Genomic DNA, 56,592 nt, shown 5'->3' with positions numbered 1-56,592 from the left:
GGCGGCATCGCGCCCGGTGCCCAGACGGCCTGCGCGATCGAGCAGCCCCATAGCCAGCAAAAACTCGCCTTGCGTCATGGTGCCGGTCTTGCAGCCAGCGGCGCGTGCAGCCTGTCCAAGAATGTCGAAATCGACATGGCTGGTCAGATCGGCATTGCCTGGATGGGCAAAAACATCGTCATAGGCGTGTTTGAGCATGGCTTGCAGCGTATCGCCAAAGCCGGATTGCAGATGGCCATAATCGATGTTGAGTGCTGCGCCGCGCGTCGTTGCAATACGTTGCGCGATTTCCTGCAACAGGGCAGTTCGCGCCGGGGCCGCCTCGAAGATTGTGCCTTCAGGCACCTGTGCATGGTCTTCCGGTAAAAGCGCCGGGTCGATCCCGCCCGCGCCGCTGACAAAATGGAACTGATCCTGATCATCAAGCCCTATCAGCCGCTCCACGAAGCGCCCGTTGGACTTCACGAACTGCCGGAACGGAATGGCGTCGAACAGCTCATTCGATACGAGGATCAACGGTGCATCGGGCGTATCGGCGTCAACATCTGTAAAGCGTTCGAACCACGTGACGGATACGCCCAAATCCGCCAGCTTTTGTTTCTGCTTTTCGACAAGGCGTGCGCTGGTCTCGACCATGGCGACGCGCAGGCCCGGCAGCATTTGCGGCGCGAGCTTGCTGATCGTGCGCAGCATATCGCTCATCAGCGTGCCGCGTCCGGGGCCGATTTCGCACAGCAACGTGTTGGCAGGGCGACCAAGCGCGTCCCATTCCGCGACACACCAGATGCCGATCAACTCGCCGAACATCTGGCTGACTTCAGGCGCGGTGATGAAATCGCCCTCGCGGCCAAAGGGTTCGCGGGTCGTGTAATAGCCGGATTCGCGGTCGCCCAGACAGGCGGCCATGTAATCGGCGACGCTGATCGGTCCCGTTGTGCCGATCAGACGTTTCAGCCGGTCTTTCAGCGTCGTCTCAGGCATCTTTGGCAGCTGCGCGGTTGGCGCGCCACATGGCCCACAGGCCGATCAGCACCATTGGCACTGAAAGCACCATGCCCATGGTCAGCCAACCGCCGACCAGATAGCCAAGCTGCGCATCCGGCTCGCGGAAGAACTCGACCGCGATGCGGCTGAGGCCATAGCCGGTCACGAATGCGCCTGCGATGAATCCGGGCTTCTTCAGCTTGCGACCGACCCAGACCAACAGGAACAGCACGAAGAACAGGACGAAACCTTCGAGGAAGGCTTCGTAAAGCTGGCTTGGATGGCGCGGCAGCGGCCCGCCATTCGGGAAATAGACAGCCCATGGCGCATCGCTGACACGGCCCCAGAGTTCGGAATTGATGAAGTTTGCAACGCGCACCACGCCAAGACCGACCGGCACACCGGCAGCAACCACATCGAACATGCTCCAGACCCTGATGCCGCGCGAGCGCGCAAACAGGATCATGGCGATGGTGGTGCCGAGAATACCGCCATGGAACGACATGCCGCCGTCCCAGACCGCGGGAATGGCGATCGGATTGGAGATATAATAGGAGAAATTATAGAAGAGCACATAGCCGATGCGACCGCCCAGCACGACGCCGAGCGCTGCCCAGATGACGAAATCGTCGAGGGCTTCGGGCGCCATGGGCGGCTGGTTATGCGCCCAGAGGCGATGGCTGCGCAGAAGCTTCTTGCCATACCACCACGCGAACATGATGCCGACGACATAGCCGAGCCCGTACCAGTGCACGGCCAGCGGTCCGATGGAAAAGATCACCGGGTCAATATTCGGAAAGGCGAGGGCCGAGGCGGGCAGCAACGTCTCTATCATGAAATCACTCCATTTTGTGACGGAACATGCTGGACGAACCGGCAACGGTCAAGCTGTCCTGCTCCATGTCTGTCATCGCCTAGAGCACGTTCCGAAAAGTGCAAAGCGGTTTTCGGATAGGACGTGCGTTAAAACAAAAAGCCAGAGCGGTTACGACGATTCAATCTTCACGGAAACCACTCTGCCAACATGATCACTTTCTATAGCTGCGCTTGCATCGGAACTGAGACGGCCCTATTTCCATTTTATGTTTTCAACAGGTCTCTCCTGGAAATAAGGAACGATTGCCATGACCAGCGGACAAAACCGGGTTCTCGATGAACTCGCCAAGCTTGTGACGGATGCGGCAGGCGCGGCGCAAGGCGTGCGCCGTGAAGTGGAAACGGCTCTGCGTTCGCAAAGCGAGCGCGTGCTCAACACGCTCGACGTGGTGCAGCGCGAAGACTTCGAAGCGGTGCGTGAAATGGCCATCAAGGCGCGCGCCGAAAACAGTGCGTTGCTGGCAAGAATCGAAGCACTTGAAGCACGTCTTGCCAGATTCGAAGGCGATTCCGATGCCAAACCGGCAAAGTCGGCCTCCTCATCGGCAAAATCCAAAAATAATTCCTGATTATTTATTAACAGGCCGCGGGCGGTAAAAACCCTTGTCTTAGAGTCGCTTAAGGCAATGCTCGCGGCCAGCCCCTTTCATGTTTCCACATGCTTTCATGTCTCTTTTCTGAAAAGGGACTGGCGTTCAGATTCAGCATCAATAGACTGAAAACACTACATGATTCGAAGTGTGGTCATGTAGGCGGCGGCGAGGGGCTGTAGTTCTAGTTTTCGCGTCTTCAGGCTGCTTTCCAGTATCAGTTGCGTATGTGCGTGTGCCATTGAGGCGCTTGCATGCTGTTTGGCATGCCGGTTCCTCGACCGATCAATTCGTGCCTGTTTTTCTGCGCTTGGTTCTTGCGCGGTGGCGGGTGCGGGCGAGCAATTCTTGCACGCCGGGAATTTGAGACATCCGGCTTGAGGATGTCTCACAGAACAGGAAACGGACATGAGCCTTCTTGAGCTTGAATTCGCACGCGAGGCGCATCCGGTGGATGTGATCGAGCAGGTTGCGCATTCAAACGACTGGACATTCGAGCGGACTGGCGACGATGAAATCGCAATTTCGGTTGCGGGCAACTGGACTGATTATCACATCTCATTTTCCTGGATGGAAGATTTCGAGGCGCTGCATCTGGCTTGCGCATTCGACATCAAGGTGGTGGAGCCGCGTGTAAACGAGGTGATGCGCCTGCTTTCGCTGATCAACGAAAAGCTTCTCATGGGGCATTTCGATCTCTGGCAGCAGGAAGGCGCCATCATGTACCGCCAGTCGCTTTTGCTGGCAGGCGGTGCAGAACCGACGAGCCGTCAGGTTGAAGTGCTGCTGGCCGCAGCGCTCGAAGCTTGCGAAACCTATTTCCAGGCCTTCCAGTTCGTGGTCTGGTCGGGTGTCAGTGCGCGCGAGTCGCTGGAAAGCGTCGTGTTCGAAACAGTCGGACGCGCCTGATCAGGATCAACAGATAGCCCGGCGGGACAAGCGCCGGGTTATGCTTGGAACGACGAAAGCGGACGGATATGAGCGAAGACGCAACAATCACCTGGGCTGATTTCGAGAAGGTCGATATCCGTACGGGTACGATTGTGGAAGCGGTGCCCTTTCCGGAAGCGCGCAAGCCCGCCTACAAGCTGAAGATCGATTTCGGCGAGAAGATCGGCGTGAAAAAGTCTTCCGCACAGATCACCAAACATTATCAGGCGGAAGAGCTGATCGGCCGTCAGGTGTTGGCCGTGGTGAATTTCCCTCCGCGCCAGATCGGACCGTTCATGTCGGAAGTGCTGACGCTGGGCTTGCCGGACGAAGCCGGTGAAGTCGTCCTAGCGGCCATCGACAAGAAAGTGCCAAACGGCGGCAAGCTCTATTAGAGCGTAACAATTTCACGATTAAAAACACGCGCCGCCGCCCCCTCATCCTGAGGAGGTTCCTGAGCTTGCGAAGGAACCGTCTCGAAGGACGAGGGTGGTCTTTTTGCGTTTTCCTTCGCCCTTCGATCCTTCGACAAGCGCAGGATGAGGGGCCCTTCGACACGCTCAGGGTGAAGGAACGGCGTTAGTCTCCGTCACGCTGGAATGTGAATGATGGCGCGCAGGCCGCCGGTCGGGGCATCTGCCAGTGTAATGTCACCGCCATGGCTGCGGGCAATATCGAGCGCGATGGCAAGGCCAAGGCCACCTGTGCCGCCCGAATCCTGCGTTCTGGCTTCATCCAGCCGCACGAAGGGCTTGAACACATCTTCGCGGCGATCCTCGGGAATGCCCGGCCCGTCGTCATCCACCACGACTTTCAGCCAGCCGTCCTCATGCGAGATTGAAAGCTCGACATTCTGCGCATGGCGGAAAGCGTTGGACACCAGATTGCTGACGAGGCGCGAGAAGGCGTTGGGGCGAACATGGATTTCACTGTCGCCGTCGATGGAATATTTGAACCCGCGTTCGCGCAGACGCGCTTCGTTTTCAAGTTTCTCGCACAGGCGCTTCACATCGTAGCTAGCGGTTTCTTCCGCACCTTCGCCGCGCGCAAAGGCCAGATAACCCTCCAGCATGGTCTGCATATCGGCGATATCCTGATTGAGCGGTTCGACGTCAATCGAGTGGCCGGCCAGCGCCAATTGTAGCTTGAAGCGGGTGAGAATGGTCCGCAGATCGTGGCTGACACCCGACAACATCGCCGTGCGCTGCTCGATCTGGCGCTCGATGCGGGAGCGCATCTGGATGAAGGCGATACCAGCCTTGCGTACTTCTTCCGCGCCGTGCGGCTTGAAACCTTCCGGCATGGAACGGCCCTTGCCGAAACTCTCGGCGGCGTCTGCCAGTTGCTGGATCGGCTTGATCTGATTGCGCAGGAAGGCAATGGCGATGATGAGAAGCACAAGTGCGGTGCCCACCATCCAGGTCAGGAAGATGCCGGTATTGGACGCATAAGCCTGACTGCGGCGGGCGAAGACGCGCAGCACCTTGTCGTCGAGCTTGATGCGGATCTCGATCAGGTCGGAATCGCCCACCGTATCGACCCAGAAGGGCCGATTGATCTGGCGGGTGATCTCTTCGCTGAGGAAGTAATCCAGAATGGCGAAGAATGGCTTCGGTCCCGGCGCGGGCAGGGGATCGGGCGGCAGGATCGAGATATTGAGCGCCAGACGCTGCTGCGCGAGGCGGATCAGATTGTCGTAACCTGGCTCTTGCGGATAGGTTTCGAGAATGTCGATGATCGCCGAAATATCGCGTACGACAGCCGTCGAAAGCCGCTCGGTCACCATCTGCCAGTGCCGTTCCATGAACACATAGGCGATCACGGATTGCAGCAGGACCATCGGGGCGATGATGATGATGAGCGACCGCGCATAGAGGCCTTTCGGCATCCGGCGCGCCAGCCAGCGCGAGAGATTTTTCCAGAGCGTCATCGTCTCAGAACGTCCCAAACAGCGGCCGGTTGCGTCAAATCACAACTATTCGATGCTGAGCTTGTAGCCGATGCCACGCACAGTCTGGAGCCAGACCGGGTTGGCTGGGTCCTGCTCGATCTTGCGGCGGAGACGGTTGATCTGAACATCGATAGTGCGCTCGCCGACATCGCCGTCCTGTCCGGTCAATTCATGACGTGGAATGGTTTCTCCCGCGCGTTCCGCGAAGATTGCCATAATGTCCTGCTCGCGATCCGTGAGCTTGATGGTTTCGGTGCCCTTCTTCAATTCACGGCGTGGAATGAAGAATGTGTAAGGCCCGAACACGATCTGTTCGATCTTGGGCTGGGCAGGCGGTGCGCCGCGGCGCAGAATATTGTTGATGCGCAGCGTCAGCTCGCGCGGATCGAACGGCTTCGGCAGATAATCGTCTGCGCCTGCCGACAGACCATCGATGCGGTTGTCGGTTTCCGACAGCGCGGTCAGCATCAGGATCGGTACGTTCTTTTGTTCGCGCAGCGAGCGGGTCAGCGAAACGCCGGTTTCGCCGGGCATCATCACGTCGAGAATCAGAAGGTCGAAGTCGATGCCTTCCAGCTTGCGGCGCGCTTCGGCGGCGCTTCCGGCAATGGTGACGCGGAAGCCGCTATTGGTCAGATATTGCGAAAGCAGGCTGCGGATTCGCGTGTCGTCATCGACAACGAGCAGATGCGGGGCGTCATCCGAGAGTGTTTTTTGTTCTTCTGCGGTCATGGCGTCTTTCGATCCCATTCAGTTTCTGTTCGCTGACGACACAAGGCCGTCGGACGCGCATATTATCGACTGGAATGTGGCACGTCTATTCGCCGTGTTTGCTTATATGTTTTTACACAAGCACTTAGTGCTACCTACCGTAACACTTAATTCCGATCGGGGTTCAAGACGGCTCTGTGCTGGAAAAAGCGTCGATCTGGGCGCGGCGTTCCGGATTGACCATATTATACAGGAAGCGTTCGATGACAGCGCGGTCCTGCGGGGCGCATCCCTCAAGGGCGCGGGCAATGCGATGCGACTGCGGCAAGGCGAGTGCAAGCGTCAGCTGGCGTCCGCTTTTCGTGGGGTAAAGCTTGCGGTGGCGGCGGTCGTGCAGGCCGGTTGCCTGAACCACATGGCCGGTATCGATCAGCTGCTTGAGAACGCGCGACAGGCTTTGCTTGGTGATGCGCAGCACTTCCAGAAGTTCCGCAACCGTCATGCCGGGCTTGCGATTGATGAAGTAGAGCACGCGGTGATGTGCGCGGCCAAAGCTGATCTTTTCGAGAATGAGATCAGGGTCAGCGGTGAAGTCGCGATAAGAAAAGAACAAGAGTTCGATAACGTTGAGATCGGCCGCCTCCTCGGCTGTCAACGGATTGCTTATATAATTCATGTCGTTCGTCGAATTCACATCGATGCTCCGTACTGCTACGATAAATATGTCAGCATTATTGACATAATTCAACCGCCCAGATAATTTTCGATAAGCGTGAGCTGGCTTTTTGGAACAATGTTTACGCTGGCGCATGCTGGAGGAGAGATAATTACGCGACCGGGGTTTTCGATCACTGCTGTGGAGGCGGTGAAAGAAACGCTGCGACCGCGAAGTCCCGCGGATTGGGAGGATTATTTTTTGTCCATGCGTGCTCCATTAGAGTTTTGCGCAAAATCTTTGCCCAAGCTCTAAGCATTTCGCACCAAAAGGCCAGTATTCGTGCGGAAAAAGGCGCCTGTTTTGCCGGTAATATCGATTTAACCGGTGAAATGGGAATGCGGAGACGTTTGCCCGAGCAGAATCTGCCCTGAGACAGCGCCGCAAGGAAAACATTTAGGAGCAAGAAAATGGCTGCGATTCCATTCGATCAAAGGGACGGATATATCTGGTTGGACGGTGCATTCGTCGATTGGAAAGATGCAAAGATTCATGTCCTCACCCATGGCCTGCATTATGCAAGCACGGTTTTTGAGGGCGAGCGCGCCTATGGCGGCGAAATCTTCAAGCTGAACGAACATACCGAGCGTCTGCATGAATCGGCGCGGCTTCTCGGCTTTGCGCTGCCTTACAGCGTTGAAGAGATCAACGATGCCTGCCGGGCGCTGATCAAGAAGATGGGCTATGTTGATGCCTATGTGCGCCCGTTTGCCTGGCGCGGCTCGGACTCGCTCGGCGTTTCGGCGCAAAACAATCGCATTCACGTGGCAATCGCCTGCTGGGAATGGCCGAGCTATTTCTCGCCGGAAGAAAAGATGAAGGGCATTCGCCTCGACATCGCCGAATATTGCCGTCCGGACCCGCGCACGGCGCCGTCGAAGTCCAAGGCATCCGGCCTTTACATGATCTGCACGATCTCCAAGCATGCGGCGGAAGCCAAGGGCTATGCTGATGCGCTGATGCTCGACTGGCGTGGCCAGGTTGCGGAAGCAACCGGTGCAAATGTGTTCTTCGTCAAGGACGGTGCGCTGCATACGCCGAAGCCGGATTGCTTCCTCGACGGCATCACCCGCCGCACGATCATCGATCTGGCCAAGCGTCGTGGCATTGAAGTCATTGAGCGCGCAATCATGCCGGAAGAAATGGCAGATTTCTCCGAATGCTTCCTGTGTGGCACTGCCGCCGAAGTTACACCCGTTTCGGAGATAGGTCAGTACCGGTTCAAGCCGGCTGAGATCACCAGCATATTAATGGATGCTTATACAGCGGAAGTGCAGCCAAAGCGCGAAGCGGCTGAGTGACTGGGTTTTGAACAGAAAAAGAGCGGCTTTCGGGCCGCTTTTTAGTTACTTTACTGCTTATTGTTTGACATTGGGAAGTTTCGGCTCAAGATTTTCATGCCGGAATCGCGTTGTTCCGGTATTGGAGCGGCCTCTGATCTGATCCTGTCAAATCGACGCTCTAATAATTGATCAGGCGCGCAAATATTCCGAAACCGTTCATTCTTTTCGGAATGCGCTCTAACAGAAATGGGGTGACGATTATGGAATCTCTATTGCCTATCATTCTCCAGCTGGTTGCCGGTGCTGTCGGTGGCAATATCGCTGGTGCTGTCAAGAACATCAGCCTTGGGACAACGGGTAACACCGTGGCTGGCGGTATTGGCGGTGTCATCCTCGGCCAGCTTCTTCCGATGCTCTCCGGCGGTGGTGTGGATTCGATGTTGAACGGCGCAATTGGCCAGCTTGCTGGCGGTGGCGTGGGCGGTATCGTTCTGACTGCAATCGTGGGGCTGATCAAGAATTCAATGGCCAGCAAGGCCTGAGGAAAGCATTTCGCGACCGGATGGAAACATCGGGTCGAGCAAGGATGTCTATAAAATAGCAGCTTGGAGCGCGCTCCAGTTTTTGGAAGTGCTCCGGGTAGACGGCGCAGTTTTTAAAAGCCAACCGGCAAGACGAACTGTTTGAGAGGGATAAAACGGACGGCCATGTGCCGTCCGTTTTTTGTAGCATCATCCGATCAGCGTGAAACGAGACTTGAAGGGTCTTAAAGCCCTTTCCGTATCGGGTCGGGGCCATTATGTGTGGAACAACACAGGCGGCGGTTCGCGCGATCCTCGCCGATCCACATATGCGATGGAGTATCCAGCATGGGCCAGCTACAGGCGATTATCGTCCCCGTTACCCCGTTCCAGCAGAACTGCACCATTCTTTTCGACGGCGAGACCAAGAAGGGCGTTGTCATCGATCCGGGCGGTGATCTGTCGAAGATCGAGGAGGCGATCCAATCGCAGGGTATCGACGTTGAAGCCATCTGGATTACCCATGGCCATATCGACCATGCGGGCGCTGCGGCTGATCTGAAGGACAAGCTCGGCGTCGAGATTATCGGTCCGCATGTCGATGACCAGTTCCTGCTCGATAGTCTTGTGATGACTGGTCTCAAATATGGAATTGTCGACGGCGTGCGCAATGTGACGCCGGATCGCTGGCTGGAAGAAGGCGATAAGGTCGCGGTCGCCGGGCACTCGTTCGACGTGTTCCACTGCCCCGGCCATTCGCCCGGTCATGTTGTCTTCTATAGCCCGGAAGCACGGTTCGCGATTGTCGGCGATGTGCTGTTCAACGGTTCTGTCGGTCGCACCGATTTGCCGGGCGGCGACCATGATGCGCTGATCCGTTCGATCCGCGAGAAGCTTTTGCCGCTCGGTGACGATATCGGCTTTATCTGCGGCCACGGCCCGGGCGGACGGTTCGGCGAGGAGCGCCGCAACAATCCATTCCTCATCGGAATGGCATGAAAGATACAAAAAAGCCGCCCATTGGGCGGCTTTTTCATTTTCGATTGTGCACTGAGAGCGGTCCCGATTAAAGCGGAATCGTGGAACCGCTCCAACTATTTGTCTTACGCATTATCCTATGCATCGAAGCGGGATCAGAAATCAGTCCAGTGAACTGATTTCCCCGCGTAGGCGCTACGCACTTTTGCTGGAAATGCTCTAGTTAGCGGTGCAGAAATGGTCGCGGCCGTCATAGCCGCGATAGGTGCCGGTGTTCGGATTGAACGACCGGTAACGGTCCGAACAATAATTGTACCAGCTGCGGCTCCACGGCTCAAAGCCGGCCTGACGGTAATAGGTCACCTGACGTGGTGGCGGAGGCGCCGGGTAGTAGGCAGGCGGCGGCGGAGGTGCATCGTAAATCGGTGCTGGCTGCACATAGGTTGGCTGCGGCTGGCTCAGCGCGCTGCCGATCAGGGCGCCCGCTGCAAGGCCGATCACGCCGGCTGCGACGGCGTCGCCATTGCCACGATGATGATGACGGCCCCAGTCGCCGCCGCGATCCCAGCCGGGACGGCCCCATGAATCTGCCGAAGCTGAAGCAAGAGGAGCAGCAATCGCTGCCAAGGATGCAACGGCCAGAATGGTTGTCTTCGCAAATCGGTTCATTGTTCGCTCCTTCAGAAGCTCGACTGCAATTCCTCTGGTGCGAACCGCTCGAAAGACGGGGCACCAATCATGAATAATGGATTAACTCTCTCGACATGAATGGAGGCTGAACAATGGTGAAATAGGACGCCAAGTCGTCAATCCCCGGTAAAATACGCGCAGTGTCTGTAACAATTCGGGGGTGGCGTCAGAGGCGCGATTGCCGTTGCGTGTGTGCTGGATTGCCATTCCAGCCATGCTTTCAATCGCTTGCAGTTGCAGCGGCCGTTCTGATTTTTCCGCGGAGGGGATGAATACTGGCCGGACTGCCGATCCGGTGCGCTCTTTATGCTTGCGGAAATTCGGGCAATAAAAAACCCCGGTGTGAACCGGGGTCAAAATTGGTATTCAGAACAATCAGCCGGTAACGGTGATGTTCACGGCCTTAGGGCCCTTGCCGCGACGATCCGGTTCCGTCTCGTAGGAAACCTTCTGATTGTCTGCGAGGCCCGTCAGGCCCGAAGCCTGGACGGCAGAGATGTGCACGAAGATATCCGCGCCGCCATCATCAGGCTTGATGAAACCAAAGCCTTTTTCGGTATTGAAGAATTTGACCAGTCCGGTCTGTGCCATTGGATCCGTTCCTTTTCCTTGGCGCCACCGCTTCTTTCGAAACGATGGAATTATATCTTCTGCCGAGCGCACCACACACCCGACAGAGGGTCATGCAGGCAGTTCTCGACTTAGGGAAGGAACCGATCATTGCCTGGGTATCCCCAGACCCGGAACTTATAGCGGCCCCGGCACGCCGTTCTTCCAGTCTTCCATTTGTTCGCTAAATGCCCGAACGAGTGGAGACTGATCTATGACGCGAATTTTGGCAAGCAAATTCTTTGCGCCCATGATCTTTTGTTATCTTTGAACCGGATTGGTCGCCAATTTTTCCGATTATTTCTAGAATTTCTATAGCTGTATACCGAAATAGAACAGCCTATCCTTGATATATAAGAGATCTTTTAGAGATGCGGCCTGTTTAAATGCGCGGATTTAATTGAATAGATTAATAGAGCCCGTCGTCTTAGCGGGCACAAAGATGGTTGCCCCTCTGGGCGCGGCTAGCGATTGCGCGAGACAATGCATGCGCCACCGGCTGCACGCAACTTGCTACAAATACCATCGGCTTCCGCCCGACTATTGGCCCCGATCCGTACCGCATAGATGCCGCGCCGCCCCATCGGGGTGCGAATGCGGCTGATGACGGGGTCGTGCCCGCTCAGCACGGATGCGAATTGCTTGCGCAGGCGGCTCCATTGATTCACGGCCGCGCTGCGACGGAAGTTACCCGCCACCTGTATGCCCCATGGCTTCGGTTTGACCCGCGACATGGGAATCGTCGCCGAGCGAATGATCGGCAGGCGGCGGCAGGCCTCGGCAAAGGAACGCCCCGAATCAAGCGGTCGGGTCTGTACCTCCTTGCCGGACGCAAAGTCGTCCGCCGGAGCGCCGGTGATATCAAGCACATAATCCTCTGTTTCGAGCGGCAGGAAGCCGCCCGAGCGCATCCAGCTTGAGACGCGCCCCGCGCCCGCATTATAGGCAGCGGCGGCGAGACCCCAATTGCCGAAGGCCTGTTTGAGATCAAACAGGAAGCTGGCGGAGGCGGGGATGGCCTGCTCGATGTCGAATGGGTCGGCGAGGCCGCGCTCCTTCGCCGTATAGGGCATGAACTGGGCAATGCCCTGCGCGCCGACCGGGCTGACGGCCTGATGGTCGAACCGGCTTTCCTTCCAGATCAGGCGAGCGAAGAAATCCTTGGGTATGCCGTGCCGGGTGGCGCTGGTCTCGATCAGCTGACAGATACGGTTGACGCCCGGCACCTTCTTTTCCGGCGGCAGGGGCGGTGCGGATATGCGCGGATTGGGTTCGCTATAGCTTGTCGGTGCCGTTTCTGCATCGGCGGGCATGATTGAAAGCGGGACGATCAGGAACGATGCCGCCAGAAAAGTTCCGAAACGCCGCATGTCGTCTTTCTGTTCGCTTTTGCCCCATGGCCAGACCCGGATTGTTCGGGCTGCACACTTTATTGCAGAGTAACGCAACTTGGCGACTTGTCGAGAGACACGCCCGCTAATCTTCCCATTTAAATCTTGCCGTTCGGAGCAACTGCTCCATTCTAGATGAGGCAAAAGACGGATATCGGTTTCTGGAGAGGAGGAAACATGGTGAGGGGTTTGTCGTGGACCGGCTTGATTGCCGGTGTGATGTTGTTGACCGGTTGTGTGGCGGAAGGTGGACCCGATCACAGGCCACCGCCGATCCGGCCCGGCAATCCGGGCCATGTGCAGGCTTGCCCGATGATTTATTCGCCTGTCTGCGGTGAGCGTCGGGGTGTTCGCCAGACCTTCGGCAATGCATGTTCCGCACGGGCTGAGGGGTTCCGCGTGGTGTCGAACGGTCAGTGTAGCGGTCGCCCGGGCAATGGCTGGAATGGCCCTGGCGTCGGTCCGGCCCGTCCGCCACAGCATGGGACGCGGCCCGGTATGGGTGCATGTACACGGGAATATGCGCCTGTCTGCGCAAGGCGCGGCAGTGAACGGCGCACCTTCTCCAATCGCTGCGAGGCGGAACGCGCAGGTTTCCGCGTTTCGGGCAGCGGTCGTTGTTGAGTTAAACAGGGAGGCGGATCAGCGTTTCAGCGGCTCCGCCTCTCTGTAACGCAAGGCGTCAACGAGCAGCGCGAAGGCCGGGGAAGATTGTCTCCGGCTTGGATAATAGAGATGAAAGCCCGGAAAGGGCGGGCACCAGTCTTCCAGCACGCGCACCAGCGAGCCATCGGCAAGACCGTCCCGCATGTAGTCTTCCGGCAAGCTGGCAAGGCCGAACCCGGCCTTGGCGGCTTCGACAATCATATTCGGGGAATTGAGAATGAGCTGGCCTTCGACGCGCACCTTGAGTTCGCGCCCGTTCTTCTCGAATTCCCACGCGTAAAGCCCGCCATAGGTGAGCAGTCGCAGATTGATGCAACGATGCGCGGTCAGTTCCTGCGGGGTGCGGGGAACCGGGTGATTTTTGAAATAGGACGGCGCGCCGACCACGGCCATGCGCATGTCAGGGCCGATGGGAACGGCGATCATGTCCTGTGCGATCTGCTCGCCAAGGCGGATACCGGCGTCATAACGGTCGGCTACGATGTCGCGCAGCCCGGAATCAATGGCCACTTCGACGTGAATATCTGGATAGTCCGGCAGAAGACGCTCCAGTACCGGCCACAGAATAGACTGCGCCGCATGATCGGAGGTGGTGATGCGAATGGTTCCGGCAGGCTTGTCGCGCAACTCGCTCAAGGCGTCCAGTTCGGTTTCGATCTCCTCGAAGCGCGGGCCAATGGTGCGCAGCAGCCTTTCGCCAGCCTCTGTCGGGGAGACGCTGCGGGTGGTGCGGGTCAGGAGGCGCAGCCCAAGCCGCTCTTCCAGCCCGCGCATTGTGTGGCTCAGCGCCGATTGGGAAACGCCAAGCTTTGCCGCCGCACGGGTGAAACTGCCCTCGCGGGCAATGGCCAGAAAAGCCAGCAGATCGTGAATATTGTCGCGCCGCATTGATGAATCCATCTCATGAGTTCATGCCGATTATAACGGCTAATCATTGGGGACAGAAGTTTTTAAGTTTGCCGCGATTTCAGGCGGGTAAGAAAGGAAACATATCATGCAGATCAAGCGCATCGGGTCTCAACCTTCGACCAAGGGTTCCGCCGATTATTTCACCGGCACGGTTCGCCTCGACATGCCGTTCAGCACCACTGCACCGGCGCGCGTCGGCGGCGCTACCGTGTCGTTCGAGCCGGGCGCACGCACGGCCTGGCATACGCATCCACTGGGCCAGACGTTGATTGTTACCGCTGGCCTTGGCTGGGCGCAGCGCGAGGGCGGCCCGGTGGAGGAAATCCGTCCCGGCGATATCGTCTGGTTCGAACCGGGCGAACGGCATTGGCACGGCGCGACGGCCACCACGGCCATGACCCATATCGCCATCGCGGAAGCGCTCGATGGCAAGGTCGTGGATTGGCTGGACCATGTCAGCGACGAAGATTATCGCGCATAAGGATATTGACCATGAAAAAGAGAATATTGGGCCGCAGCGGACTTGAGGTTTCGGCCATTGGCCTTGGCTGCATGGGCCTTAGCTATGGCTATGGTCCCGCTGTGGACAGGCCGCAGGCTGTCGGGCTGATCAGAGCCGCCTTCGACAAGGGCGTGACGTTTTTCGATACGGCTGAAGCTTACGGACCCTATGTCAATGAGGACGTTCTGGGCGAGGCGCTGGCACCGATCCGCGACCGGGTGGTGATTGCCACCAAATTCGGCTTCGAATTCGATGGCAAAGGCGGCCAGAGCGGCATGAACAGCCGTCCTGATCATATTCGTGCTGTCGCGGAAGCATCATTGAAACGGCTCAAGACGGATGTGATCGACCTTTTCTACCAGCATCGCGTCGACCCGGCGACACCCATCGAGGATGTGGCCGGAACGGTTCGTGATCTGATCAAGGAAGGTAAGGTGAAGCACTTCGGCCTTTCCGAAGCCGGTCCGCAAACCATCCGGCGCGCCCATGCCGTGCAGCCAGTCACAGCGCTGCAAAGCGAATATTCGCTGTGGTGGCGTGAACCGGAACAGGAAATTCTGCCGCTTCTGGAAGAGTTGGGCATCGGCTTTGTTCCGTTCAGCCCGCTCGGCAAAGGCTTTCTGACCGGAGCCATCGACAGCAAAACGAGCTTTGCAGCCAATGATTTCCGCAATGTCGTGCCGCGGTTCTCGACTGAAGCCCGCGATGCCAATCAGACGCTGGTCGATCTGCTTGGCCAGATGGCGGAAGCCAAGGGCGTCACGCGCGCCCAGATCGCGATTGCGTGGTTGCTGGCGCAGAAGCCGTGGATCGTTCCCATTCCGGGCACGACGAAGCTGCATCGTCTGGAAGAGAATCTTGGCGCGGCCAATGTGGAGCTGAATGCCGACGATCTGAACCGTATCGAAGCAGCGCTTTCCGACATCACTGTGCAGGGCGACCGCTATCCGGCGCATTTGCAGCAGCGCGTTGATCGGTAATCCTGTTCAAGAGGAGCTAACACCATGCAGGGAATTCAGGACAAGGTCGTTGTCATTACCGGTGCAAGCAGCGGTCTGGGGGAAGCCTCGGCGCGGCGGCTGGCCGAAGGCGGAGCCAAGCTTGTGCTCGGTGCACGGCGTCTCGACCGGCTACAGGCACTGGCCAGCGAGCTGCGACTGGGCGAGGGTGCGGTTCTGCATACGGATGTGACCGACCGCATTCAGGTTCAGCGTCTGGTGGATCAGGCCGTGAAACTGCATGGCCGTGTCGATGTGCTCATCAACAATGCCGGGCTGATGCCGCATTCATTGCTCGAAATGGGCAAGGTGGATGACTGGGATCGCATGATCGACGTCAATATCAAGGGCGTGCTCTATGGTATCGCTGCCGCTCTGCCACATATGCGCGAGCAGAAGAGCGGCCACATCATCAATGTCTCATCAGTTGCGGGGCACAAGGTGGGGCCGGGCGGCGCTGTCTATTCGGCAACCAAACATGCGGTGCGGGTCATTTCCGAAGGACTGCGTCAGGAAGTAAAGCCGTACAACATCCGCACGACGATCATATCGCCGGGTGCAGTGGCGACGGAGCTTCCCAACAGCGTCACGGACCCACAGCAGGCTGAACGCGTGAAAGCACTTTACGAGAATGTGGCTATTCCTGCGGATTCTTTCGCGTCCACAGTGGTTTTCGCGATGAGCCAGCCGGACAATGTGGACATCAACGAAATCCTGTTCCGTCCAACTGCGCAGGAATATTGATCGGAAACGAAAACGGGTCCTGCATTTTTGGTGCAGGACCCGTTTTCTTATCTTCCCGGACGGCCGGTCTTGCCGGGCCTCCGCTTCTTGCGGGATACTTCCGCCGGGTCTTCGTAAGAACCGATACCGGCGCGCTCGCGGCGAACTGGGGCTTCTCCACCGGCTGGAATTTCCGTCCGCTTCACTGTCATTTCATCCAGCGTATTCTTGCGGAACTTCGTTTCCGGTGCTGCGGGCAGGGGACCTTCGTGGCGTGGCTTCGCCATGTCCGTGCCTGGTCCCATATTGTCGAGCGACGGCTTCTGGAACAACGATTTGCCGCCGGTGTCATCCACCGTGCGATGCGCCTTGCGCCCGGCATTATGGCGGCCCTTGGTGCGCCCGGTGACCGGGCTTTCCAGTTCCACTTCTCGCGCCAGCGGATCGTCGGCAATGGCCAGTTCGGTCTCGCGCAGGCGCTTGATCTCGTCGCGCAGCCGTGCTGCCTTTTCGAAGTCGAGATCGGCAGCGGCGTCGCGCATCTGCTTTTCCAGATATTCCAGATGGGCCTGTAGATTGTTGCCCATCATGCCGCCTTCTTCGGCAAAGCCCGAAATGTCGGCGCGGACATGATCGCGTTCGTAGACCGAGTTCAGAATGTCCGAAATATTCTTCTTCACCGAAGCCGGTGTGATGCCGTGTTCTTCGTTATAGGCGACCTGCTTTTCGCGGCGACGGCTGGTTTCATCCATGGCGCGCTGCATCGAGCCGGTGATATTGTCGGCGTAGAGGATAACCTTGCCGTCAACGTTACGCGCGGCACGGCCGATGGTCTGGACCAGTGAGGTTTCAGACCGCAGGAAGCCTTCCTTGTCGGCGTCGAGAATGGCGACAAAGCCGCATTCGGGAATGTCGAGACCTTCGCGCAGCAGGTTGATGCCAATGAGCACGTCGAACGCGCCAAGGCGCAGATCGCGGATAATCTCGATACGCTCCAGCGTGTCGATATCCGAGTGCATATAGCGCACGCGCACGCCCTGTTCGTGCAGATATTCGGTCAGGTCCTCCGCCATGCGCTTGGTCAAAACCGTGACCAGCGTGCGGTAACCTTTCTTCGCCGTGTCGCGGATTTCGCCAAGCACGTCATCGACCTGCGTCTTGGCGGGGCGAATTTCCACCGGCGGATCGATAAGGCCGGTCGGACGAATGACCTGTTCGGCAAAGACGCCGCCCGCTTCTTCCATTTCCCAGCCGCCCGGCGTTGCCGAAACGGCAATGGTCTGCGGACGCATGGCGTCCCATTCCTCGAATCGGAGCGGACGATTGTCCATGCAGGACGGCAGACGGAAGCCATATTCGGCCAGCGTCGCCTTGCGCCTGAAGTCGCCGCGATACATGCCGCCGATCTGCGGCACGGTGACATGGCTTTCGTCGATGAAAACCAGTGCGTTGTCCGGGATATATTCGAACAGGGTCGGCGGCGGCTCGCCGGGATTGCGGCCGGTCAGATAGCGCGAATAGTTTTCGATGCCCGCGCAGGAGCCGGTTGCTTCCAGCATTTCAAGATCGAAAGTCGTGCGCTGTTCCAGCCGCTGCGCTTCCAGCAGACGTCCGGCATTATTCAATTCGATGAGGCGGTGCTTCAGCTCTTCCTTGATCGACTTCATCGCCTGATTAAGCGTGGGTCGCGGCGTCACATAGTGCGAATTTGCGTAGATCTTGACCGACTTCAGATCGCCGGTCTTCTGGCCGGTGAGCGGGTCGAATTCGGTGATGGTCTCGATCTCGTCGCCAAACAGCGAAATGCGCCATGCCCGGTCTTCCAAGTGGGCCGGGAAAAGTTCAATCGTATCGCCCCGCACGCGGAACGAGCCACGCACGAAATTGATGTCCTGACGCTTATATTGCTGAGCCACGAGATCGGCGAGCAATTGCCGCTGGTCGAGCCGGTCGCCGATCTTCATTTCGAAGGTCATGGCCGTATAGGTTTCGACCGAACCGATACCGTAGATGCACGAGACCGAAGCGACGATGATTACGTCGTCGCGCTCGAGCAGCGAACGCGTCGCCGAGTGGCGCATACGGTCGATCTGTTCGTTGATCGAGGATTCCTTCTCGATATAGGTGTCCGAGCGCGGCACATAGGCTTCCGGCTGGTAGTAGTCGTAATAGGAGACGAAATACTCGACCGCATTGTTCGGGAAGAAGTTCTTGAACTCACCGTAAAGCTGCGCGGCCAATGTCTTGTTGGGCGCGAGGATCAGGGCCGGACGCTGGGTCTCCTGGATGACCTTGGCCATGGTGAAGGTCTTGCCGGAGCCGGTGACGCCGAGCAGCACCTGCGTGCGGTCGTCATTGGTCAGCCCTTCGACCAGATCACGGATGGCCGTCGGCTGGTCGCCGGACGGTTCGAAGGGCGTTTCCATCTCGATAGAAATGCCGCCTTCGGATTTGTCCGGGCGGGAAGGGCGGTGCGGCGTCCAGAGCTCTCCGTTCTTGAACAGCGGATTGCCGGATTCGATCAGGTCAGACAGCGCCTTGACGGTTGCTGTCGCACCCGACGCATTGAGCCCGGCGGCATCTTCCAGACTGATATCAAGACCTGCGACCGGATTGAGGCCTGCGGCTGCGCGCTCCTTCGCGGAAGCTGCGCCACCCATCGACGTGCCGCGACCGCTGCGCGTTGCTTCCTTGCTGCGTTCGGGAATCTTCTTCGGCGTCTTGGCAGACTTCGAGGCCTTGGCAGCAGGCTTTGCCGCCTCGTCGCCAATTTCCTTCGCCCAGTCGGCGATGGAGCCGCTGAGTGGCGTGCCTGAGTATTCGGCCTGAGGCATTTCGCCGAAACCGTCAGAATGTGGCATTTCGCCAAAGCCGTCCGCCGTGTCGTGCGAATCCTGAGTGTATTTGTTCTTGGAAGAAGCCATGTCGCTAATATGGAGTTTCGCCATGCAAATGAAAAGAGCATGGCAGTAGAATCCCACTTGTTGCCGGTTTCTGCCGGTCGGCTCCTGACAGAAGGTTGTCAGGAAGTCGGGCAATCGCGAACTGTTGATGGGAAGGGACGTGCCTCCTTATTGGAACCGCGATAAGAGCAGGGTGCGATGCCGCATGTTTTTCATGATGAGTTTGTCTCATAATCCGGCAGAATCATTTGTGTTTAAAGGATTGATTGATGAGCGTTGCAGATAAGCCCAAAGGCGAACTGACCTTGCGCGTTCCGGCTATGCCGAAGGACGCCAATTCGGCATTCGATATTTTTGGTGGCTGGGTCATGTCGCAGATGGACTCGGCTTCCGGTATTCGTGCGGAAGAACGCGCGCGTGGCCGCGTGGTCACCGCAGCCGTGCGCGAGATGTCCTTTGCCAAGCCGGTGAAGATCGGTGACGTCTTGTGCGTCTATACGGAGATCACCAAGGTCGGCCGCACCTCGATCACCTTGCGCGTCGAGGCATGGGCGCAGCGCGCATCCCAGCAGCGTATGGAACTGGTGACGCATGGCGAATTCGTCATGGTTGCGCTGGACAAGGAAGGCAAGCCGTCTCCGGTTCCGGCAGAATAGGCGATTGCTTCTTCCATCTTGGAAAAGCCCGGTTTTGACCGGGCTTTTTATTTGCAGGCGCGATAGCCGCTTCGACGTTGCATCAGGTCGAAGTGAAAATGGTTTGCATGTTCCGGGTTGTAGCCCGGTCCGAGCACCGTGGTGAAATAATCGCAGGCGTCTGAACGAACGCTGTTGAGCAGACCTTTCTCGCGGAAGGCGAAGAAGCCGGGTCTGCGTACCGAGATGTCCTTGCCGTTGTTCAGCTTGATCCGGGTCACGTCGATGGCGTTGCCGCGCGAATGTTCGGACATTTTCGCACCGCGGCGATGGTTCATCGTGCGGCAGGAATAGCCCCCTGCATTGTAGATCGTGTTGATGCCGGACAGATAACGCAGGCGCGCGGCGGGTTGCAGATCGCCCTTGATCCAGCGGGCAAAGGTTTCCGTCACCTGACAGTTCAGCGTTGCCGCCGGTTTGAAGGCGATGGAACCGCTGTTGAAGCCCGACACTTCAATCGGATTGTCGATATTGCAGGATGCGCTGCGGTGGATTGGCGGCTTTTCCTTGAAAACCACGCCCAATCGCTTCAGCCGCGTGCGGCAAGCCGCTTCCGAATTCGACATGGTGTAGATGTTTTCAGCTGCCGTGACCGGGTTTTGGACCGGTGCCGTGAAGCCGTAGTCGCCCGCATATTGCGGCTCGCTTCGCGGTGCGGGCTGGGCGGTGTGGTTTTCTTCTTCCTCTGCCAGTCCGACGACACGATCCTGCTGGGGCGCAGGTGTCATGGGAGCCTCGGGCATGGGCGAACTCGCCACCGGCGCGGGTTCCATCGGCATATCGGTCACCGGGGCAGCAGGCATCGGGGCGCTGGCCACATCGGTGCTCGGCACCATGATATCCGAATTTCCGACATCGGCTTGCGGACGCGGTGGGCGCTCGCCTGAACAGCCAGCGGCCAGTATCAACAGGAGCACGGAAGCCGCCGGACCAAGACGGCGCAGTCGCGAACGCGCATGATCGTGATCTATGATGGCGGACAACGCAAAACCCATGTCCTTGCCTTCTGCTCGTGGGGCCTTTCCGGTGAGAATCCGGCGTTTCCTGTATCCTATGAGAGAAGCGTAAAGGAAGAGTCAGTGCCCGCGTTAAGCGCTGTGGCGCAATCTGGGCAATGAGAGGGTGAGCCTGTGATACTCTCTATGTTTTGATCGCCGACTTAGTTTTTTCGCACCGCGTCACGCAAAACCATTTCGCACTTTTGCCGGAAATGCTCTATCGCTTACCCTGTGGTTCAGGGCCAAACCGCAAATAAGACCATCCTCCCGGTCCCAAAAGTTTCACCCATGTCAGCACTGATTTCGCCAAGCATCCTGCCGATCCTGCTTTTGGTCGGCTCGAATATTTTCATGACCTTTGCATGGTACGGCCATCTGAAATTCACCAATACGCCGCTGGTTATAGTGATTTTCATCAGCTGGGGTATCGCGCTGATCGAATATTGTCTCGCAGTTCCGGCCAACCGTATCGGGCACGAAGTCTATTCGGCGGCCCAGCTCAAGACGATACAGGAAGTGATCACGCTGGTGATCTTCAGCCTGTTCTCGGTCTTCTATCTGAAGGAAGCCTTCACCTGGCACCACCTGCTGGGCTTTGCCTTCATCGCGGGCGGCGCAGCGCTGATCTTCAAGGCGTAGAGCTTAATTAGCCGGTTCCGTCGCTGGAACCGGTTCATCCTTGCGGTTCCAGAACATCGGGACAAGCTCGACGGCCAGCATGGCCGCAAATAGCATGCCGCAGCCGATGAAACCGATGAAGCTCAGCCGTTCGCCAAGGAAGATCGCGCCGAACATGGCCGCGAACAGCGCTTCTGAAGACAGGAAGATCGCAGCCTGCGCCGAGGTCGTGTAACGCTGGCCGATGGCTTGCAGCGTGAAGGCGATGCCTGACGAGAACACGCCGGTGAACAGGATTTCCTTCCATGTCAGGGCGATGGCGTCCCAGTTGAAACCTTCGAGCAGCGATGCTCCGGCCAGTCCGATAGCGGCGGCGGTGGCAAACTGAACGCAGCTCAGCATGATCGGGCGTCCAGCGCGGTTGGCGCGGCCGATCAACAGCACCTGCAAGGCCCAGAAAGTTGCGCCGCAGATCACCAGCCAGTCGCCGGTCTTGAGCGCGGTCAGCTCCCCGCCCGACAGCAGGAAAATCCCGGCCAGACAGAAGGCGGCGCTTGGCCAGACGACCGGATGCGGCCATATGCGGAACAAAAGCACGCCCAGCACCGGTACCATCACGACATAAAGCCCGGTCAGAAAACCGGCATTGGTGACCGAGGTGGTGATGAGGCCGATTTGTTGCAGCAGCAAGCCGGTGAAGAGCACGGCGCCCACGACAACGAAATATCTATAGTCGGAAGACTTCAAACGGGCAGGCGCACGACGGCCTTCGGCAAGCGCCCATGGCAGCACGGTCAGCGCGGCAATGGCGGAACGAATGCCGATAAACAGGAATGGTCCGATGCTGGCCATGGCGGTCGACTGGGCGACAAAGCCCATGCCCCAGATCACGCCAGCCAGAAGCAGGACAAAATTGGCTTGCGTGCGCGTCATCATGGCCTCGGATTGCAAAGAAGAAGGTCCGGGCCCATTTGGTCGCCGGAAATTGCCTCACCTATAGGCAAAAGCCGGGTGGGGCGGCAAGGGGCGTCTGCTTTCTGCGACATCACTGCAGATGCGGCCCTGAAACAGGCTCTTTGTCCGGAGATTTGACAGGGGAGGTTTTTTCCGCGTGAAAAGATCGTCAAAACTGCTATAGTTCCGCGAATTAGTCGTTTGAACGGTTCCGAAACGGATGTTTCGGTGACCGTTTTCTTTTTGTGTATCGGGGGGTGTTGCAGCTCCCGGAGGGCACCTTGCAGCGAGGTTTCGCTGGCGGGGTGCGGCGGGCAACCAAACTACCGGCGCGTTGAGTTCTCGTGAAGAGGCGGGCGCCGGGCGAAGGAAAGGACTGGGTATGGAAAAGTTCCCTATGACCCCTCGCGGTTTCGAAAAGCTCAAGGAAGAGCTCCGCTGGCGTCAGCAAAACGAGCGTCCTCGGATCATCGAGGCTATCGCTGAAGCGCGTGCCCATGGCGATCTGTCGGAAAACGCCGAATATCACGCTGCCAAGGAAGCCCAGAGCCTCAATGAAGGCCGCATCAACGAGCTGGAAGATGTCGTTGCGCGCGCCGAAGTGATCGACGTTACCAAGCTGAGCGGCGACCGAATCAAATTCGGCGCGACGGTCACGCTGATCGACGAAGACACCGAAGAAGAGAAGGTCTATCAGATCGTCGGCGATCAGGAAGCCGATGTGAAGGAAGGCCGCATTTCGATTTCGTCGCCAATCGCGCGCGCCATGATCGGTAAGACGGAAGGTGATACGATTGAGGTCAATGCACCGGGCGGATCGCGTTCCTACGAGATCGTTACGCTGAAATTCGTCTGATCGCTGTGCTCCATTCAAACCAGGTTCCCGTTCAGAGTGTCGAGGTTGTCGCTCCCAACTTCAAGCAGCGCCTTTCCGGCGTAACCTCGACGATTGTGCAGCTCATTCCTTTGCAGCGTGCAAAGGGGCTGAACATTGCGACAATGGGACCGGGTTTGCCGGACAGCCTGCCGCATCTGGGATGGGCTGCGCTTTTGTCGTTCTGGTCAGCGCCCAAAAAGCGGCGCTTCAGGATCTGGCATGCGCGGCGCAATATCGAAATGCTCGCCGGTATTTTCATGCGTCATGTTCTGCGTATGAAACTCCGGCTGGTGTTTACCTCGGCGGCGCAGCGCAATCACAAGCCTTTCACCAAATGGCTTATCCGCCGCATGAAGGCGGTCATCGCCACCAGCGGGCGCTCGGGCAGTTTTCTGGAAGTGCCGCATGAGGTCATCATGCATGGCATCGATCTGGAACGCTTTCATCCGCCGGTTGGCGAGGAAGATACGTTTGCCGCGTCCGGCCTGCCGGGCAAGTATGCAATCGGTTGTTTCGGACGCGTGCGGCATTCCAAGGGCACCGATCTTTTCGTCGATGCGATGATTGCGCTTCTGCCGCACTATCCGGAGTGGACGGCGATCATCACCGGACGAACCACGGCGGAGCATCAATCCTTCGAGGATGGCCTTAAGGCAAAGATTACCGCTGCCGGTTTGCAGGACCGCATTCTCATTCTAGGCGAAGTTCCCGATATTCGGGTCTGGTATCGCCGCCTGACGCTTTATGTTGCGCCGTCGCGCAATGAGGGTTTTGGCCTCACGCCGCTCGAAGCCATGGCATCGAAGACTGCCGTGGTGGCAAGTGACGCTGGCGCTTATTCCGAAATGATCGTGGAAGGGACCGGCAGTTTCGTGCCTGCCGGAGATGGCGAAGCCTTGCGCAAGGCCATCGAGCCTTATCTCGCAGACCCGGCCATGGCCGAGCGCGACGGCGAAACAGCGCTCGCCCATGTGCGCGCCAATTTCCCGCTTGAAAAAGAAGCCGCTGCAATCAGTGGTGTTTATGAGCGAGTTTTTGCCGGGAGCTAATTGTTCCCGGCTTTAAGCACTTACGTCTTAGTATTCAGATTCAGAGAATCATCAAAGGTTCGTCCTTGACCGGACGAATGGTCAGCGCGGTGCGGACAGAGTCCACATTTGGCGCTGCGGTCAGCTCTTCGATGACGAAGGTCTGGAACGTGTTCAGATCGCGCGCAACGCAATGAAGCAGGAAGTCGGACTCGCCCGAAACCATCCACGCGCGGCGTACCAGCGGCCAGTGCTTGGATTTCTCTGCAAAAGCCTTCAGATCGGCATCGGCCTGACGATGCAGACCAACCGAGCAGAACGCGACCAGATCCTGTCCGAGCGAATTGCCGTTGAGAATGGCGCGATAGCCCCGAATGACGCCGCTTTCCTCGAGTTTACGGACCCGGCGAAGGCAGGGAGGGGCCGAAATGCCAACCCGTTCGGCCAGCTCGACATTGGTGATGCGCCCGTTGTTCTGGAGCTCCCGCAGGATTTTCCAATCGATTTCGTCCAGATCGGCCTTGATCGGCATGCATGACTCCGCGCGCAAGGAAATTTCATTCGAGCGTAATTATAGAATATCCAGCGCCGTCGTGGCGCAATCTAATCATGCTAATATCAAATGAGTCCGTGGCGTGTAAACCATCTAAAGCTCTGTCAACGCACCCAAAAAGCGCGTGTGAACAGGATATATACGGTCACAAGCTCCAGTCGTCCTGCCAGCATGAGGAAGGACAGGACCCAGAGAGCCGGGTCGTGGATGGTGGAAAAATTGCCAACCGGACCGATTGTTTCGCCAAGGCCGGGGCCGACATTGGAGAGCGCAGTCAGCGCGCCGGTGAAGGCCGACACGAAGTCGAGGCCGAGTGACGCCAGAAGCACCGCGCCAATCACCAGCGATGAACAATAGAGGAAGAGATACAGCAGCACGTTCTGGGCGATTTCGCCTGAAATCTCCGATGAGCCATAGCGCATCTTGGTGACGGCATGTGGCACGATAAGGCGGGAAAGGCTCGCTTGTGTCAGGCTCCACAGGATGATCAGGCGGTTCATCTTGATGCCGCCCGACGTGGAACCAGCACAGCTTCCGAGAAACGAGGCGAGGAAGAAAATGCCAAGGGCGGGCGGCCCCCAGAGCGAATAATCTTCCGTCGCATAGCCGGTGGTCGTGATGACGGACACGAAGTGGAACGAGGCCGAAATCAGCGCGTCGCCAAAGGGCACGTCCAAGCCAAGCCGCAAGACAACGGCAAGGATGAAGCTGAAGCCGATCACGATGGTGAAGAACAATTTGACCTGCGGATCAGCCAACGATTCCAGCCGTTTGGGCATGAAAGCCTTGATATACAGCACGAAGGGCAGGGCCGAGAGAATCATGAACACGGTCGCGACGACCAGCAGCAGGCGGTTGCCGTGGTAAAAGCCGAGCGAGTTGTCATGCGTGGAGAAGCCAGCCGTGGCCACGGTCGTCAGGCCGTGATTGATGGCGTCGAACACGCTCATTCCAACCATGAAATAGCTGATGATGCAGGCAGCTGTCAGGCTCAGATAGGCCAGAATGATACCCAGCGCGATCTGGTTCATGCGCGGCAGGATCTTTTCCGACTTGTCGGAATTTTCCATGTGAAAAAGCGCAAGACCGCCGGCACGTAGCGACGGCAGCATCAGAAGCGCCAAGCCGATGAAACCGATGCCCCCGATCCAGCAGAGAAGAGAGCGCCAGAGCAGAATGCCGCGCTGCATATTGTCGAGGCCGGTCAGCGCGGTCGCGCCGGTGGAGGTCACGCCGGACATGGCTTCGAAAAAGGCGGTGGCGTAGCTGATCGGAAGATGTGAGAAGTAAAGCGGTATCGAGCCGAGAAAACTCGCGGTCAGCCAGATGCAGACTGTCAGCAGAAAGCCGAGGCGCGGCGTGAAGCGGGTTGACTGGTTCTGCGTCGCAAACAGGATCAGTGCGGAAAGCGCGCCGGTGGCTGCGGCCGAGCGTACGAAGATCAGCCAGTCGTCACTGCCGTCGCGCAAGTCGATTGCGGCAGGCAGGAGCATGGCGGCCGCCATGATGAGGCCGAAGCGCGCGCAGATATTGGCGACTGTCTTGTAGATGGCGGTCGTCTCCGGCCGTTTGTGAAGCGATTTGCGGACAGTTGGGCGTTGTTTTTCCTGTCTGTTTAACGTGAGATCGACCTCGTCGCAATGCGGGGAGGCGCTTCCTATCACCTAAGTGTCACAAGCTGTGGCTAAAGCGCAGCAAATGCCCGTCAAACCTTGCAAACGGAAAAGGGCAGACCTACCTTGGCCATAATATCAGGGCACAGATATGCCGGGTGCGAAAGCGATTCCGGCCAGTCATGCGCCCCTCGCTTTAAATCGATTTTAGGACCGGAGAGGAACCTCATGTCTCAGCGTCATGCGCCCGTCATTGTCATTGGCTCAGGTCCTGCTGGTTATACTGCTGCGATTTACGCAGCTCGTGCCATGTTGAAACCCATCGTGATTGCTGGTCTCCAGCAGGGCGGTCAGTTGATGATCACCACCGATGTGGAGAACTATCCGGGCTATGCCGAACCGGTGCAGGGTCCATGGATGATGGAACAGATGGCCAAGCAGGCAGAACATGTCGGCGCGGAAATCGTTCATGACATCATCACCGAGGTTGAAACCGCGGTGCGTCCGTTCCGCCTGAAGGCCGATTCCGGCGCGGTCTATACCTGTGACGCGCTGATCATCGCGACCGGTGCACAGGCCAAGTGGCTTGGCCTCGACAGCGAACAGACCTTCATGGGCGGTGGCGTTTCGGCTTGCGCGACCTGTGACGGCTTCTTCTATCGCGGCAAGGATGTGGTTGTGGTCGGCGGCGGCAATACGGCTGTCGAAGAAGCGCTTTACCTGTCGCACATCGCCAAGAGCGTGACCGTGGTGCATCGCCGCGACGGTTTCCGTGCAGAAAAGATCATGCAGGATCGTCTCCTGTCGCGCGCCAATGTCAGCGTGGTCTGGAACAGTGTGATCGATGAAATTCTTGGCACTGAGGCCAAGCCGCCGATGGGCGCGACCGTTACTGGCGTGCGTTTGAAGAATGTCGTGACGGGTGAAACCACCGACGTCGACACGCATGGCGTCTTTGTCGCCATCGGTCATGCGCCTGCCGTGTCGCTGTTCGAAGGCAAGCTGAAGCAGAAGCCAAACGGCTATCTGTGGACTGCGCCCGATTCCACCGCCACCGATGTTCCGGGTATTTATGCCGCTGGCGACGTCACCGACGATATTTACCGGCAGGCCGTGACCGCCGCCGGTATGGGCTGCATGGCAGCGCTCGAAGCCGAGCGCTGGCTGGCCGCACAGGAACCGCTGCACGAAGCGGCGGAGTAACGAGGGGGAAATCGTGGTCGCACCGCTCGACTGGGATAAACTGCGCATTTTTCATGCCGCGGCAGAAGCTGGGTCGTTCACCCATGCCGCGCAGACATTGCATTTGTCGCAATCGGCTATTTCGCGTCAGGTCAGTGCGCTGGAACAGGATGTCGGCGTGCCGCTGTTCCACCGCCACGCGCGCGGGCTGATTCTGACCGAACAGGGCGAAACGCTTTATCGCACGGCGCATGACGTGTTGATGAAGCTGGAAAATGTTCGCTCCAAGCTGGCCGAGAGCAAGGAAAAGCCGACGGGACGCCTGCGCGTCACCACGACGGTGGGCCTTGGCTCTGGCTGGCTGATCGAGCGTATTCAGGAATTCGTCGAGCTCTATCCGGATATCCACCTTCAGCTGATCCTCGATAATGAGGAGCTGGATCTGACCATGCGTCACGCGGACTGCGCCTTGCGTCTGCGCCAGCCGCAGCAGCCGGACCTGATCCAGCGTCGCCTGTTCACGGTGCATATGCATCTTTACGCATCGGCGGGCTATGTCTCGAAATATGGCAAGCTGAACTCGATCGATGAACTCGACCAGCATCGTATCGTGACATTCGGCGAGCCGGCTCCAAGCTATCTGACCGGTTTGAACTGGCTGGAAGTTGCAGGCCGCACTGATGGCAGCACGCGCATCCCGGCCTTGCAGGTGAATAATCTTCTGTCGGTGCGCCGCGCCGTACAGCGTGGCGTCGGCATTGCCGTGCTGCCGGATTATATGGCCGACAAAGAATCCGGTCTGGTGCAGCTCGTGCCGGAGCTGGAGGAAATTCCGTCCTTCGACACATTCTTCTGCTATCCTGAAGCATTGAAGAATTCCGCCAAGCTGCATGCGTTCAGAGACTTCCTGTTCTCCAAGGCGCGCAACTGGACCTATTGATTCCATCCGTATGGAAATGCAAAGGCCGCGCTGGTTTGCCAGCGCGGCCTTTTGTTTTTGGTGTGTCTGGGCGAGGTGCTTGCTAGGCATTAAGGCAGGGCCGTCGCCTACACTCCCTCATCCTGAGGAGCCGCCGAAGGCGCGTCTCGAAGGACGAGGGCAGAAGGCGTTTGCGCTGTTACTTGCGCGGCAGGAGACGCTGCACGTCCTTGGCGGTGTCGGCGAGGACATCTTCCGGGGTGGCAGACTGTTCGACCAGACGGGAGAGACCGTCAACGATGGTCTGCGTCACCTTCACGCCGTTGGAGCCGGGGAAGGCATACCAAGGCACCATGATCGACATCTGGCTGAGACCGGCCTTGAAGAGCGGGTTTTCTTCATAGAACTTGCCGAGATATTCATCCGACTTGGCGGCCAGATCGTTGTTCGGCACGTAGCCGGTGCCCGGAACCACGACCGAAGCGCCGTAAGGACCGGCGGCGAACTTGGCGAATTTCCACGCGGCATCGACCTTCGACTGGTCTTCGGTGAGGATCACGACCGCATTGCCGCCGGTTGGCAGACGACCCTTTCCCGGGTTGATGAGTGGGATCTTTGCGGTGCGCATATCAAACTTGTCGCCGACATTCTTGATCGTGTTGCGCAATGCGCCGGTGGTCTGGAAGGCAAAGCCCACCTTGCCAGCAGCAAAAGCCTGTTCGCCAGCAGCCTTGGTCAGAACCGGCATACCGCCTTCCTTGACCATGCGGTCAACGAGCTTCAGCGCTGCAAGGCCTTCCGGTCCGTCAAAGGCGACCTTCTTTTCGTCTTCGGTCAGCATGGTGCCGCCCGCGCCGAACAGAAGTGCCGAGAACATCCAGTCGTCGCCCTGCCAGCGGAAGTCGATGCCTTCATTGCCGTTGCCGAGCGCCTTGATCTTGCCGCCGAGCGCGATCACTTCGTCCCAGGTGGTGGGCGGCGTGTCGGGGTTGCCACCAGCTGCACGCACGAGGTCGGCATTGTAGTACATGATTGGGTTGGAGGTTGCGAAAGCAAGGCCAACCTGACGGTCGCCGACGCGGGCAAGCTTGAGGATATGATCGGTGAAGCCCTGCGCTTCCATATCCTTTTCCTTGTCGACCAGCGGCTTCATGTCGACGCCGATATTGCGTTCGGCAAGAACGCGCAGGCGGTTGAGGCCGGTGAAGGTGATATCCGGCATTTCCGACGTGCCAGCCTGACGCATGATCGTCTGGATGCCTTCCTCATAGGTGGCGGAAGGGCTGACGAAGTTGATCTTGATGTCCGGATTTTCTTCCATGAACTTCTTGGAGATGTCGGCCATGACATCCTTGAAGAAGCCGGGCATCGGATAATGCACGTTGAGCGTGGTGTCGGCAAAGGCAGGCGAGCCGAGGCCGGTGGCGAGGGTCAGGGTAGCGAGGGCACCAAGTGCGCTTGCAAGGCGTTTCATGATCAACTCCTGTGAGTGGGATAGGCGAAAGAGGTCAGCCTTTGAGGCCGGTAAGGGTGATGCCCTCGATGAAGCGGCGCTGGGCGGCAAGGAATGCCAGCAGCAGGGGCAAGGTGATGATGAGCGTCGCGGCCATCAGTGCGCCGTAGTCGTCACCGGCTTCGGCAGCGCGGAAGTAGAGCAGGCCGAGCGGCGGCGTGGCGCGTTCCATCCCGTTGACGACGATCAGCGGCCAGAACAGGTCGTTCCAGTGCGCGACGACGGAAAAGATGGAAAAGGCAGTGATGGCGGGCCAGGCATTCGGCACGATCACACGCATGACGATGCCTGCTTCCGACATGCCGTCGAGGCGGGCGGCGCTGATGAGATCATCGGGCATGGCGCGGAAAAATTGCAGGAACAGGAATATGCCGAACACCGAGATGAAGAACGGTGCGCTCAGGGCAAAATAGCTGTTCAGCACGCCAAGCTGGTTGAAGCCGACATAGAAGGGCAGCGCGGTTGCGTGGATCGGAACCAGCAGCCCCAGCATGACGAGAACCATCATGGCGCGTTGGCCGCGAAAGTTGAGTTTCGCCATGGCATAGGCGCATGGAATGGCGATCACCACCTGCACCACCAGCACCAGTCCGCAGACGACGACGCCGTTGAACAGCAGCAGCCCCATAGGCACGCGGGTGAGGGCTTTGGTGACATTGTCCCAGAGCGCCCAGTTATGCGGGATCAGCGACAGCGACGACGAGAAAATGTCCTGCTGCGACTTGGCTGCGGTGGACAGCATGAAGATGTAGGGCGCGAGGAAAAGCAGCGCGCCAAAGGAGAGAAGACCGAGGCGAAACGAACGGGCGAGTGACATGGGAGGTCTCCTCAATAATGCGTGCGGCGGTCCAGCACACGGAACTGGAGCAGCATCAGGACAATCAGCACGGCGAGGAAAATCACGGTCATGGCCGAGGCGTAACCGACGCGGAGAAAGACAAAGCCTTCCTGATAGATGGTCCAGAGCAGGACTTCGGTGGCCTTGTTCGGACCGCCTTCGGTGAGCGTCTTCACGGTCTCGAAAACCTTGACGGCATTGATGATGCTGATCGTCGTGACGAACAGCGTCGTCGGTCCGAGCAAGGGCCAGGTGACAAGGCGAAAGCGCTCCCAGCTGCTTTTCACACCGTCCACTTCAGCAGCGGAGTAAAGCTCGCGCGGAATGGCGGTGAGGCCCGCCAGAAACAGCACCATGTTGAAGCCGACGCTTTGCCAGACGCCGATCAGCGCAAGGCTGATCAAAGCCGTGTCGCTGGAGCCAAGCCAGTTGGGGCCGGTAATGCCGATCATGCCGAGCAGCGCATTGACGGGGCCAAGCGTGGGATGGAGCAGATATTGCCAGACAGTCGCCATGGCAACGAGCAATGAGGCAACTGGCAGAAAATACACGGTGCGGAAGAATGACTTTCCGCGCACTTCGCCTTCAATGAGGATCGCGACGCCAAGGCCGAGAAACACTGAAGCCGGTGCGACAATGGCCGTATAGATCGCTGTGTTCTTCAAGGAAATGAGGAAGGTCCGGTCGCTGAACAGCTCGACATAATTGTCGAGGCCGATGAATTCGAAACCGGCATAGCCAAGCTCAAAATTGGTAAAGCTCCAGAAGACAACTGCTGCGGTCGGCAGAAGGATCAGAAGCACCGTCAGGAGAATGGCTGGGGAGGCGAGTTTCCAGGCCAGTCGCTCTTCGCGCCGCTGCGCGTTTTTGGCGGCAGTGCGGGCGCTGACTGTGCCGGGCCGGGCAAGGGCGATGTCAGACATGAGCCACTGCCTTTTCCACCGGAGCGATGGTCACCACATTCCCAGCGGGCTGACGCAGACGTGCGCCGTCATCGCCGAAGAGATAGGCGTTATCTGCATCGAAATGCAGGCCAACCGGCAATCCGGGTGCGATATGATCAGCCTTGACCGGATCGAGCTTGACGATCAGTTCCTGCACCGAGCCCGGCGCCTTCACATAGACGAGCACTTCGGAACCGAGAAACTCGATGCGTGACACTGTCCCGGTGATTCCGGTCTTGTCATGCGGCAGCAGCCGGAAATGTTCAGGGCGAATGCCGACGCGGATCGTTGTGCCCGCATAAGCAGCGACGTTCTGAAGAATGGGACGGCCAGCGAAATGAACGCTGCCCTGATCGCTGACGAGAGCGTCCAGAATGTTGATGCGCGGTGTGCCAATGAACTGGGCCACTTCGATATGGCGCGGGTCGTTATAGATCGCGGTCGGCGTATCGATTTGCAGCAGCTTGCCGCCCATCATGACGGCCACACGGTCGGCCATGCTGAGCGCTTCGGCCTGATCGTGCGTCACATAGATCGTCGGAACGCCGGCGCGGCGATGCAGATCGACAATCTCGGCGCGGGTGTGAACGCGCAGATTGGCATCGAGATTGGACAGCGGTTCATCCATGAGGAAAACGCCGGGCTGGCGCACGAGCGCACGGGCAAGCGCAACACGCTGGCGCTGTCCGCCCGACATCTGGCCGGGCTTGCGGTCGAGAAGATGATCGATTTTCAGGCTGGCAGCGGTGGTTTTCACCTGCTTCTGGATCGCGGCGCGCTTGGCGCGCTGGCCGGGAACCAACGGTCCAACGAAGGGCAGGCGTTCAGCCGTGGTCATGTCGCGCATGGCCAGCGGCACGGCGATGTTCTGCGCCGCGGTCAGATGCGGGTACAAGGCATAAGACTGGAAGACCATCGCGATATTGCGGTCGGCAGGATGCGCGCCAGTGATGTCGCGGCCTGCAAGAGAAACATCGCCTTCGTCGGCATGATCAAGACCGGCAAGAATGCGCAAAAGCGTGCTCTTTCCGCAGCCCGACGGGCCGACGAGGGCGATGAATTCGCCCTCCGCCACGTCAATGCTGATGCCGTCCAAAATGCGGTTGCCGCCATAGGACTTCCCGATATCGCGAATGGCCAGCGTGCTCATTGGCTTGCCTCTTCGCTGACCTTCTCGCCGTCGCCGCTATGATGCGGATAGACTTCATGCACCACGTCGTCGATCACGTAAGGCGTCAGTTCTTCGATGCGGACGATGGTGCTCGTCGCCGTTTCGCCAAGTTCGTGCACGACAGCGCCGAGAATGCGTTCGCCCGGCAGGTCGCGCTCCATGGCGCCAACGATGAAGGCCGCCGCCGGTCCCCAGATATAGCTGGTGCCGAAAGCTTCGCCCTTCCATGCGCGGTGCAGGTGGCCGCTGGCGTGAAGCTGCACGTTATATTGTGCGAAGAGATCGTAGAGACGCTGGCGCGCAACCGGGCGAATGCCCCAATAGCCGCTGTCGCCTTCTTCGGGATCATCAACAAAGAGCGGCTTATGCGCGAAGACGGCGACGGGCTTGCCGTCTGCGTTTTCCAGAACGTTTTCCAGCCACTGGAACTGTTCTTCCTCTTCCTCACTGCCGGTTCCGATGATCAGGCTGTTGAGGCCGACGATCAGCCATTCGCCGAGGTCCTTTGCCCAGCGGTCAGGACCAATATGGCGCTGCCAGCGCGCAAGGCGCTCGGCATTGACCGGCTGGTGGCTTTCCGGCAGATGGCCGATGTCGTGGTTGCCCGGCACGCTGAGAACAGGGGCGGAGAGCTGTTCGAAACAGCTGCGGCAGAATTCGAGATCGGCTTCGATATCGGCGCCGTCAACGGCAAGATCGCCGGTGTGAATGATGAGATCGGGCTTCTGCTGCTCGACCCAGGCCACGAGCGGTTCCCAGTTCGGGTTGAAATGCGTCTTGATCGGGCTGAGATGGGTGTCGGTGATTTGAACGATCCGCATGGGCGCGCTCCCTCGTGGCTTGTGGGATGATCGCAGCGGAGCCGTTCAGAGCACTCCTTAGTCAAATAAGAATATTTGGCGTCGAGATAATGTCTCTTAAACAACACCTTAGAGCACGGTTTGATGTCATCGATCCGAAACGCACTCTAAAGGCTGCGTTTGCCGCTGCTTATACTTATGCAGTGGCTTCTGCCGGCGCTTTTAGGCCTGTTGTGTGACAGTCCTGATGCGCTGCGATGACAGTTGGGTGACATCTTCTGTGGGGAATCAGCGGAAGGTGATTTGCTGATTTTGCAGGCAGTTCGGTTGTATCAATGCCTGTTCCGTAGGCGCTCGAATTTGAGCGCACGCCACTTCCCGGCGAGTATTTTTATGCTAACTGATTGATTTTAAAATAAATAATATCATGTTTGAGCTATGCAGTAAACGCATGGCAGCATTGCGCTAAAGTTGCATTGCAAAAATCATGAGCAGGGAGCATATAACAATCATCTCAGCGCCGCGTTTCCTCCTCCCATTTGCGCGGGCTGAGTGTTCCCCTCTGGAGGTTTGCCTCAAAGGCACCTTCAAAACTCAAAGCCAGACATTTGTCTGGCTTTTTTTTTGGCTTTTCGCCTGTTTCTTGGCCGTGATGGCTAGAGCGGTTCCGGTTAAAACGGAATCGTGGAACCGCTCTATCTATTTGTTTTGACGCATTATCCTACGCAAAACCGCTACGCACTTTTGCTGGAAATGCTCTAACCCGAACAAACTACAAATAGCGGTTACGTGCCAGCTGTCCGTTCTGACAGGTCGCAGACGGCTGCCGTTCTTGGTGGTACGCAATCGAAGCACAGATACGAAAAAGGGGCCCTGAGGCCCCTTTGTCATTCATCGTTTCGAAGTGATTAGCGCAAGCTAGCGCAGAAGCGCTGGATGCGGTTGCAGGCTTCTTCGAGCAGCTCGTCGGACGTTGCATAGGAAATGCGGAAGTTCGGTCCGAGGCCGAAGGCCGAACCGTGAACCACGGCAACGCCCTCTGCTTCGAGCAGCTCGGTGACGAAATCTTCGTCGGTTTCGATAACCTTGCCAGCTTCGGTCTTCTTGCCGATCAGGCCAGCGCAAGACGGATAGACGTAGAATGCGCCTTCCGGCGTCGGGCACTGGATGCCCTTGGCCTGATTGAGCATCGATACGACCAGATCGCGACGAGCCTGGAAGATTTCCTTGTTCTTCGGGATGAAGTCCTGCGTGCCGTTGAGTGCTTCAACCGCAGCCCACTGGGCAATCGAGCAGGCGCCGGAGGTCTGCTGACCCTGCACCATGTCCATGGCCTTGATAAGCTGCAGCGGGCCAGCGGCGTAACCGATGCGCCAGCCGGTCATGGCATAGGCCTTGGAAACGCCGTTCATGGTGAGCGTGCGCTCATAGAGCGACGGCTCGACCTGGGCAGGCGTCGTGAAGACGAAATCGCCATAGACCAGATGCTCATACATGTCGTCCGTCAGGATCCAGACCTGCGGGTGACGCACGAGAACGTCCGTCAGCGCCTTCAGCTCGGCTTCCGTATAGGCAGCGCCGGTCGGGTTGGACGGCGAGTTGAAGATCAGCCACTTGGTCTTCGGCGTGATGGCCTTTTCCAGATCGGCAGCGGTCAGTTTGAAATTGTCTTCGATCTTGGTGTTGATGAACACCGGCGTACCGCCGTTGATCGCGACCATTTCCGGATAGCTGACCCAGTAAGGCGCAGGCACGATGACTTCATCGCCTGGGTTCAGCGTGGCCATGAAGGCGTTGAACAGGATCTGCTTGCCGCCCGTGCCGACGATGACCTGCTCCGGCGTGTAGTCGAGACCGTTTTCACGCTTGAACTTGGCGACGATGGCCTTGCGCAGCTCAGGGATACCGGCAACAGGCGTGTACTTCGTTTCGCCGCGGTTGATCGCGTCGATGGCGGCCTGCTTGATATTGTCCGGCGTGTCGAAATCGGGTTCGCCCGCACCGAGACCGATCACGTCCTTGCCTTTGGCTTTCAGTTCGCGTGCTTTCTGGCTGACCGCGATGGTCGCAGATGGCTTTACACGGGAAAGGGCGTCGGCGAGAAATGCCATGATAGATCTCCATAGATGGCAGGCTCTGTTAACCGCACTGGGAACGGTGCGGTTTTGCGAATTTTCTATGTCGCATCGGCAGAGGAATCGCAACAGATGGATTGGCATTTGGCCGGTATTTCGGGGTTTTCTCGAAAATGTGTTGCGAAAAGTGCCGGATAGATCAGTCTTGCTGACATAATATCTCAATGAAACTGATTGGACAGGCCGTGACGCAGGCAGAGATAGTGCTGCGAAACAGGAGCCATCGATGCTGACCATTTACGGACAACCCGATTCAGGAAATTGTTACAAGCCCCGCCTGCTGCTTGCCCTGCTTGGCAAGCCTTTTCGCCACGTGACAGTTTCGTCGCGGGACGGTTCCACACGCCAGCCGGACTATCTGGCCAGGAACCCCAATGGCAAGGTGCCTTTGCTTGAACTGGATGATGGACGCCTGCTGGCGGAATCGAATGCGATGCTTCTCTATCTGGCTGAGGGCACGGCGTTTCTGCCCGCTGACGCCTATGAGCGTGGGCTGGTCTATCAGTGGTTGTTTTTCGAACAATATAGCCACGAGCCCTTCGTGGCGGTGAGCCGTGCATTGCGGCTTTATCCGGAACGGGCGCAACTGGCGACGCCGGAACGTCTCGCCGCGTTGCAGGACGGCGGAAACACGGCGCTTGGCGTCATGGAAACGCAGCTTGAGAAGACGCCCTATCTGGTCGGTGATGCCTATACGGTCGCCGATGTCGCGCTCTATGCCTATACGCATGAGGCGCATCTGGGCGGCTTTGATATGCAGCAATATCCGGCGATCCAGGCCTGGCTCAAGCGCGTTGCTGCGCATCCGGGCCATGTGGCGCTTGACTGGCTGCCTTGAGAATTTTCAAACAGTACAAATGATTAGAGCGCCGATCAGATCGGCGCTCCAATATTTTGAGCCACATTCAGGCAAAGCCGGATGGAACATCCAGCCGCTAAATGTATTAGGCTGCGACGAGGTTGTCTGCAGACGAACGGCCCGAACGGCGATCCTGCACGATCTCGTAAGAGACCTTCTGACCTTCGTTGAGCGTGGCAAGGCCAGCGCGCTGAACGGCAGAGATGTGAACGAAAATGTCCGTGCCGCCCTGGTCAGGCTGAATGAAGCCGAAACCCTTGGTCGTGTTGAACCACTTAACTGTTCCCGTAGCCATGGGAATGTCCTTTGTAACGATAGTAATTTTTAGTCCGCATGCTCCGCACACGTCCCTGTGGATCGAATTTATGGACAGGAGATCGTCAGGAAGCACGGCAGGCCGCACGGGTCTCAAAGTCACTCGACCGAAAAATCGATTGCCGGACTATATGCGACAAATTTGACCAGCACAAGAGAGCTAGAATGCGTGTCTGGCTGTGATTTTGCTAAAAAAATCGCAGCGTTAACGTCAACGGAAGGTAATTTTTATCTAAAACGCCGCCTTTTCCGCGATTGCGTGCAGTAACAGTGCTTTGCAGAAAATGTCATGAACCTCGCATTTAGGGTGTAACCGTTCGACCCTGTCAGAAAGGCTGGCTCGGAAAAGTAGGCTTCTGGACGGCAGGGTATCGCGTTTCTTTGACTTTTGCGTGATATGCATAACGCGCATGTTGTGAATTGCCCGCGATTTCGTCACAGGGATTCGCGAACGGGCATGTGGTGAGGCAAGATATGACGTCTGAACCGGAACAGAAGCAGCCGAAGCGCAGTGCGCCGAAAAAGAGCCGCAAGCGCGGGAAGTCCCAGCGCACGGGCATCAAAGGCTTGCTCACCCGTCAGCCGGTCCGCGACGGCAACGATCTGTTCTCGCAGCTTTCCATGATGACCGGCGCTTTCTGGAGTTCGCCGGTGCGCACCGCGCTGATTGCGCTTGGAACCGGCATTTTTGTGCTGATCGTGCTGATTGCCATCGGGCAGGTTGCGATCAACCGCTGGAACGAGCCGTTTTACGACGCACTGGCGCGCAAGGATTTGCAGGCCTTCTTCCATCAGTTGATGGTCTTCTTCGGCATTGCTGGCAGCCTGCTGGTGCTCAATGTCGCGCAAACTTGGCTGAACCAGATGTTCAAGCTGAAGATGCGCGAGGGGCTGGCCCGCGATCTGGTCGGTCAATGGCTGGCGCCGGGGCGGGCGTTCCGGCTGGCCAATGCAGGCGAAATCGGCATCAATCCAGACCAGCGACTACATGAAGATGCCCGGCATCTGGCGGAAACCTCCTGCGATCTCGGCATTAATCTGTTGCAATCGACAGTCATTCTGGTGAGTTTTGTCGGCGTGCTCTGGTCGCTTTCGAGCGGCTTCATTTTCCATGTCGGCGGCTATAGCTTCCCGATCCCGGGCTACATGGTCTGGGCGGTAATCATCTATGCCGCTTCCGCATCGTGGCTGACATGGATCGTCGGGCGCAACCTCGTCAATATCAATGCCAACCGTTATGCACGCGAGGCGGATTTCCGTGCCTCGCTGATGCGGGTCAACGAGCATCTGGATGCCGTTACGCTGTCACGCGGCGAAGCGGACGAGCGTCGCCGCCTCGATCTGGATATCGATGCCGTGCTGGCTGCGATCCGCAAGATCGTCTACGCGACCACGCGATTGACCTGGGTGACCGCCGGTTATGGCTGGCTCACCATCGTCGCACCAATTCTCGTTGCTGCGCCGGTTTATTTCTCCGGAGGCCTGACCTTCGGCGGTCTGATGATGGCGGTCGGCGCCTTTACGCAGGTGCATAATTCGTTGCGCTGGTTCGTGGATAATTTCGGCGCCATTGCCGACTGGCGCGCGACGCTGCTTCGCGTCGCCACGTTTCGGCAGGCGATTCTGCGCATGGATGAGCTGGGTCGTCTCGACCGTCAAGTCGATCTGGCCGTCAACGAGGACGACAGAATCAGTCTCGACAACGTGTCGATTGCAGCACCTGATATCTGTTTGCGATTGTCGAAAGGTACCTTTGCGGTCAAGCCGGGTGAACGGGTGCTGGTGACCGGCGGCACCGAAACCCAACGCACTTTACTGTTCCGGGCGCTGGGGGGCCTGTGGCCATGGGGCGATGGGCGTATCGGTATGCCAGCCAATGACGGCGTCGCCTTCATGCCGCGCGCGCCCTATTTGCCACCGGGCACGCTGAAGAGCGTGATCGTCTATCCATTCGATCTGAAGAAGTTCGCGCCTGAAGCACTGGAAGGGGTGTTGCAGCGCGCCGGGCTTGCGCGGCTTATCGGCAGTCTCGATCACGTCACGCGCTGGGAGCGGGTGCTGGCCGATGACGAGCGGCAATGTCTCGCCTTCGCCCGACTCATTTTGCAGGAGCCGCAATGGATCATCATTGATGGCGCGCTGGATGGGCTCGACGCCGAGGCCTATGATCGCATTCGAGACATTTTGAACAATGAGCTGAAGCAAGCTGCAGTGATCCACCTCGGCAAGCCACACCTGCATAACGGGCTTTTCTCCCGGCAGGTCAATCTGGAAGAGGACCCCGATGGCAAGCCGCTGGAAATTCCCGCTTTAAAGAGCGCATAGAAAAAGCCGCCGGATCGCCCCGGCGGCTTTTTTCGTTGCCTGTAAAGCCGCTTATGCGCGGAAATAGTCCTGCAGCGGACGCACTTCCAGCGAACCGGCCTTCAGCGCCGCGATGGCTTCGGCTGCAGCTTCGGCGCCTGACATGGTGGTGTAGTAAGGCAGCTTTTGCATCAGCGTTGCGCGACGGATCGACTTGGAGTCAGACACGGCGCTGGCGCTGTCGGTCGTGTTGAAGACCAGATGGATCTGACGATTGCGGATCGCATCTTCCACATGCGGACGGCCTTCGATGACCTTGTTGATCTTGATCGCTTCGACGCCATTGTCAGCAAGGAAACGCTGCGTGCCGCCGGTTGCCATGACGCGGAAGCCGAGGCTTGCGAGCTTGCGCACAGGCGTCAGAACGCGTTCCTTGTCTTCGTCGCGCACGGACACGAACACCGTGCCTTCACGCGGCAGTTCCACGCCAGCGCCGAGCTGCGCCTTGGCGAAAGCCAGTGCGTAGTCGTAGTCGAGGCCCATGACTTCGCCGGTCGAGCGCATTTCCGGTCCGAGCAGCGTATCGACGCCCGGGAAGCGGGCGAACGGGAACACGGCTTCCTTGACTGCAATGTGCGGACGCGATGGTGCCTGCGGCTTGCCGCCGTAAGCGCCGAGCGCGTCTTCAAGGCTTTCGCCAGCCATGATGCGGGCAGCAACCTTGGCAATCGGGGTGCCGATGGTCTTGGCAACGAACGGAACCGTACGCGAAGCGCGCGGGTTGACTTCGAGGATGAAGATTTCGCCGTCCTTGATCGCGAACTGGACGTTCATCAGGCCGCCGACATTGAGCGCCTTGGCCAGTGCTTCCGTCTGACGTTCGAGTTCGGCAACGGTTTCAGCCGAGAGCGAGTGAACCGGCAGCGAGCAGGCGCTGTCGCCCGAGTGAATACCGGCTTCTTCGATATGCTCCATGATGCCCGAGACAAAGCTGTCCTTGCCATCGCAAAGGCAGTCGACGTCCACTTCGATAGCCTGGGTCAGGTAGGTATCGAACAGAAGTGGGTTCTTGCCGAGCAGCGTGTTGATCTGGCCGGTCTTGTCGTTCGGATATTTGGCCTTGATGTCTTCCGGCACCAGTTCCGGCACGGTGTCGAGCAGATAGGCCTGCAGCGTGCGCTCGTCGTGGATGATCTGCATGGCACGGCCACCCAGAACATAAGACGGGCGGACGACCAGCGGGAAGCCAAGGTCGGCAGCGACGAGGCGGGCCTGTTCGACCGAATAGGCAATGCCGTTCTTCGGCTGGTTCAGGTCGAGCTTGACCAGAAGCTTCTGGAAGCGGTCACGATCTTCCGCAAGGTCGATGGCGTCTGGCGAGGTGCCGAGGATCGGGATGCCAGCCTTTTCAAGCGCATTGGCGAGCTTGAGCGGGGTCTGGCCGCCGAACTGGACGATAACGCCGTGCAGTGTGCCCTTTTCCTTTTCGACGCGCAGGATTTCCAGCACGTCTTCCGCCGTCAGCGGCTCGAAATAAAGACGATCCGAGGTGTCATAATCGGTCGAAACCGTTTCCGGGTTGCAGTTGATCATGATGGCTTCGTAATCGGCATCGCCGAGCGCGAAGGCCGCATGGCAGCAGCAATAATCGAACTCGATGCCCTGACCGATACGGTTCGGGCCGCCGCCGAGAATGACGACCTTCTTGCGATCCGAAACTTCGGCTTCTGAACGCGGCTGGCCGACGAAAGGCGTTTCATAGGTCGAGTACATGTAAGCGGTCGGCGAAGCGAATTCGGCAGCGCAGGTGTCGATGCGCTTGTAGACCGGATGCACGTCGAGATCGGCGCGCAGCTTGGCCACGTCCGTCGCTTCCTTGTTCGTCAGGCTTGCAAGGCGGGCGTCGGAGAAGCCCATTGCCTTCAGCATGCGCAGGTTTTCTGCGTCCTGCGGTAGGCCATGTTCGCGGATGCGCGCTTCGGTCGAAATGATGGCTTCGATCTGTTCAAGGAACCATGGGTCGATCTTGGAGGCGTCATGCACCTGCTCGACGGTCAGGCCGAGGCGCATGGCCTGCGCAACCATGCGCAGACGATCCGGCGTCGGCGTGCCGATGGCGGCGCGGATAGCGTTCTTCTCGTCGCCTTCTTCAATGTTTGGAATGGCGATTTCGTCGAGGCCGGTCAGGCCGGTTTCAAGACCGCGCAGCGCCTTCTGCAAGCTTTCCTGGAAGGTACGGCCAATGGCCATCACTTCACCAACCGACTTCATGGCGGTGGTCAGGATCGGCGAGGAGCCGGGGAACTTTTCGAATGCAAAGCGCGGGATCTTGGTGACGACATAGTCGATCGACGGTTCGAACGAGGCTGGCGTTGCGCCGCCGGTGATGTCGTTGTCGAGTTCGTCCAGCGTGTAGCCGACGGCGAGCTTGGCCGCGACCTTGGCAATCGGGAAGCCGGTTGCCTTGGAAGCCAGAGCCGAGGAACGCGAGACGCGCGGGTTCATTTCGATGACGATCATGCGGCCATTGGCCGGGTTGATCGCGAACTGCACGTTGGAGCCGCCGGTTTCGACGCCGATCTCGCGTAGCACCGCAATCGAGGCGTTACGCATGATCTGGTATTCTTTGTCGGTCAGCGTCAGTGCTGGCGCCACGGTGATCGAGTCGCCGGTGTGCACGCCCATCGGATCGAGGTTTTCGATCGAGCAGATGATGATGCAGTTGTCCGCCTTGTCGCGGACGACTTCCATTTCATATTCTTTCCAGCCCAGAACCGACTCTTCGATCAGAACTTCGGTCGTCGGCGATGCGTCCAGACCGCGCTCGATGATTTCGAAGAATTCCTGACGGTTATAGGCAATGCCGCCGCCGGTGCCGCCGAGCGTGAAGCTCGGGCGGATGATGGCCGGAAGGCCGACAAAGTCGAGCGCCTGCGCTGCCTTGGCAAGGGCATGCGTCATGTAGCGCTGCTTGCGGTCAACTTCGCCGAGCTGCCATTCGGTTTCGAGCTTGTCGAGCGCCTTGTCGAGGTCGCTGCCGGTGTACTGGGTCTTGACTTCCGCACGCTTGGCTTCGTGACGCTTGCGATCCTCGTCCTTGATTTCAGTCGCATTGGCGAGCATGGAATCGGGTGTATCGAGGCCGATCTTTTCCATGGCTTCACGGAACAGCGCGCGATCTTCCGCCTTGTCGATGGCTTCGGCATTGGCGCCGATCATCTCGACATTGTAGCGCTCCAGCACGCCCATGCGGCGCAGCGACAATGCGGTGTTCAGCGCGGTCTGGCCGCCCATGGTCGGCAAAAGCGCGTCCGGGCGCTCCTTGGCGATGATCTTGGCGACGACTTCCGGCGTGATCGGCTCGATATAGGTCGCGTCCGCCAGATCGGGATCGGTCATGATCGTGGCCGGGTTGGAGTTGACGAGGATGATGCGGTAGCCTTCCTCTTTCAACGCCTTACAGGCCTGAGTGCCCGAATAGTCGAACTCGCAAGCCTGGCCGATGACAATGGGGCCCGCGCCGATAATCAGGATCGATTTGATATCTGTACGTTTCGGCATGGGCGCTCATCCTATCTTCTTCGGGCGCATGATCTTGTCCGAAAACCGGTTCCCATTTTCGGGATCATGCTCTTGTTTTACGCATGCCTTTGTCTCGAAACCGGTTCCCACTTTCGAGTGACATGCTGCTTAGCCTGCCAGAAAAGCCCGCACGGTTTTCCGGCGGGTTGGCAGCGTATGAATTCTGTGGGCTAAGCGGGCCTTATAGGCAATGATGACCCAAAGCGGAACCCCACAAATACGCTTATTTCAAAGAAAATGCGGGCATTCACGAAAAATCTTGGCCGAGCGCAGTTTTCTTGTGCGGTGACGCGCCGGTGCGGTAACGCTCCAGCGCTGCTTTCTGGCTCGACCGGCTGACCGGGAGCAGTGTTCCGTCGCGTGCTTTGACGCTGAGCGCGCCATTCACGCGCTGCAATTCCTCGACATGAGTGTCTGCCACCCAATGCGAGCGGTGGATCTGTAAACCCGGCGTTTCGCCGATTTCTTTTACTGCATCGGAGAAGCGGATCAGGATGAGTTCCTTGCCCCGGCTGGTGACGACCTGTGTGTAATGGTCGTCTGCCGACAAACGCAGCAGCGGGCCGCGATTGCCCGGTTGCAGGCGATTGAGCAGAGCGGGGGCTTCGGGGCTTTTGTTCGAAACGGTTTCGATGTCTTTGCGAACTGTCAGATAGGCAAGGACACAGAAGAGCGCGCTGAGCGGTAGCGAAACCGCCATGTTGCCGAGGAGCGTTTTGAAGGACGGGGTTCTGACTAGAAAACCGTAGTCGACGAGGCCGACCCAAAGGCCAATGGGAATCGCCGCCAGAAGCGCGCCTGTCATCATGCGCGCAAAGGTGCTGGCAACCCATGGTTTCAGCAGGGAATCCGCCAGAACAGCGAACAAGATGGCGATGGACCAGCCGCCAAACTGGATCAGCAGCCAATAGAAGAAGCGGATGACGACGGGCATCGAACCTGTGCCCAGTGCAGCCGTTATCGTGAAGATCAGCACCACCACAAGAAACGTCATCCAGAGGCGAAGCGCACGCAAAATGACCGTCATTTCACGAAGCGCGAATTGCACAATGCCGCCAGCCACGAAGTTTTCCTGCATCCCACGTCATTCCAATTGAGCCGAGCGCAGTGTTGTCGAAGGAAGGTCGAAATTCAACCGGAGCATTGCCATGAATTTCGAGCCGCTTCTCCACGCACCGCTTGCTGTCCAGCTACACGTCGCCACTGTTATACCCGCAGCCTTGCTGGGTGCCTTCATTCTCCTGCGCCGCAAGGGCACACGCCTGCACAAATATCTTGGGCGCATCTGGATGGCGTTGATGGTTGTCACCGCGATGACGAGCTTTTTCATACACCAGATCAACCTGTTCTGGGGTTTCAGCCCGATACATATCCTGTCGGTGCTGGTCATCGCCGGATGCATCCGGTCAGTGATCGCTGCGCGTCAGGGCGAGATTGGCCTGCATCGCAAAATCGTGCGACAGGTTTATTTTCTGGGCATTGTCGGGGCTGGGCTCTTTGCCTTCCTGCCGGGGCGCATCATGCATGCGGTTGCATTTCCGGATGCGGGCACTTTCCACCTCGCCACAGGCGCGGCGGTGATTGTCTTGGTCCTGTTCGGCAGCTCATTTCTAAGGCACAAGTTTCGCGCCATCCGATAGGAAAACTCCCGAAAGCAAATATTGCGGGCGAGTCTCCGTTTGTGATGAGGCTTGCCATTTACTTTTTATATTGCGGTGGCAACTCTTTATGCGACAATTATACGAGATTGATTGATGCGCCGCGCAGGGTTGCTGCGGCCGGTGTTGAGGGAGTGGGCGTATGCGCTGGCAAGGTCGTAGGCAGAGTGACAATGTGGAAGACCAGCGTGGCGGCGGTGGCGATTCAGGCGGACAAGGCGGCGGTTTTGGCGGCGGCGGGCCGGGCTTCAAGGTCGTGCGTGGCGGCGGGCTTTCCGGCATTCTCATTCTTGTCGTGATGTTCTTCGTGCTGCGCGCCTTTGGTATCGATCCTATACCGATTCTGTTTGGCGATGGCGGCATGGGCTCGTCCGTGCAGACGCAACAGCAGCAGTCCAGCGGTCGCACGGCTGCCGAGGGCGGGGCAGTCGCCAATGACGAGATGACCCAGTTTGCCCGCACAGTGCTGGCCGAGACGGAAGACGTCTGGAGCGGTATTTTCCAGTCGCGCGGCCAGACCTATACGAAGCCGACCATGGTTCTTTTTACCGGGCAGGTGCGTTCGGCCTGCGGTTTTGCCTCTGCTGCGTCGGGGCCGTTCTACTGCCCCGGCGACCGCAAGCTCTACATCGATCTGAGCTTCTATGACGAACTGGCGAATCGTTTCGGCGCGTCGGGTAACTTTGCGCAGGCCTATGTGCTGGCGCATGAAGTCGGGCATCATGTCCAGAACCTGCTCGGCATTCTCCCGAAGTTCAATCAGATGCGCCAGCAGATGAACGAAGTGCAGGCCAACCAGATGTCGGTTCGCGTCGAGCTTCAGGCCGATTGCTTTGCCGGTATCTGGGGTTATTACACCCAGCAGAAGGGTATTCTGGAAGCGGGCGATCTTGAAGATGCGCTCAATGCCGCCCACCAGATCGGCGACGACACGTTGCAGCGTCGCAGCCAGGGTTACGTCGTGCCGGAAAGCTTCAACCATGGCACATCGGCGCAGCGCGCCAAGTGGTTCAAGCGCGGCTTCGATACGGGCAAGCTCGAATCCTGCGATACATTTAGCGGCGACATCTAAGCCGCTCTGATCACTTCATAAAAGGCGGCTTCGGCCGCCTTTTTCTATGCAAGCCATGCGATGGTTCGAATCATTTTCGTTGACCCGTATCAAGCAGGCTTGTCGTAGAATAATTTTCCCTATAAAGGTTTCGCGTCGGCGCGGCCCTTATCCAAATCATGCGTGACGCTCAATTTTGAGCGGCGATGACGCGCGATCCTTTCCAACAATCAAAACATGATGCTTCCTGCGGCAAATCCGCTTGAGCATATTCAGGTGTTCCAATGCTTGACCCCAAATTCGTAAGGCGGGGCCTTTGGCTGGTCTTCATGACGCTGTTTCTCGATATTATCGGGATCGCGATCATCATGCCGGTTCTGCCGGCCTATCTGGAAGAGCTGACCGGCGCGGATGTCAGCACGGCGGCTGTCGACGGCGGCTGGCTGCTGCTGGTTTATGCGGCGATGCAGTTTCTGTTCGCGCCGTTGATCGGTAATCTCAGCGACCGTTTCGGCCGGCGGCCGGTTCTGCTGGCCTCCATTCTGACATTTGCGATCGACAATCTCATCTGCGCGCTCGCAACCTCATTCTGGATGCTGTTCGTTGGCCGTGTGCTGGCGGGCATCAGCGGTGCAAGTTTTGCGACGGCATCCGCCTATATTGCGGATGTCAGCGATGACAGCAATCGCGCACGCAATTTCGGCCTGATTGGCATTGCCTTCGGCGTTGGCTTTGCGCTCGGCCCGGTGCTGGGCGGTCTTCTGGGTGAATTCGGCCCGCGTGTTCCGTTCTACGGCGCGGCGTTGCTGTCTTTCATCAATTTCGTGCTGGCATACTTCCTGCTGCCGGAAACGCTGTCCCTGCAAAACAGACGCAGTTTCCAGATCGGACGTGCCAACCCGCTCGGCGCGCTCAAGCAGCTGCGCAGCTATCCCGGTATCGGCTGGGTGATGGCGGTCTTCTTCCTGTACTGGCTGGCCCATGCGGTCTATCCGTCGGTCTGGGCCTTTGTCGGCGCCTACCGCTATAACTGGAACGAGGCCCAGATCGGCCTGTCGCTTGGCATGTTCGGTATCGGTACCGCATTTGTCATGGCGGTGGTGCTGCCGCGTGCTCTGCCTATTTTGGGTGAGCGGCGCACGGCCATCACCGGCGTGTTCTTTTCTTGTCTTGGTATGATCGGTTATGCCATCGCCTGGGAAGGCTGGATGGTCTATGCGGTCATCCTGATGACGGCGCTGGAAGGCTTTGCTGATCCGCCGCTGCGCAGTATCGCTGCGAGCAAAGTGCCGCCTTCCGCACAAGGCGAGTTGCAAGGCGCGCTGACCAGCGTTTCGAGCATCACGACGATTATCGGCCCGCTTCTTTTCACGCAGCTCTTCAGCCATTTTACCGGAACAAACGCGCCGTTTGATTTTGCCGGTATGCCCTATGCGGTTGGGGCAGGGCTAATCTTCATCGCGCTGGTCGTGGTGGTGGCGCGAGTTCATCCCAAGCCAAAGCCAAAGATAGCGGATGTCTAAAGGCTATACATGCACATCAAAAAAGCCGGGGTGTTCGCCCCGGCTTTTTATTTGCTAACAATGTGTTAACCGCAAAATCTCAGATTTAGATTCACGCAGCCTGTTCGCGTTCCGGCAAAAGGGCTTCGCCCTTCTTCTCACGGATGAGATTGATGAACCGGCGGAAGAGGTAGTGCGAATCCTGCGGGCCGGGCGAAGCTTCCGGATGGTGCTGGACGGAGAAGACCGGCTTGCCGATGACGCGCAAGCCGCAATTGGTGCCGTCGAAAAGCGAGACGTGAGTTTCTTCAACATTGTCCGGCAGCGATTCAGAATCGACCGCAAAGCCGTGGTTCATGGAAACGATTTCCACCTTGCCGGTCGTGTAATCCTTGACCGGATGGTTTGCGCCGTGATGGCCCTGATGCATCTTCTCGGTGCGGCCACCGAGTGCCAGCGCCAGCATCTGGTGTCCAAGGCAGATGCCGAAAACCGGCAAGCCGCTGTCAACCAGCTTGGCAATGGTCGGTACGGCATATGCGCCGGTGGCTGCCGGATCGCCGGGGCCGTTCGACAGGAATACGCCGTCGGGATTGTAGGCCAGCACGTCATCGGCGGTTGCCGTTGCGGGCAGAACCGTAACCTTTGCGCCAAGGCCTGCAAGCAGGCGCAGAATGTTGCGCTTCACGCCGAAATCGAGCGCGACCACGTGATATTGCGGGTTGTCCAGTTCGCCGAAGCTTTCGCCCTTGATCCAGGGCGTTTCGTTCCAGACCTGGCTCTGGCCGATGGTAACATCCTTGGCGAGGTCGAGATTTTCCAGACCGCTCCAGCCAGCAGCGCGGGCCTTCAAGGCGTCGATGTCGAACTTGCCGTTCGGGTCATGCGTGATGACAGCATTCTGCGCGCCGCGTTCGCGGATCAGTGCGGTGAGGGCGCGGGTGTCGATGCCTGCAAGCGCGATAACGCCGCGTGCCTTCAGCCATGCGTCAAGGTCTTCGCTGGAGCGATAATTTGACGGTGCGGTGATATCGGCCTTGAAGATCGCGCCGACTGCGCCGTGGCGGTTGGCTGGCGTCAGGTCTTCGATATCTTCGACATTGGTGCCGACATTGCCGATATGCGGGAAGGTGAAGGTGACGATCTGTCCGGCATAGGACGGATCGGTCAGGATTTCTTCGTAACCGGTGAGCGCCGTGTTGAAGACAACTTCTGCTTCGATTGCGCCGGTCGCGCCGAGGCCCTTGCCTTCGATCACGGTGCCGTCAGCAAGAACCAGAACGGCGGTTCGCTTTTCGGTTGTCCAGGGTGCGGTTTTCGGGGTCGTTTCGGTCATATGTGCACTCCTGTTTAACTTGCAGCATTTAAATCCGTGCCACGTTTAATGTTTTAGCTTTTCCGTACAGGCTCATGTTCCATCCCTCCAGCTTCACCCTGTTACCGGGCGAATGGCTTGAAAGACGGAGCGTCAATGGTCATATACGCGCCAACAGGCGACGGGGTCATATATGCGCCAAAAGGCAGCGGGGATTTCAAATCTCCCACTGCGAGCATGTACCGATGTCCTGCTAAGCCTTGATCAATAGAGAAACTTGATCGCCGGGTCAATCGTCCGAGCGTGCTCATTCGGGAAATAATCGCGATAATTATCGCATTATTGTTCTTCGGGCGGGTAGTTCGGACAGCTCGTGACAGCGCGCGATTGCTTTATGGGTCACGTTGCGAGTAAGAAGAAACAAACACCGTCAGGAGACATTCGATGCTTCGCCAGGAGATTTCCCAGGCCCTCACAACCGCGCTTAAGGCGCAGGAAAAGCGCCGCACGTCGACGCTGCGCCTTATTCTGGCTGCCGTGAAGGACCGCGATATCGCCAACCGTTCCGCAGGCAAGGACCCGGTCGGAGACGAGGAATTGCTGGGTATTCTCGGCAAGATGGTCAAGCAGCGCGAAGAATCGGCACGCATCTATGAAGAAGGCAGCCGCATCGAGCTGGCCGACGCCGAGCGCGAGGAAATTGTCATTATCTCCGAGTTTCTGCCGCAGCAGATGACTGAGGAAGAAGTGAAGAAGGCTTGCGAGGACGTTATCGCCGAAATCGGTGCGCAAGGTCTGCGCGATATGGGCAAGTGCATGGCCATCCTGAAGGAGCGCTATGCAGGCAAGATGGATTTCACCAAGGCAAGCGCGCTGGTGAAATCGCTTCTGCAGTAATCCCTGCTCTGACACGAAATGAAGAAGGCCCCGTCAAAAGCGGGGCCTTCTTGTTTCATCAGCCATGCAGATGTTATGCCGGGCAATCGAAATCAGTCAGTGAGATCGTTTGTCATGACTACTGCTCTGCTCATCATTGATGTTCAAAACGATATTGTGGCCGGGATGGGCACGCCTGAGCGTCAGCCTGTGATTGACCGCGCTCTGGATGATGTCGTTGCTCGATTGAGCGCCATGAAGGTCAGGGCACATGCTGCCGGGATTCCGGTTATCCTCGTGCAGCACGACGGCGGACCGGGGGATGTGCTCGAAAAGGGCACGCAGGGTTGGGCGATCCGGGACGAGCTTTCACCTCAGGCAAATGACATCGTGGTTGAAAAGACCAGTTGCGATTCATTTCACGAAACTGAGCTTCAGGACCGGCTGCATGAGCTGGCGATCACCCATCTGGTTATCGGTGGTTGCCAGACGGAATACTGCGTCGACACGGCGGTGCGCCACGCAATATCGCTCGGCTATGATGTGACATTAATTGCCGATGGGCACACGACTGGCGATACGGCGAGCTTGCAGTTCGCCGATATCGTCGCCCATCACAATGAGACGCTTAACGGGTTCCGGGCAGGAAGCACCCGTGGCCGAACCACAAACGCCGCCGATATAACGTTTTAACCGCGTCAGCTCTGCTTGACGGTCTTGAGGCGCGTTTCGCTCAGGAGGCCCTGTTCTTCCAAAACCGGATAGGCCATGGAAGCCAGAAGCGAATTGATCTGCTTCAGATCGCGGATCGTATCGAGATGGATGGTGCTGGTCTCGATACTGCGGGTTGATCCTTCGCGCAGACGCGAGAAGTGGCGCAGACTTGTCTGTTTCTCCAATTCGCGCAGGCGGTCTTTTTCCTGAACGAGCTGGCGTGCCGTGCGTCCATCACGCGAGACAACCACGTTGAAGGCCAGATGCGCATTGGCCAGAACCATCGCGTGGAAGTGGCTGAGTTCCTCCCAGCCTTCTTCTGTGAATTCCAGCTTGTGATCCATTTTCTTCTGCACCTGCGCCAGCATGTTGCGCACGATGATGTCGCCCACCTGTTCGAGCTTTACGCAAGCGCCGAGCAGTTCCTGCATCCGCAGGGCTTCGAATTCGCTCAGATCCTGCGAGGCAAGCCGGGTGAGGTAAAGCTTGATCGCCGCATGTTTCTTGTCCACGCGGTCATCGAGAGCGGCCAGTTCGTTGATACGGGCCTGATCCGGCTTTTCATAGAGATCGATGATGCGGCGCAGCATGACCTCGACCGTATCGCAAACGCCCACCACTTCGCGGGTGGCATTGGCCAGCGCTTGCGACGGGCGGTTAAGCACGCCCGTATCGAGGGCGCTGTATTCTTCCATTTCCAGCGGCTGTGCCGGTGCCGGGGTCTTGTCGGCATTGATCTTGACGAGCGCCTCGGTGGTGCGCAGCACCAACCCGGAAAGCGGGATGCCCGCCAGCATGACGATCACGTTGAACAGAATATGCGCGTTGACCACCTGCGATACGGGATCGGCGCCAAGGAACGCAATCGACGGCTTGAAGGTCTCGTAGAGCACCAGCATGACCAGCGAGCCTGCGCCGCGCATCAGGAGATTGCCGAGCGGCACAACGCGGGTTTCAGGCGGGGCATTGCGGGTGAGGATCGGCGCGATGATCGAGGAGCCGAGATTGACGCCGAGCACCATGACCACGGCCAGTTCCGGATGGATAAGACCGCGCGATGCGAATGTGGTCAGCAAAATGACGGCTGCAACGCTGGAATGGAACAGCCATGTCATCAGTGCGGCCAGCAGATAGGTGGTGATTGGATCGCTCGACAGATAGTCGACGATTACCGGCAGAAGTTCGCTCTGGCGCAATGGTTCAGTGGCCTGACCGGTCATTTCCAGCGACATGATCAAGAGGCCGATGCCCACGAGAATGCGCCCGATCTGCCGCCAGTCGCGGCGCTCGGTGGTCATGAAAATGCCGGTGCCGATCACAAGGCAGAGCGGAACGAGAATGGTCAGGTCATAGCTCAGGATTTTGACGACCAGAGCCGAGCCGAGTTCGCCGCCGCGCACAGCCATCAGGCCTGCAACACCGCTGACGAAACCCGATCCCACGAAGGAGCCGACCAGCAGCGTCACAGCGGTAGAGCTTTGCAGGGCAACAGCAAGCACCAGACCGAAGGCGACCGATAAAAGCGGGTTCTGCATCTGGTTGCGCAGGCGTCTGCGCAGGCGGTCGCCATAGGCGCGCTCTACCCCAGTTCGCACCATGCGGGTGGCCCATAGGAGGAGGGCGACTGCGCCAGCAAGGTGCAAAAGGACCAATGAACCATTCACGGCGAAATCCCTTCGGGTTGGAGGTTGGTGTTGAAAGCTAGAATTATCTTCATAAAACGAAGAAAATATGTTCCGGCTAACGAAATATCCAAGAGATATGGGCTTATTCGCGCCTAAAATCAACAGCTCTTAATCGAATGTGAAAGTTATATGACAGTTTTGTGACAGAGGCATGGTTGTGAAACACCCGTCAAACAGTCGGGGCAGAAGGCTGTGATTAGCGGGGAGGGTGAAGCAAGTGCGATGGACGCCGGGGTTGGTGGTGCTTATATGTAGAACCTGTTTGCAAACACCGAAGACATCGCCGTGCCTGGAACCCTCTGGTTCACGGGCCTATCGATGTTCAGGATCGATCTGGAAGTGACACCCGCAATGCGTTTCCCACCCTCCTTTCTTGATGAGATCAGAGATCGCGTGCCGATCTCGACGCTGATCGGAGCGCGGGTTTCGTTCGACCGGAAAAAGAGCAATCCGCCGAAGGGTGATTTCTGGGCCTGTTGTCCCTTCCACGGCGAAAATACGCCGAGCTTCCACTGCGAGGATCGCAAGGGGCGTTATCACTGTTTCGGCTGTGGCGTGACAGGCGATCACTTCAAGTTTCTGACCGAACTCGAAGGCCTGAGCTTTCCCGAAGCTGTGGAGCGCGTGGCCGATATGGCGGGCGTGCCGATGCCAGCGCGCGATCCTGAAATGGAAAAGCGCGAGGCGCAGCGCGCAACCCTTTACGACGTCATGGAATTGGCGACGCAGTTCTTTGAGGCGCAGTTGCAGAGTGCAACTGGCGCCAAGGCGCGTGCCTATCTGCGCGACCGTGGGCTTTCAAGCGCGACGCAGCAGGCGTTCCGCATGGGTTATGCGCCGGAATCGCGCAATGCCCTGAAAGAGTTTCTGGCAGGCAAGGGCGTATCGCGCGAGCAGATCGAGGCTTGCGGCCTCGTGGTGCATGGCGAGGGTATTGCCGTTTCTTATGACCGCTTCCGCGACCGCGTCATGTTCCCGATTGAAGATCTGCGCGGACGCATCATCGCTTTTGGTGGTCGCGCGCTTTCTGCGGATGCACCAGCCAAATATCTGAACTCGCCGGAAACCGAGCTCTTCCACAAGGGGCGAGTGCTTTATAACGGCCTGCGTGCCCGCAAAGCCTGTCAGCCGCAAAATGGCGAACCGGCCAAGCCGATCATCGCTGTCGAAGGCTATATGGATGTGATCGCACTGGCGCAGGCGGGTATTCATCATGTCGTAGCGCCGCTTGGTACGGCGCTGACCGAAGAGCAGCTCGAACTTCTCTGGCGTATCAGTCCGGAGCCCGTCCTGTGCTTCGATGGTGACGGCGCTGGACTTCGCGCCGCCTATCGTGCCGCTGATCTCGGTCTGCCAACCTTGCAACCCGGCAAGTCGCTGCGCTTTGCGCTTTTGCCGGAAGGGCAGGACCCGGACGATCTGGTCAAGGCGGAAGGTCCGGCGGCGTTTCATGCCGTGCTGCGTGACGCCAGGCCGCTTGTCGACATGATCTGGACGCGCGAAACTATTGGCGGTGTGTTCGACACGCCGGAACGGCGCGCCGAACTGGAAGCGCGTCTGCGCGAAATCACCAGCCGCATCGCCAATGAAGATATTCGCCGCCATTACGGTCAGGATATGCGCGAACGCGCTCAGGCGTTTTTCGGGCAGGGGCGGCAGCAGGGCGGCCAGCGCAACTCGTCCTTCAACCGGCGCAACGACAACGGGCGTGGACGCGGTGGCCCCGGCATGGGCGGCGGTGGACGTCTTGCGATCTCCGACAGCCTCGTTCGCTCCACGCTGGTCAAGGGCGGGCGTCCGGGCGCGGGCACCCATGCACCCTTGCGGGAAACGGCAATCGTGCTGACGCTTCTCAATCACCCGCGTCTGATCGAGGAAGATTTTGAAAAGATTGCCGGGCTTGATCTGGCACATGATGCGTTGAAGACGCTTCATCTCGCCATGCTGGATGTTCTGGCTTCCGACCACGTGGATAATGGCGACGCTATGCGTCATGCGCTGGTCAATGCCGGGCATCGCGATCTGATCGAAACGCTGGAACAGGTGGTAAAGGGTGCAAGGCTCTGGACCGCAACCGCACTGGCGGCGGAAGATGACGCACGCGAAGCATTGCGGCAGGCGCTTCACTTGCATCAGCGCGCCCGCACACTACATAAGGAGCTGCGAGCCGTTGAGGCCGCACTGGAAACCGATGAGACGGGCGAACTTTATGCGCGCCTCATCGATATACAAAATCAGATTTTAAAGGCAGATGCGACCGAAGCCCTGATCGACGGGTTCGGTCTGTCGTCCGGCCGCTCACCCGGCGGCTTCTGATTCGGCAGGCCGAATCACTTTATTGAAAAGTGCCGGGAATACGGGGTTGCAGGCGGCCAATGGCGCTCTAATTAGCCCGCGGATAGGCCGCGACAACAAATGATTCGCTTTTTGAGGGCGAATCAGGTGAGTCGCTCTTGACGTATGGCGTAAATGACGGAATCACGACAGTTCGAACAAGGATAGAACGGATACCGATGATGTTCCGACACCTCTGCTCCGGGTGAAGCGAGATGCGGAACAAGGGCAAAAAACCGTTGCGATGACGTGATGTCACCGGATCTGCCCACAGAAAATCGATCACGATGGAGCCTGATACCGAGGGCAGGGTTAATCCGCCATTAACGGCAAATCAGCTACTCGCAGAATCAACCGGCGGCTTGCAGTCTCGCAAAACCGTTCGGACACTCTATATATCTTAAAAGCGACCGGGGTCGCCTGGAGAAGAACATATGGCAACGAAGGTTAAGGAAAACGAAGAAGCCGAAGTCGAGCGCGAAGGTGCTGCCGACGGTCCGCTTCTCGACCTTTCTGACGATGCTGTCAAGAAGATGATCAAGGTCGCGAAGAAGCGTGGCTATGTGACCATGGACGAGCTGAACGCCGTTCTTCCTTCTGAGGAAGTGACGTCGGAACAGATCGAAGACACCATGGCCATGCTTTCCGACATGGGCATCAACGTCGTTGAAGACGACGAGCAAGACAACGATCGCGAAGAAAACAACAACGACGACGACGCGGAAGAAGGCGGCGATCTGGTCGAGACCGGCGGCACTGCCGTTGCCACCACGACGACCAAGAAAGAGCCGACCGACCGTACCGACGATCCCGTGCGCATGTATCTGCGCGAAATGGGTTCGGTGGAGCTTCTGTCGCGCGAAGGCGAAATCGCCATCGCAAAGCGCATTGAAGCCGGTCGCGAAACGATGATTGCAGGGCTGTGCGAAAGCCCGTTGACCTTCCAGGCCATCATCATCTGGCGCGATCAGCTGAACGAATCCAACATTCTCCTGCGCGAAATCATTGACCTCGAAACCACCTATGCTGGTCCGGAAGCCAAGCAGGCGCCGGTAATCGAGCGCGTGGAAGAAGAACGTCCGCGCGATGACAAGCCTGCGCGCCGTTCGCGTGACGACGACGACATCACCAATGTCGGCGGCGACATGCCGGTCGAAGAGGAAGAAGAGGACGAAGACGAAGCCAACCTGTCGCTGGCGGCTATGGAAGCCGAACTGCGCCCGCAGGTCATGGAAACGCTCGACCTCATCGCCGATACCTACAAGAAGCTGCGCAAGCTGCAGGACCAGCAGGTCGAGGGCCGTCTGGCCGCGACCGGCGAACTCTCCTCCAGCCAGGAGCGCCGCTACAAGGAACTGAAAGACGAGCTGATCACTGCCGTGAAGTCGCTCTCTCTCAATCAGAACCGTATCGAACAGCTGGTCGAACAGCTTTACGATATCAACAAGCGTCTGGTTCAGAACGAAGGCAAGCTTCTGCGTCTGGCTGAATCCTTCGGCGTGCGTCGCGATGAGTTCCTCAAGGAATATCAGGGCCACGAACTCGATCCGAACTGGGTTGAGCGCGTTGGTCTGCTGTCGGCCCGCGGCTGGAAGGATTTTGCCACCAAGGAAGTGGGCACGATTGCCCGCCTGCGCAGCGAAATTCAGAACCTCGCCACTGAAACCGCGATTTCGATCGGCGAATTCCGTCGCATCGTCAATCAGGTGCAGAAGGGTGAACGCGAAGCCAGCATCGCCAAGAAGGAAATGGTCGAGGCCAATCTGCGTCTCGTGATTTCCATTGCCAAGAAGTACACGAACCGTGGTCTTCAGTTCCTCGATCTCATTCAGGAAGGCAATATCGGCCTGATGAAGGCGGTCGACAAGTTCGAATACCGTCGCGGTTACAAGTTCTCGACCTACGCGACTTGGTGGATTCGTCAGGCGATCACCCGTTCGATTGCCGATCAGGCGCGCACCATCCGTATTCCGGTGCACATGATCGAAACGATCAACAAGATCGTTCGCACGTCGCGCCAGATGCTGCACGAAATCGGTCGCGAGCCGACGCCGGAAGAACTGGCGGAAAAGCTTGCCATGCCGCTCGAAAAAGTGCGCAAGGTGCTGAAGATCGCCAAGGAGCCGATCTCTCTCGAAACGCCGGTTGGCGATGAGGAAGATTCACATCTGGGCGATTTCATCGAGGACAAGAACGCGCTTCTGCCGATCGACGCCGCCATTCAGGCGAACCTGCGCGATACGACGACCCGTGTTCTGGCTTCGCTGACGCCACGTGAAGAACGCGTTCTGCGTATGCGCTTCGGTATCGGTATGAACACCGACCACACGCTCGAAGAAGTCGGTCAGCAGTTCTCGGTTACCCGCGAACGTATCCGTCAGATCGAAGCGAAGGCACTGCGCAAGCTCAAGCATCCGAGCCGTTCGCGCAAGCTGCGTTCGTTCCTCGATTCTTAAAAAAAGGGGAGCACCATGTCGTTTTTGAAGCGTCTGTTCGGCGGCGGTGGCGAAGCCGCTGAGAAATCAGCGGAGCCGAAAGAGGCCGGTCGCACAGAGCACAAGGATTTTCTGATCGTCGCCACGCCTTACAGCGAGGGCGGTCAGTATCAGGTGTGCGGTGTGATCTCCAA

General features: G+C 58.2%; 51 protein-coding genes (2 of these 51 cut by a window edge). 26 read left to right on the top strand and 25 right to left on the bottom strand.

What is annotated here, in order from left to right; genetic code table 11:
• A protein-coding gene (locus ACTJKP_RS04260; RefSeq protein ID WP_440629790.1) for a class I SAM-dependent methyltransferase crosses the window boundary here: on the bottom strand, positions 1-981 show its 5' portion. 123 nt of this gene lie to the left of the window's left edge; 981 of the gene's 1,104 nt are visible here — the first part of the coding sequence; the start codon lies at positions 979-981; its stop codon lies beyond the left edge, outside the window.
• On the bottom strand, positions 974-1,819 hold the full coding sequence (gene lgt / locus ACTJKP_RS04255) for a prolipoprotein diacylglyceryl transferase (RefSeq protein WP_078338738.1): 846 nt from the start codon (positions 1,817-1,819) through the stop codon (positions 974-976). Before lgt ends, ACTJKP_RS04260 begins: the two co-directional genes overlap by 8 nt.
• 289 nt (positions 1,820-2,108) lie before the next feature.
• Between lgt and ACTJKP_RS04250 the strand changes: the two genes are divergently transcribed.
• The 3 genes from ACTJKP_RS04250 to ACTJKP_RS04240 all read left to right on the top strand — a co-directional run bounded on the left by ACTJKP_RS04250 (position 2,109) and on the right by ACTJKP_RS04240 (position 3,775).
• Positions 2,109-2,429, top strand: a complete 321-nt coding sequence (locus tag ACTJKP_RS04250; RefSeq protein ID WP_078338737.1) for an accessory factor UbiK family protein — start codon at positions 2,109-2,111, stop codon at positions 2,427-2,429.
• Between the two features lie 429 nt (positions 2,430-2,858).
• Positions 2,859-3,359, top strand: coding sequence for a YbjN domain-containing protein (locus ACTJKP_RS04245; protein ID WP_440629789.1), 501 nt, complete (start codon positions 2,859-2,861; stop codon positions 3,357-3,359).
• Positions 3,360-3,427: 68 nt separating this feature from the next.
• Positions 3,428-3,775 carry a tRNA-binding protein gene (locus tag ACTJKP_RS04240; RefSeq protein WP_078338735.1) on the top strand — a complete coding sequence of 116 codons (348 nt, stop codon included), beginning with the start codon at positions 3,428-3,430 and terminating at the stop codon, positions 3,773-3,775.
• Between the two features lie 194 nt (positions 3,776-3,969).
• On the opposite strand, the gene ACTJKP_RS04235 is transcribed toward ACTJKP_RS04240, so the two are convergent.
• From ACTJKP_RS04235 to ACTJKP_RS04225, 3 genes are all read right to left on the bottom strand, one after another.
• Positions 3,970-5,310: an ATP-binding protein gene (locus ACTJKP_RS04235; RefSeq protein ID WP_078338734.1), complete on the bottom strand. Its 1,341-nt coding sequence runs from the start codon at positions 5,308-5,310 to the stop codon at positions 3,970-3,972.
• Positions 5,311-5,355: 45 nt separating this feature from the next.
• The gene (locus ACTJKP_RS04230) at positions 5,356-6,063 is read right to left on the bottom strand and encodes a response regulator (RefSeq protein ID WP_078338733.1); all 708 of its coding nucleotides are present in this window, start codon (positions 6,061-6,063) and stop codon (positions 5,356-5,358) included.
• A 163-nt stretch (positions 6,064-6,226) separates the two neighbouring features.
• Complete coding sequence (locus tag ACTJKP_RS04225; protein WP_151591923.1) at positions 6,227-6,736, bottom strand: MarR family winged helix-turn-helix transcriptional regulator; 510 nt, start codon at positions 6,734-6,736, stop codon at positions 6,227-6,229.
• Between the two features lie 431 nt (positions 6,737-7,167).
• On the opposite strand from ACTJKP_RS04225, the gene ACTJKP_RS04220 reads away from it, so the two are divergent.
• The 3 genes from ACTJKP_RS04220 to ACTJKP_RS04210 all read left to right on the top strand — a co-directional run bounded on the left by ACTJKP_RS04220 (position 7,168) and on the right by ACTJKP_RS04210 (position 9,560).
• Positions 7,168-8,058 carry a branched-chain amino acid aminotransferase gene (locus tag ACTJKP_RS04220; RefSeq protein WP_078338732.1) on the top strand — a complete coding sequence of 297 codons (891 nt, stop codon included), beginning with the start codon at positions 7,168-7,170 and terminating at the stop codon, positions 8,056-8,058.
• 242 nt (positions 8,059-8,300) lie between these two features.
• The gene (locus tag ACTJKP_RS04215; RefSeq protein WP_078338731.1) at positions 8,301-8,582 is read left to right on the top strand and encodes a hypothetical protein; all 282 of its coding nucleotides are present in this window, start codon (positions 8,301-8,303) and stop codon (positions 8,580-8,582) included.
• A 327-nt stretch (positions 8,583-8,909) separates the two neighbouring features.
• On the top strand, positions 8,910-9,560 hold the full coding sequence (locus ACTJKP_RS04210; RefSeq protein WP_440629788.1) for an MBL fold metallo-hydrolase: 651 nt from the start codon (positions 8,910-8,912) through the stop codon (positions 9,558-9,560).
• Between the two features lie 198 nt (positions 9,561-9,758).
• On the opposite strand, the gene ACTJKP_RS04205 is transcribed toward ACTJKP_RS04210, so the two are convergent.
• The 3 genes from ACTJKP_RS04205 to ACTJKP_RS04195 form a co-directional block, all read right to left on the bottom strand.
• Entirely contained in the window at positions 9,759-10,208 is a 450-nt protein-coding gene (locus ACTJKP_RS04205) for a BA14K family protein (protein WP_078338729.1), read from the bottom strand.
• Between the two features lie 396 nt (positions 10,209-10,604).
• Positions 10,605-10,820, bottom strand: a complete 216-nt coding sequence (locus ACTJKP_RS04200) for a cold-shock protein (protein ID WP_010659637.1) — start codon at positions 10,818-10,820, stop codon at positions 10,605-10,607.
• A 482-nt stretch (positions 10,821-11,302) separates the two neighbouring features.
• Positions 11,303-12,151, bottom strand: coding sequence for a transglycosylase SLT domain-containing protein (locus ACTJKP_RS04195; RefSeq protein ID WP_440629881.1), 849 nt, complete (start codon positions 12,149-12,151; stop codon positions 11,303-11,305).
• Between the two features lie 255 nt (positions 12,152-12,406).
• On the opposite strand from ACTJKP_RS04195, the gene ACTJKP_RS04190 reads away from it, so the two are divergent.
• On the top strand, positions 12,407-12,853 hold the full coding sequence (locus tag ACTJKP_RS04190) for a Kazal-type serine protease inhibitor family protein (RefSeq protein ID WP_078338727.1): 447 nt from the start codon (positions 12,407-12,409) through the stop codon (positions 12,851-12,853).
• 18 nt (positions 12,854-12,871) lie between these two features.
• Here ACTJKP_RS04190 and ACTJKP_RS04185 read toward each other — a convergent pair whose 3' ends face one another.
• On the bottom strand, positions 12,872-13,783 hold the full coding sequence (locus tag ACTJKP_RS04185) for a LysR family transcriptional regulator (protein WP_440629787.1): 912 nt from the start codon (positions 13,781-13,783) through the stop codon (positions 12,872-12,874).
• A gap of 106 nt (positions 13,784-13,889) precedes the next feature.
• Here ACTJKP_RS04185 and ACTJKP_RS04180 point away from each other — a divergent pair, with 106 nt between their 5' ends.
• From ACTJKP_RS04180 to ACTJKP_RS04170, 3 genes are read left to right on the top strand one after another with little or no spacing between them, the layout of a single operon-like run.
• A complete protein-coding gene (locus tag ACTJKP_RS04180) occupies positions 13,890-14,285 on the top strand; it encodes a (R)-mandelonitrile lyase (RefSeq protein WP_440629786.1) in 396 nt (131 codons plus the stop codon).
• Between the two features lie 11 nt (positions 14,286-14,296).
• A complete protein-coding gene (locus ACTJKP_RS04175) occupies positions 14,297-15,286 on the top strand; it encodes an aldo/keto reductase (protein ID WP_440629785.1) in 990 nt (329 codons plus the stop codon).
• 24 nt (positions 15,287-15,310) lie between these two features.
• On the top strand, positions 15,311-16,048 hold the full coding sequence (locus ACTJKP_RS04170; RefSeq protein WP_440629784.1) for an SDR family oxidoreductase: 738 nt from the start codon (positions 15,311-15,313) through the stop codon (positions 16,046-16,048).
• A gap of 47 nt (positions 16,049-16,095) precedes the next feature.
• Here ACTJKP_RS04170 and uvrB read toward each other — a convergent pair whose 3' ends face one another.
• Positions 16,096-18,951: an excinuclease ABC subunit UvrB gene (gene uvrB / locus ACTJKP_RS04165; RefSeq protein WP_440629783.1), complete on the bottom strand. Its 2,856-nt coding sequence runs from the start codon at positions 18,949-18,951 to the stop codon at positions 16,096-16,098.
• A gap of 248 nt (positions 18,952-19,199) precedes the next feature.
• Here uvrB and ACTJKP_RS04160 point away from each other — a divergent pair, with 248 nt between their 5' ends.
• A complete protein-coding gene (locus ACTJKP_RS04160; RefSeq protein WP_078338721.1) occupies positions 19,200-19,586 on the top strand; it encodes an acyl-CoA thioesterase in 387 nt (128 codons plus the stop codon).
• A 47-nt stretch (positions 19,587-19,633) separates the two neighbouring features.
• On the opposite strand, the gene ACTJKP_RS04155 is transcribed toward ACTJKP_RS04160, so the two are convergent.
• Positions 19,634-20,620, bottom strand: coding sequence for an extensin family protein (locus tag ACTJKP_RS04155; RefSeq protein ID WP_440629782.1), 987 nt, complete (start codon positions 20,618-20,620; stop codon positions 19,634-19,636).
• A 291-nt stretch (positions 20,621-20,911) separates the two neighbouring features.
• Here ACTJKP_RS04155 and ACTJKP_RS04150 point away from each other — a divergent pair, with 291 nt between their 5' ends.
• Positions 20,912-21,262, top strand: coding sequence for a DMT family protein (locus ACTJKP_RS04150; RefSeq protein WP_078338719.1), 351 nt, complete (start codon positions 20,912-20,914; stop codon positions 21,260-21,262).
• A 3-nt stretch (positions 21,263-21,265) separates the two neighbouring features.
• Here ACTJKP_RS04150 and ACTJKP_RS04145 read toward each other — a convergent pair whose 3' ends face one another.
• Positions 21,266-22,174 carry a DMT family transporter gene (locus tag ACTJKP_RS04145; RefSeq protein ID WP_440629781.1) on the bottom strand — a complete coding sequence of 303 codons (909 nt, stop codon included), beginning with the start codon at positions 22,172-22,174 and terminating at the stop codon, positions 21,266-21,268.
• A 403-nt stretch (positions 22,175-22,577) separates the two neighbouring features.
• Between ACTJKP_RS04145 and greA the strand changes: the two genes are divergently transcribed.
• Together greA and ACTJKP_RS04135 are read left to right on the top strand one after the other, a co-directional pair.
• On the top strand, positions 22,578-23,051 hold the full coding sequence (gene greA, locus ACTJKP_RS04140; RefSeq protein ID WP_078338718.1) for a transcription elongation factor GreA: 474 nt from the start codon (positions 22,578-22,580) through the stop codon (positions 23,049-23,051).
• Between the two features lie 5 nt (positions 23,052-23,056).
• Positions 23,057-24,121, top strand: coding sequence for a glycosyltransferase family 4 protein (locus ACTJKP_RS04135; protein ID WP_440629780.1), 1,065 nt, complete (start codon positions 23,057-23,059; stop codon positions 24,119-24,121).
• Between the two features lie 40 nt (positions 24,122-24,161).
• Here the strand turns inward: ACTJKP_RS04135 and ACTJKP_RS04130 are convergent, their stop codons facing one another.
• Complete coding sequence (locus ACTJKP_RS04130) at positions 24,162-24,632, bottom strand: Lrp/AsnC family transcriptional regulator (RefSeq protein WP_078338716.1); 471 nt, start codon at positions 24,630-24,632, stop codon at positions 24,162-24,164.
• A gap of 125 nt (positions 24,633-24,757) precedes the next feature.
• On the bottom strand, positions 24,758-26,158 hold the full coding sequence (locus ACTJKP_RS04125; RefSeq protein WP_113533529.1) for a TrkH family potassium uptake protein: 1,401 nt from the start codon (positions 26,156-26,158) through the stop codon (positions 24,758-24,760).
• Between the two features lie 336 nt (positions 26,159-26,494).
• Here ACTJKP_RS04125 and trxB point away from each other — a divergent pair, with 336 nt between their 5' ends.
• Complete coding sequence (gene trxB, locus ACTJKP_RS04120) at positions 26,495-27,469, top strand: thioredoxin-disulfide reductase (RefSeq protein ID WP_440629779.1); 975 nt, start codon at positions 26,495-26,497, stop codon at positions 27,467-27,469.
• 13 nt (positions 27,470-27,482) lie between these two features.
• Positions 27,483-28,388, top strand: a complete 906-nt coding sequence (locus ACTJKP_RS04115) for a LysR family transcriptional regulator (RefSeq protein WP_078338714.1) — start codon at positions 27,483-27,485, stop codon at positions 28,386-28,388.
• 178 nt (positions 28,389-28,566) lie between these two features.
• On the opposite strand, the gene ACTJKP_RS04110 is transcribed toward ACTJKP_RS04115, so the two are convergent.
• The 6 genes from ACTJKP_RS04110 to ACTJKP_RS04085 all read right to left on the bottom strand — a co-directional run bounded on the left by ACTJKP_RS04110 (position 28,567) and on the right by ACTJKP_RS04085 (position 35,744).
• A complete protein-coding gene (locus ACTJKP_RS04110; protein WP_440629778.1) occupies positions 28,567-29,841 on the bottom strand; it encodes an ABC transporter substrate-binding protein in 1,275 nt (424 codons plus the stop codon).
• A gap of 34 nt (positions 29,842-29,875) precedes the next feature.
• Entirely contained in the window at positions 29,876-30,697 is an 822-nt protein-coding gene (locus ACTJKP_RS04105; protein ID WP_078338712.1) for a carbohydrate ABC transporter permease, read from the bottom strand.
• Positions 30,698-30,708: 11 nt separating this feature from the next.
• A complete protein-coding gene (locus tag ACTJKP_RS04100) occupies positions 30,709-31,641 on the bottom strand; it encodes a carbohydrate ABC transporter permease (RefSeq protein WP_440629777.1) in 933 nt (310 codons plus the stop codon).
• Positions 31,634-32,812 carry an ABC transporter ATP-binding protein gene (locus ACTJKP_RS04095; RefSeq protein ID WP_078338711.1) on the bottom strand — a complete coding sequence of 393 codons (1,179 nt, stop codon included), beginning with the start codon at positions 32,810-32,812 and terminating at the stop codon, positions 31,634-31,636. Before ACTJKP_RS04095 ends, ACTJKP_RS04100 begins: the two co-directional genes overlap by 8 nt.
• Positions 32,809-33,654: a metallophosphoesterase family protein gene (locus ACTJKP_RS04090; protein ID WP_440629776.1), complete on the bottom strand. Its 846-nt coding sequence runs from the start codon at positions 33,652-33,654 to the stop codon at positions 32,809-32,811. Before ACTJKP_RS04090 ends, ACTJKP_RS04095 begins: the two co-directional genes overlap by 4 nt.
• 887 nt (positions 33,655-34,541) lie before the next feature.
• The gene (locus tag ACTJKP_RS04085) at positions 34,542-35,744 is read right to left on the bottom strand and encodes a pyridoxal phosphate-dependent aminotransferase (protein ID WP_440629775.1); all 1,203 of its coding nucleotides are present in this window, start codon (positions 35,742-35,744) and stop codon (positions 34,542-34,544) included.
• Between the two features lie 250 nt (positions 35,745-35,994).
• On the opposite strand from ACTJKP_RS04085, the gene ACTJKP_RS04080 reads away from it, so the two are divergent.
• The gene (locus ACTJKP_RS04080; RefSeq protein ID WP_440629774.1) at positions 35,995-36,606 is read left to right on the top strand and encodes a glutathione S-transferase family protein; all 612 of its coding nucleotides are present in this window, start codon (positions 35,995-35,997) and stop codon (positions 36,604-36,606) included.
• 106 nt (positions 36,607-36,712) lie between these two features.
• Here ACTJKP_RS04080 and ACTJKP_RS04075 read toward each other — a convergent pair whose 3' ends face one another.
• A complete protein-coding gene (locus ACTJKP_RS04075) occupies positions 36,713-36,922 on the bottom strand; it encodes a cold-shock protein (protein WP_078338706.1) in 210 nt (69 codons plus the stop codon).
• A 494-nt stretch (positions 36,923-37,416) separates the two neighbouring features.
• On the opposite strand from ACTJKP_RS04075, the gene ACTJKP_RS04070 reads away from it, so the two are divergent.
• Complete coding sequence (locus ACTJKP_RS04070; RefSeq protein ID WP_440629773.1) at positions 37,417-39,267, top strand: ABC transporter ATP-binding protein/permease; 1,851 nt, start codon at positions 37,417-37,419, stop codon at positions 39,265-39,267.
• A gap of 51 nt (positions 39,268-39,318) precedes the next feature.
• Here ACTJKP_RS04070 and carB read toward each other — a convergent pair whose 3' ends face one another.
• Positions 39,319-42,807, bottom strand: a complete 3,489-nt coding sequence (gene carB / locus ACTJKP_RS04065) for a carbamoyl-phosphate synthase large subunit (protein WP_440629772.1) — start codon at positions 42,805-42,807, stop codon at positions 39,319-39,321.
• A gap of 268 nt (positions 42,808-43,075) precedes the next feature.
• The gene (locus ACTJKP_RS04060; protein ID WP_440629771.1) at positions 43,076-43,906 is read right to left on the bottom strand and encodes a LytTR family DNA-binding domain-containing protein; all 831 of its coding nucleotides are present in this window, start codon (positions 43,904-43,906) and stop codon (positions 43,076-43,078) included.
• Between the two features lie 70 nt (positions 43,907-43,976).
• Between ACTJKP_RS04060 and ACTJKP_RS04055 the strand changes: the two genes are divergently transcribed.
• The 3 genes from ACTJKP_RS04055 to ACTJKP_RS04045 all read left to right on the top strand — a co-directional run bounded on the left by ACTJKP_RS04055 (position 43,977) and on the right by ACTJKP_RS04045 (position 47,060).
• Complete coding sequence (locus ACTJKP_RS04055) at positions 43,977-44,468, top strand: DUF2306 domain-containing protein (protein WP_440629770.1); 492 nt, start codon at positions 43,977-43,979, stop codon at positions 44,466-44,468.
• 160 nt (positions 44,469-44,628) lie between these two features.
• On the top strand, positions 44,629-45,558 hold the full coding sequence (gene ypfJ / locus ACTJKP_RS04050) for a KPN_02809 family neutral zinc metallopeptidase (RefSeq protein WP_078338702.1): 930 nt from the start codon (positions 44,629-44,631) through the stop codon (positions 45,556-45,558).
• Positions 45,559-45,821: 263 nt separating this feature from the next.
• Complete coding sequence (locus ACTJKP_RS04045) at positions 45,822-47,060, top strand: TCR/Tet family MFS transporter (RefSeq protein ID WP_440629769.1); 1,239 nt, start codon at positions 45,822-45,824, stop codon at positions 47,058-47,060.
• Between the two features lie 91 nt (positions 47,061-47,151).
• Here the strand turns inward: ACTJKP_RS04045 and carA are convergent, their stop codons facing one another.
• On the bottom strand, positions 47,152-48,375 hold the full coding sequence (gene carA / locus ACTJKP_RS04040; protein ID WP_440629768.1) for a glutamine-hydrolyzing carbamoyl-phosphate synthase small subunit: 1,224 nt from the start codon (positions 48,373-48,375) through the stop codon (positions 47,152-47,154).
• 423 nt (positions 48,376-48,798) lie between these two features.
• On the opposite strand from carA, the gene ACTJKP_RS04035 reads away from it, so the two are divergent.
• Positions 48,799-49,251 carry a GatB/YqeY domain-containing protein gene (locus ACTJKP_RS04035; protein WP_078338700.1) on the top strand — a complete coding sequence of 151 codons (453 nt, stop codon included), beginning with the start codon at positions 48,799-48,801 and terminating at the stop codon, positions 49,249-49,251.
• 114 nt (positions 49,252-49,365) lie between these two features.
• Positions 49,366-49,923 carry a cysteine hydrolase family protein gene (locus ACTJKP_RS04030; protein ID WP_440629767.1) on the top strand — a complete coding sequence of 186 codons (558 nt, stop codon included), beginning with the start codon at positions 49,366-49,368 and terminating at the stop codon, positions 49,921-49,923.
• 5 nt (positions 49,924-49,928) lie between these two features.
• Here ACTJKP_RS04030 and ACTJKP_RS04025 read toward each other — a convergent pair whose 3' ends face one another.
• Positions 49,929-51,608, bottom strand: a complete 1,680-nt coding sequence (locus tag ACTJKP_RS04025; RefSeq protein WP_078338698.1) for a Na/Pi cotransporter family protein — start codon at positions 51,606-51,608, stop codon at positions 49,929-49,931.
• Positions 51,609-51,980: 372 nt separating this feature from the next.
• Here ACTJKP_RS04025 and dnaG point away from each other — a divergent pair, with 372 nt between their 5' ends.
• The 3 genes from dnaG to ACTJKP_RS04010 all read left to right on the top strand — a co-directional run.
• Complete coding sequence (dnaG, locus tag ACTJKP_RS04020) at positions 51,981-53,945, top strand: DNA primase (protein WP_440629880.1); 1,965 nt, start codon at positions 51,981-51,983, stop codon at positions 53,943-53,945.
• A 452-nt stretch (positions 53,946-54,397) separates the two neighbouring features.
• Positions 54,398-56,419 carry an RNA polymerase sigma factor RpoD gene (gene rpoD / locus ACTJKP_RS04015; protein ID WP_078338697.1) on the top strand — a complete coding sequence of 674 codons (2,022 nt, stop codon included), beginning with the start codon at positions 54,398-54,400 and terminating at the stop codon, positions 56,417-56,419.
• A gap of 15 nt (positions 56,420-56,434) precedes the next feature.
• Positions 56,435-56,592, top strand: the 5' portion of a protein-coding gene (locus ACTJKP_RS04010) for an HlyU family transcriptional regulator (RefSeq protein ID WP_078338696.1). The gene runs 136 nt beyond the window's last position; the window shows 158 of its 294 coding nt (coding positions 1-158); it begins with the start codon at positions 56,435-56,437; its stop codon lies off the right edge, out of view.

It is taken from the genome of Brucella sp. 22210, from assembly GCF_052045675.1.
Lineage (GTDB): Bacteria > Pseudomonadota > Alphaproteobacteria > Rhizobiales > Rhizobiaceae > Brucella.
This window is presented reverse-complemented; position numbering and strand designations above follow the sequence as displayed.

Coding starts and splice junctions, on each gene's coding strand:
- lgt (WP_078338738.1), bottom strand. CDS start 1,819: ATGATAGAGACGTTGCTGCCCGCCTCGGCCCTCGCCTTTCCGAATATT.
- ACTJKP_RS04250 (WP_078338737.1), top strand. CDS start 2,109: ATGACCAGCGGACAAAACCGGGTTCTCGATGAACTCGCCAAGCTTGTG.
- ACTJKP_RS04245 (WP_440629789.1), top strand. CDS start 2,859: ATGAGCCTTCTTGAGCTTGAATTCGCACGCGAGGCGCATCCGGTGGAT.
- ACTJKP_RS04240 (WP_078338735.1), top strand. CDS start 3,428: ATGAGCGAAGACGCAACAATCACCTGGGCTGATTTCGAGAAGGTCGAT.
- ACTJKP_RS04235 (WP_078338734.1), bottom strand. CDS start 5,310: ATGACGCTCTGGAAAAATCTCTCGCGCTGGCTGGCGCGCCGGATGCCG.
- ACTJKP_RS04230 (WP_078338733.1), bottom strand. CDS start 6,063: ATGACCGCAGAAGAACAAAAAACACTCTCGGATGACGCCCCGCATCTG.
- ACTJKP_RS04220 (WP_078338732.1), top strand. CDS start 7,168: ATGGCTGCGATTCCATTCGATCAAAGGGACGGATATATCTGGTTGGAC.
- ACTJKP_RS04215 (WP_078338731.1), top strand. CDS start 8,301: ATGGAATCTCTATTGCCTATCATTCTCCAGCTGGTTGCCGGTGCTGTC.
- ACTJKP_RS04210 (WP_440629788.1), top strand. CDS start 8,910: ATGGGCCAGCTACAGGCGATTATCGTCCCCGTTACCCCGTTCCAGCAG.
- ACTJKP_RS04205 (WP_078338729.1), bottom strand. CDS start 10,208: ATGAACCGATTTGCGAAGACAACCATTCTGGCCGTTGCATCCTTGGCA.
- ACTJKP_RS04200 (WP_010659637.1), bottom strand. CDS start 10,820: ATGGCACAGACCGGACTGGTCAAATTCTTCAATACCGAAAAAGGCTTT.
- ACTJKP_RS04195 (WP_440629881.1), bottom strand. CDS start 12,151: ATGCCCGCCGATGCAGAAACGGCACCGACAAGCTATAGCGAACCCAAT.
- ACTJKP_RS04190 (WP_078338727.1), top strand. CDS start 12,407: ATGGTGAGGGGTTTGTCGTGGACCGGCTTGATTGCCGGTGTGATGTTG.
- ACTJKP_RS04185 (WP_440629787.1), bottom strand. CDS start 13,783: ATGCGGCGCGACAATATTCACGATCTGCTGGCTTTTCTGGCCATTGCC.
- ACTJKP_RS04180 (WP_440629786.1), top strand. CDS start 13,890: ATGCAGATCAAGCGCATCGGGTCTCAACCTTCGACCAAGGGTTCCGCC.
- ACTJKP_RS04175 (WP_440629785.1), top strand. CDS start 14,297: ATGAAAAAGAGAATATTGGGCCGCAGCGGACTTGAGGTTTCGGCCATT.
- ACTJKP_RS04170 (WP_440629784.1), top strand. CDS start 15,311: ATGCAGGGAATTCAGGACAAGGTCGTTGTCATTACCGGTGCAAGCAGC.
- uvrB (WP_440629783.1), bottom strand. CDS start 18,951: ATGGCTTCTTCCAAGAACAAATACACTCAGGATTCGCACGACACGGCG.
- ACTJKP_RS04160 (WP_078338721.1), top strand. CDS start 19,200: ATGAGCGTTGCAGATAAGCCCAAAGGCGAACTGACCTTGCGCGTTCCG.
- ACTJKP_RS04155 (WP_440629782.1), bottom strand. CDS start 20,620: ATGGGTTTTGCGTTGTCCGCCATCATAGATCACGATCATGCGCGTTCG.
- ACTJKP_RS04150 (WP_078338719.1), top strand. CDS start 20,912: ATGTCAGCACTGATTTCGCCAAGCATCCTGCCGATCCTGCTTTTGGTC.
- ACTJKP_RS04145 (WP_440629781.1), bottom strand. CDS start 22,174: ATGACGCGCACGCAAGCCAATTTTGTCCTGCTTCTGGCTGGCGTGATC.
- greA (WP_078338718.1), top strand. CDS start 22,578: ATGGAAAAGTTCCCTATGACCCCTCGCGGTTTCGAAAAGCTCAAGGAA.
- ACTJKP_RS04130 (WP_078338716.1), bottom strand. CDS start 24,632: ATGCCGATCAAGGCCGATCTGGACGAAATCGATTGGAAAATCCTGCGG.
- ACTJKP_RS04125 (WP_113533529.1), bottom strand. CDS start 26,158: ATGGCGGCCGCCATGCTCCTGCCTGCCGCAATCGACTTGCGCGACGGC.
- trxB (WP_440629779.1), top strand. CDS start 26,495: ATGTCTCAGCGTCATGCGCCCGTCATTGTCATTGGCTCAGGTCCTGCT.
- ACTJKP_RS04110 (WP_440629778.1), bottom strand. CDS start 29,841: ATGAAACGCCTTGCAAGCGCACTTGGTGCCCTCGCTACCCTGACCCTC.
- ACTJKP_RS04105 (WP_078338712.1), bottom strand. CDS start 30,697: ATGTCACTCGCCCGTTCGTTTCGCCTCGGTCTTCTCTCCTTTGGCGCG.
- ACTJKP_RS04100 (WP_440629777.1), bottom strand. CDS start 31,641: ATGTCTGACATCGCCCTTGCCCGGCCCGGCACAGTCAGCGCCCGCACT.
- ACTJKP_RS04095 (WP_078338711.1), bottom strand. CDS start 32,812: ATGAGCACGCTGGCCATTCGCGATATCGGGAAGTCCTATGGCGGCAAC.
- ACTJKP_RS04090 (WP_440629776.1), bottom strand. CDS start 33,654: ATGCGGATCGTTCAAATCACCGACACCCATCTCAGCCCGATCAAGACG.
- ACTJKP_RS04085 (WP_440629775.1), bottom strand. CDS start 35,744: ATGGCATTTCTCGCCGACGCCCTTTCCCGTGTAAAGCCATCTGCGACC.
- ACTJKP_RS04080 (WP_440629774.1), top strand. CDS start 35,995: ATGCTGACCATTTACGGACAACCCGATTCAGGAAATTGTTACAAGCCC.
- ACTJKP_RS04075 (WP_078338706.1), bottom strand. CDS start 36,922: ATGGCTACGGGAACAGTTAAGTGGTTCAACACGACCAAGGGTTTCGGC.
- ACTJKP_RS04070 (WP_440629773.1), top strand. CDS start 37,417: ATGACGTCTGAACCGGAACAGAAGCAGCCGAAGCGCAGTGCGCCGAAA.
- carB (WP_440629772.1), bottom strand. CDS start 42,807: ATGCCGAAACGTACAGATATCAAATCGATCCTGATTATCGGCGCGGGC.
- ACTJKP_RS04060 (WP_440629771.1), bottom strand. CDS start 43,906: ATGCAGGAAAACTTCGTGGCTGGCGGCATTGTGCAATTCGCGCTTCGT.
- ACTJKP_RS04055 (WP_440629770.1), top strand. CDS start 43,977: ATGAATTTCGAGCCGCTTCTCCACGCACCGCTTGCTGTCCAGCTACAC.
- ypfJ (WP_078338702.1), top strand. CDS start 44,629: ATGCGCTGGCAAGGTCGTAGGCAGAGTGACAATGTGGAAGACCAGCGT.
- ACTJKP_RS04045 (WP_440629769.1), top strand. CDS start 45,822: ATGCTTGACCCCAAATTCGTAAGGCGGGGCCTTTGGCTGGTCTTCATG.
- carA (WP_440629768.1), bottom strand. CDS start 48,375: ATGACCGAAACGACCCCGAAAACCGCACCCTGGACAACCGAAAAGCGA.
- ACTJKP_RS04035 (WP_078338700.1), top strand. CDS start 48,799: ATGCTTCGCCAGGAGATTTCCCAGGCCCTCACAACCGCGCTTAAGGCG.
- ACTJKP_RS04030 (WP_440629767.1), top strand. CDS start 49,366: ATGACTACTGCTCTGCTCATCATTGATGTTCAAAACGATATTGTGGCC.
- dnaG (WP_440629880.1), top strand. CDS start 51,981: ATGCGTTTCCCACCCTCCTTTCTTGATGAGATCAGAGATCGCGTGCCG.
- rpoD (WP_078338697.1), top strand. CDS start 54,398: ATGGCAACGAAGGTTAAGGAAAACGAAGAAGCCGAAGTCGAGCGCGAA.